General features: G+C 60.4%; 51 protein-coding genes, 2 tRNA genes and 4 pseudogenes (1 of these 57 running past the window's edge). 14 read left to right on the forward strand and 43 right to left on the reverse strand.

The annotated features are described in order from the left end of the window. Positions 1–196, reverse strand: a pseudogene (locus B9A12_RS17320) (IS1380 family transposase); the annotation flags it as partial. Positions 197–1,058: 862 nt separating this feature from the next. Between B9A12_RS17320 and B9A12_RS16675 the strand changes: the two are divergent. The 4 genes from B9A12_RS16675 (at position 1,059) to B9A12_RS08390 (ending at position 5,088) form a co-directional block, all read left to right on the forward strand. Further along, the gene (locus tag B9A12_RS16675) at positions 1,059–1,619 is read left to right on the forward strand and encodes a hypothetical protein (protein WP_139796554.1); all 561 of its coding nucleotides are present in this window, start codon (positions 1,059–1,061) and stop codon (positions 1,617–1,619) included. Between the two features lie 29 nt (positions 1,620–1,648). After that, a complete protein-coding gene (locus tag B9A12_RS16680; RefSeq protein WP_139796555.1) occupies positions 1,649–2,047 on the forward strand; it encodes a hypothetical protein in 399 nt (132 codons plus the stop codon). Between the two features lie 540 nt (positions 2,048–2,587). Next, positions 2,588–4,198, forward strand: a complete 1,611-nt coding sequence (locus tag B9A12_RS08380; protein ID WP_084057445.1) for a sigma-54-dependent Fis family transcriptional regulator — start codon at positions 2,588–2,590, stop codon at positions 4,196–4,198. A gap of 566 nt (positions 4,199–4,764) precedes the next feature. Then, positions 4,765–5,088 (forward strand): hypothetical protein, encoded by a 324-nt coding sequence (locus B9A12_RS08390; RefSeq protein WP_139796556.1) that lies wholly within the window; start codon positions 4,765–4,767, stop codon positions 5,086–5,088. A gap of 78 nt (positions 5,089–5,166) precedes the next feature. Here B9A12_RS08390 and B9A12_RS08395 read toward each other — a convergent pair. The 5 genes and pseudogenes from B9A12_RS08395 to B9A12_RS08410 form a co-directional block, all read right to left on the reverse strand. Next, positions 5,167–5,697: pseudogene (locus B9A12_RS08395) on the reverse strand (isocitrate/isopropylmalate family dehydrogenase); the annotation flags it as partial. Then, positions 5,679–5,801 (reverse strand): hypothetical protein, encoded by a 123-nt coding sequence (locus B9A12_RS17795; RefSeq protein WP_281247909.1) that lies wholly within the window; start codon positions 5,799–5,801, stop codon positions 5,679–5,681. The pseudogene B9A12_RS08395 and the gene B9A12_RS17795, both read right to left, overlap by 19 nt. Beyond that, on the reverse strand, positions 5,798–7,072 hold the full coding sequence (locus B9A12_RS08400; RefSeq protein ID WP_084057448.1) for a 3-isopropylmalate dehydratase large subunit: 1,275 nt from the start codon (positions 7,070–7,072) through the stop codon (positions 5,798–5,800). The genes B9A12_RS17795 and B9A12_RS08400 overlap by 4 nt, the downstream gene beginning before the upstream one ends. Positions 7,073–7,162: 90 nt before the next feature. Next, a complete protein-coding gene (locus B9A12_RS08405; protein WP_084057449.1) occupies positions 7,163–7,618 on the reverse strand; it encodes a tripartite tricarboxylate transporter TctB family protein in 456 nt (151 codons plus the stop codon). After that, positions 7,611–8,426 carry a tripartite tricarboxylate transporter permease gene (locus B9A12_RS08410; RefSeq protein ID WP_084057582.1) on the reverse strand — a complete coding sequence of 272 codons (816 nt, stop codon included), beginning with the start codon at positions 8,424–8,426 and terminating at the stop codon, positions 7,611–7,613. Before B9A12_RS08410 ends, B9A12_RS08405 begins: the two co-directional genes overlap by 8 nt. Between B9A12_RS08410 and B9A12_RS16685 the strand changes: the two genes are divergently transcribed. Then, positions 8,398–9,222: a sigma-54 interaction domain-containing protein gene (locus tag B9A12_RS16685; protein ID WP_170920458.1), complete on the forward strand. Its 825-nt coding sequence runs from the start codon at positions 8,398–8,400 to the stop codon at positions 9,220–9,222. The two genes, B9A12_RS08410 and B9A12_RS16685, sit on opposite strands and share 29 nt — an antisense overlap. Positions 9,223–9,616: 394 nt before the next feature. On the opposite strand, the gene porB is transcribed toward B9A12_RS16685, so the two are convergent. The 10 genes from porB to tadA form a co-directional block, all read right to left on the reverse strand. After that, entirely contained in the window at positions 9,617–10,594 is a 978-nt protein-coding gene (porB, locus tag B9A12_RS08430) for a pyruvate synthase subunit PorB (protein ID WP_084057451.1), read from the reverse strand. Continuing rightward, complete coding sequence (gene porA / locus B9A12_RS08435; protein ID WP_084057452.1) at positions 10,595–11,770, reverse strand: pyruvate ferredoxin oxidoreductase; 1,176 nt, start codon at positions 11,768–11,770, stop codon at positions 10,595–10,597. Between the two features lies 1 nt (position 11,771). Continuing rightward, a complete protein-coding gene (locus B9A12_RS08440; RefSeq protein ID WP_084057453.1) occupies positions 11,772–12,065 on the reverse strand; it encodes a 4Fe-4S binding protein in 294 nt (97 codons plus the stop codon). A 2-nt stretch (positions 12,066–12,067) separates the two neighbouring features. Continuing rightward, on the reverse strand, positions 12,068–12,616 hold the full coding sequence (locus tag B9A12_RS08445; protein ID WP_084057454.1) for a pyruvate ferredoxin oxidoreductase subunit gamma: 549 nt from the start codon (positions 12,614–12,616) through the stop codon (positions 12,068–12,070). Between the two features lie 172 nt (positions 12,617–12,788). Then, positions 12,789–13,397: a recombination mediator RecR gene (recR, locus tag B9A12_RS08450; RefSeq protein ID WP_084057455.1), complete on the reverse strand. Its 609-nt coding sequence runs from the start codon at positions 13,395–13,397 to the stop codon at positions 12,789–12,791. 12 nt (positions 13,398–13,409) lie between these two features. Beyond that, complete coding sequence (locus B9A12_RS08455; protein ID WP_084057456.1) at positions 13,410–13,736, reverse strand: YbaB/EbfC family nucleoid-associated protein; 327 nt, start codon at positions 13,734–13,736, stop codon at positions 13,410–13,412. A 56-nt stretch (positions 13,737–13,792) separates the two neighbouring features. Then, the gene (dnaX, locus tag B9A12_RS08460; protein WP_084057457.1) at positions 13,793–15,607 is read right to left on the reverse strand and encodes a DNA polymerase III subunit gamma/tau; all 1,815 of its coding nucleotides are present in this window, start codon (positions 15,605–15,607) and stop codon (positions 13,793–13,795) included. A gap of 120 nt (positions 15,608–15,727) precedes the next feature. Further along, a tRNA-Ser gene (locus tag B9A12_RS08465) sits at positions 15,728–15,821 on the reverse strand. Between the two features lie 31 nt (positions 15,822–15,852). Then, positions 15,853–15,948 (reverse strand) — tRNA-Ser (locus B9A12_RS08470). Continuing rightward, a complete protein-coding gene (gene tadA / locus B9A12_RS08475) occupies positions 15,925–16,416 on the reverse strand; it encodes a tRNA adenosine(34) deaminase TadA (protein ID WP_212636877.1) in 492 nt (163 codons plus the stop codon). The genes B9A12_RS08470 and tadA overlap by 24 nt, the downstream gene beginning before the upstream one ends. Positions 16,417–16,868: 452 nt before the next feature. On the opposite strand from tadA, the gene B9A12_RS08480 reads away from it, so the two are divergent. The 7 genes from B9A12_RS08480 to queF all read left to right on the forward strand — a co-directional run bounded on the left by B9A12_RS08480 (position 16,869) and on the right by queF (position 25,483). Beyond that, a complete protein-coding gene (locus tag B9A12_RS08480; RefSeq protein ID WP_084057458.1) occupies positions 16,869–17,087 on the forward strand; it encodes a hypothetical protein in 219 nt (72 codons plus the stop codon). A 169-nt stretch (positions 17,088–17,256) separates the two neighbouring features. Then, positions 17,257–18,966 (forward strand): penicillin-insensitive murein endopeptidase, encoded by a 1,710-nt coding sequence (locus tag B9A12_RS08485; RefSeq protein WP_170920459.1) that lies wholly within the window; start codon positions 17,257–17,259, stop codon positions 18,964–18,966. A 152-nt stretch (positions 18,967–19,118) separates the two neighbouring features. Then, entirely contained in the window at positions 19,119–21,191 is a 2,073-nt protein-coding gene (gene fusA / locus B9A12_RS08490) for an elongation factor G (protein WP_084057460.1), read from the forward strand. Between the two features lie 216 nt (positions 21,192–21,407). After that, on the forward strand, positions 21,408–22,142 hold the full coding sequence (locus tag B9A12_RS08495) for a hypothetical protein (protein WP_084057461.1): 735 nt from the start codon (positions 21,408–21,410) through the stop codon (positions 22,140–22,142). Between the two features lie 327 nt (positions 22,143–22,469). After that, the gene (locus B9A12_RS08500) at positions 22,470–23,183 is read left to right on the forward strand and encodes a hypothetical protein (RefSeq protein WP_084057462.1); all 714 of its coding nucleotides are present in this window, start codon (positions 22,470–22,472) and stop codon (positions 23,181–23,183) included. Positions 23,184–23,332: 149 nt separating this feature from the next. Continuing rightward, the gene (locus B9A12_RS08505; RefSeq protein ID WP_084057463.1) at positions 23,333–24,874 is read left to right on the forward strand and encodes a DNA recombination protein RmuC; all 1,542 of its coding nucleotides are present in this window, start codon (positions 23,333–23,335) and stop codon (positions 24,872–24,874) included. Between the two features lie 141 nt (positions 24,875–25,015). Next, on the forward strand, positions 25,016–25,483 hold the full coding sequence (gene queF / locus B9A12_RS08510) for a preQ(1) synthase (protein ID WP_084057464.1): 468 nt from the start codon (positions 25,016–25,018) through the stop codon (positions 25,481–25,483). Between the two features lie 65 nt (positions 25,484–25,548). Here the strand turns inward: queF and B9A12_RS08515 are convergent, their stop codons facing one another. From B9A12_RS08515 to B9A12_RS08570, 12 genes and pseudogenes are all read right to left on the reverse strand, one after another. Further along, positions 25,549–26,904 carry a DUF4340 domain-containing protein gene (locus tag B9A12_RS08515; RefSeq protein WP_084057465.1) on the reverse strand — a complete coding sequence of 452 codons (1,356 nt, stop codon included), beginning with the start codon at positions 26,902–26,904 and terminating at the stop codon, positions 25,549–25,551. Then, positions 26,901–28,361, reverse strand: coding sequence for a GldG family protein (locus tag B9A12_RS08520; RefSeq protein WP_170920461.1), 1,461 nt, complete (start codon positions 28,359–28,361; stop codon positions 26,901–26,903). The genes B9A12_RS08515 and B9A12_RS08520 overlap by 4 nt, the downstream gene beginning before the upstream one ends. A gap of 59 nt (positions 28,362–28,420) precedes the next feature. Then, entirely contained in the window at positions 28,421–29,194 is a 774-nt protein-coding gene (locus B9A12_RS08525) for an ABC transporter permease (protein ID WP_245802392.1), read from the reverse strand. Beyond that, positions 29,191–30,171 carry an ABC transporter ATP-binding protein gene (locus B9A12_RS08530; protein ID WP_084057585.1) on the reverse strand — a complete coding sequence of 327 codons (981 nt, stop codon included), beginning with the start codon at positions 30,169–30,171 and terminating at the stop codon, positions 29,191–29,193. Before B9A12_RS08530 ends, B9A12_RS08525 begins: the two co-directional genes overlap by 4 nt. 44 nt (positions 30,172–30,215) lie before the next feature. After that, on the reverse strand, positions 30,216–30,428 hold the full coding sequence (locus B9A12_RS08535) for a hypothetical protein (RefSeq protein ID WP_245802393.1): 213 nt from the start codon (positions 30,426–30,428) through the stop codon (positions 30,216–30,218). 92 nt (positions 30,429–30,520) lie between these two features. Next, complete coding sequence (gene dnaJ / locus B9A12_RS08540) at positions 30,521–31,666, reverse strand: molecular chaperone DnaJ (protein ID WP_084057468.1); 1,146 nt, start codon at positions 31,664–31,666, stop codon at positions 30,521–30,523. Positions 31,667–31,746: 80 nt separating this feature from the next. Continuing rightward, entirely contained in the window at positions 31,747–32,109 is a 363-nt protein-coding gene (locus B9A12_RS08545) for a hypothetical protein (protein WP_084057469.1), read from the reverse strand. 166 nt (positions 32,110–32,275) lie between these two features. Further along, positions 32,276–32,515 (reverse strand): annotated as a pseudogene (rpoZ, locus tag B9A12_RS17865) (DNA-directed RNA polymerase subunit omega); the annotation flags it as partial. Between the two features lie 205 nt (positions 32,516–32,720). Continuing rightward, complete coding sequence (gene groL / locus B9A12_RS08555) at positions 32,721–34,346, reverse strand: chaperonin GroEL (protein ID WP_084057471.1); 1,626 nt, start codon at positions 34,344–34,346, stop codon at positions 32,721–32,723. 24 nt (positions 34,347–34,370) lie between these two features. Next, positions 34,371–34,658, reverse strand: a complete 288-nt coding sequence (gene groES / locus B9A12_RS08560) for a co-chaperone GroES (RefSeq protein WP_073038203.1) — start codon at positions 34,656–34,658, stop codon at positions 34,371–34,373. A gap of 235 nt (positions 34,659–34,893) precedes the next feature. Next, the gene (locus B9A12_RS08565; RefSeq protein WP_170920462.1) at positions 34,894–35,415 is read right to left on the reverse strand and encodes a cob(I)yrinic acid a,c-diamide adenosyltransferase; all 522 of its coding nucleotides are present in this window, start codon (positions 35,413–35,415) and stop codon (positions 34,894–34,896) included. Positions 35,416–35,473: 58 nt separating this feature from the next. Further along, positions 35,474–38,089 (reverse strand): PAS domain S-box protein, encoded by a 2,616-nt coding sequence (locus B9A12_RS08570; RefSeq protein WP_170920464.1) that lies wholly within the window; start codon positions 38,087–38,089, stop codon positions 35,474–35,476. Between the two features lie 88 nt (positions 38,090–38,177). Here B9A12_RS08570 and B9A12_RS08575 point away from each other — a divergent pair, with 88 nt between their 5' ends. Further along, on the forward strand, positions 38,178–39,509 hold the full coding sequence (locus B9A12_RS08575) for a UDP-glucose dehydrogenase family protein (protein ID WP_084057474.1): 1,332 nt from the start codon (positions 38,178–38,180) through the stop codon (positions 39,507–39,509). Positions 39,510–39,707: 198 nt separating this feature from the next. Here the strand turns inward: B9A12_RS08575 and B9A12_RS08580 are convergent, their stop codons facing one another. The 15 genes and pseudogenes from B9A12_RS08580 to B9A12_RS08650 all read right to left on the reverse strand — a co-directional run bounded on the left by B9A12_RS08580 (position 39,708) and on the right by B9A12_RS08650 (position 56,848). Beyond that, positions 39,708–41,792 carry a two-component system sensor histidine kinase NtrB gene (locus B9A12_RS08580; RefSeq protein ID WP_170920465.1) on the reverse strand — a complete coding sequence of 695 codons (2,085 nt, stop codon included), beginning with the start codon at positions 41,790–41,792 and terminating at the stop codon, positions 39,708–39,710. A gap of 85 nt (positions 41,793–41,877) precedes the next feature. Next, the gene (locus B9A12_RS08585) at positions 41,878–42,810 is read right to left on the reverse strand and encodes a molybdopterin-dependent oxidoreductase (protein ID WP_170920466.1); all 933 of its coding nucleotides are present in this window, start codon (positions 42,808–42,810) and stop codon (positions 41,878–41,880) included. A 26-nt stretch (positions 42,811–42,836) separates the two neighbouring features. Next, the gene (gene mraY / locus B9A12_RS08590) at positions 42,837–43,943 is read right to left on the reverse strand and encodes a phospho-N-acetylmuramoyl-pentapeptide-transferase (RefSeq protein WP_084057477.1); all 1,107 of its coding nucleotides are present in this window, start codon (positions 43,941–43,943) and stop codon (positions 42,837–42,839) included. Next, positions 43,940–46,096 (reverse strand): glycosyltransferase, encoded by a 2,157-nt coding sequence (locus tag B9A12_RS08595; protein WP_170920467.1) that lies wholly within the window; start codon positions 46,094–46,096, stop codon positions 43,940–43,942. Before B9A12_RS08595 ends, mraY begins: the two co-directional genes overlap by 4 nt. 15 nt (positions 46,097–46,111) lie before the next feature. Continuing rightward, the gene (locus B9A12_RS08600; protein ID WP_170920468.1) at positions 46,112–46,795 is read right to left on the reverse strand and encodes an L-threonylcarbamoyladenylate synthase; all 684 of its coding nucleotides are present in this window, start codon (positions 46,793–46,795) and stop codon (positions 46,112–46,114) included. Positions 46,796–47,114: 319 nt separating this feature from the next. Next, positions 47,115–47,651, reverse strand: coding sequence for a 5-(carboxyamino)imidazole ribonucleotide mutase (gene purE, locus B9A12_RS08605; RefSeq protein ID WP_084057480.1), 537 nt, complete (start codon positions 47,649–47,651; stop codon positions 47,115–47,117). A 17-nt stretch (positions 47,652–47,668) separates the two neighbouring features. Next, a complete protein-coding gene (gene purD / locus B9A12_RS08610; RefSeq protein ID WP_084057481.1) occupies positions 47,669–48,964 on the reverse strand; it encodes a phosphoribosylamine--glycine ligase in 1,296 nt (431 codons plus the stop codon). 169 nt (positions 48,965–49,133) lie between these two features. Beyond that, a pseudogene (locus B9A12_RS08615) lies at positions 49,134–49,712 on the reverse strand (IMP cyclohydrolase); the annotation flags it as partial. Between the two features lie 95 nt (positions 49,713–49,807). After that, complete coding sequence (locus tag B9A12_RS08620; RefSeq protein WP_084057482.1) at positions 49,808–50,569, reverse strand: ATP-binding protein; 762 nt, start codon at positions 50,567–50,569, stop codon at positions 49,808–49,810. A 284-nt stretch (positions 50,570–50,853) separates the two neighbouring features. Next, positions 50,854–51,780, reverse strand: coding sequence for a methylenetetrahydrofolate reductase (locus tag B9A12_RS08625; RefSeq protein WP_084057483.1), 927 nt, complete (start codon positions 51,778–51,780; stop codon positions 50,854–50,856). Further along, positions 51,777–52,448 carry a methylenetetrahydrofolate reductase C-terminal domain-containing protein gene (locus tag B9A12_RS08630; protein ID WP_084057484.1) on the reverse strand — a complete coding sequence of 224 codons (672 nt, stop codon included), beginning with the start codon at positions 52,446–52,448 and terminating at the stop codon, positions 51,777–51,779. Before B9A12_RS08630 ends, B9A12_RS08625 begins: the two co-directional genes overlap by 4 nt. Before the next feature lie 161 nt (positions 52,449–52,609). After that, the gene (locus tag B9A12_RS08635) at positions 52,610–53,074 is read right to left on the reverse strand and encodes a hydrogenase iron-sulfur subunit (protein ID WP_084057485.1); all 465 of its coding nucleotides are present in this window, start codon (positions 53,072–53,074) and stop codon (positions 52,610–52,612) included. A 290-nt stretch (positions 53,075–53,364) separates the two neighbouring features. Continuing rightward, positions 53,365–53,898, reverse strand: a complete 534-nt coding sequence (locus B9A12_RS08640; protein ID WP_245802396.1) for a hypothetical protein — start codon at positions 53,896–53,898, stop codon at positions 53,365–53,367. Positions 53,899–53,969: 71 nt separating this feature from the next. Further along, entirely contained in the window at positions 53,970–55,319 is a 1,350-nt protein-coding gene (locus B9A12_RS08645; protein ID WP_084057487.1) for a sigma-54-dependent transcriptional regulator, read from the reverse strand. A gap of 8 nt (positions 55,320–55,327) precedes the next feature. Beyond that, on the reverse strand, positions 55,328–56,848 hold the full coding sequence (locus B9A12_RS08650) for an ATP-binding protein (protein WP_170920472.1): 1,521 nt from the start codon (positions 56,846–56,848) through the stop codon (positions 55,328–55,330). Positions 56,849–57,381: 533 nt separating this feature from the next. Between B9A12_RS08650 and B9A12_RS08655 the strand changes: the two genes are divergently transcribed. Continuing rightward, on the forward strand, positions 57,382–57,671 hold the start of the coding sequence (locus tag B9A12_RS08655) for a glycine cleavage system protein H (RefSeq protein ID WP_084057489.1). Its footprint extends 616 nt past the window's final position; 290 of the gene's 906 nt are visible here — the first part of the coding sequence; its start codon is at positions 57,382–57,384; its stop codon lies beyond the right edge, outside the window.

Below are 57,671 nucleotides of genomic sequence, written 5' to 3' on the forward strand. Positions count from 1 at the left end.
CACTCTTACCCAGGCACAGAAGCCCCAAGTAGGTCTTGACCACATCTGCGTGCGAGATCATTGGTCGCCCTGGAACTTGCTTTTCCAACTGCTCGCACAGGCTCGTGTACCCGTTGATCAGATTCCCCACAAGGGCCAAGCCAGCGTGTCCGCTGTAGAAGGCCTTCGAAGATTGTTCGATCTCAATTTTCTTCATGAGTGCACCTGCCGGGTGAAAATGTGACAGGAGGTCCTATAGCATAAATGAGATGTAAATTCAATGGGATATCCGCCACAAGATAGTCTTATGCATAGGTGCAATTTCACGGATTAAGGAAACCGTCCAGGATGAGCGTTGTCAGAGACAATACAACCTGTTTCGGCCGATTGTGGACCAGGTGGTTGACGAAGGGTTGAGATGCCGTCGCACAAGCGGTTGGCCCACGCGTCCACCCGCCCCCGCTCAATGAACCCGCCGTAGCGAGCGCCTTACCCCATTCTTGATCCAACCTGATCAAAAAAACGAGACAAGCACGGGCTTGACCCACTTCCCCATACCTGTTACACAAAAAGCGTTAGAATACGCTTTCTTACCTCCCAGCACTTATCTCCGCGCAGGCAAAGCGGAGCAGAATCGCGCTCCTCGCTGTTTTGTGTGAAAGCGTCAGAAAAAGCAAAAGTCGCTTCTTCATGTTGAGGCCAGGACGGCGGCCTCCTTCCGGACGAACGCTAGCATGGCGGAGGCGCTGTCAAGACCAAGCCCTTCGGATGCCATCGCGGTCTTGACAACACCTCATTTCCCAGGCTCGCAGGCACCTGGGCCCGACGGCGAGAGGATGTCTCCTCCCGCCTCTGGCTCAAGGATATTAAGCGGTTTCGGCCCCTCAAGCTCGGCTATCACATCTTTCATGGCAACCAGATCGACCTGGCCATTCATTTGAAATAGTCGAAAGGCCAGATTAAAACCTATAAGGGAGGTGATATAATCACAGAAAGTATCACAAATAATTACGATAGGTTGAGATTGCCTTTTTCTGGTGCCCCACGAACCAATTATCCAACAAATAGGAGGATCCAAAATGACACGCAAGATATTAAAAACAGGCCTCTTATTGACACTGGTTATTTTTGTGGTCTTTCCTTTGGGGTCAGTCTTTGCTCAGCAGAAAATTAAACCTATTCAGAAGCCATCTCAGAATAAAGCATTCCCATTAAAGCTAAAAGCCGACCTTGAAATTTTCGGAATAGGGAACAAAACCTGGGAAGGCAGTGAATGTAGTGCGTGCAGCAATATCCTTACAAGGGTAGGCGCCTTGTATTTACATGATTTAACAGTAGGTATTATGTGTCACTCTTCCAATCGTGTCAAAAAAACCGGGGGGACCGTTCGAGTAACTTATTATGACCTAATTCAAGGCAAAAATATTACCATTAGCAAAAGGTTCAGCAATCTTTCTTGCCAGACGCAACCTAGAGACACCCTTGTTACGCTAGTCAATCACCCAATACTTATTAAATTAAGCACAGGAATCCGAGCCATCGTATCACCCAGTGCACCTATCGAAGATTCCAATCCAGTCAATAACAGAATGACCACAAACGACCCAAACAAGATGTGCATCAACAATATAGTGTATTAGCAAACATTTAACAGAAAGGAGCTTTGGAGATGAAGTATTTCATAACACTAATCGCATTAACAATACTCATGATAGACGCAACCATGGTGAAGGCGGGCCCACTTCAGGAAACGATCACCTGTCCCTCGGAAGTAAGAGGAAGGCTGGACACTGTCAAAGATTTCACTCCTCCTTCGGGATGGGAGAAAGGCGATCTTAATTACGGCGGATATATAATCGTAATGCCAGTTGTACGCCACTGGATTGCAAACAACAAAATGGTATGTGGTTATGGTGTTCGAGATGCTAATCACCCGCAGACCCAATATCCCATATTGCGGATCACCAAGACAATAGGCCATGGATGGCATTGCAGCAAGGCACCTAACTTTTCGTTCCAGTGCAATGCATTCAAACCCCAACCCCCAAAAATTCCAAGAAAAAAATAGAAGAGATTGCAACACCTGGAAGCCATTGTCAAAACATCGGATGGGGGAGCACCGAGGATGGGGCCCGATATGGCTCCTCGGAGGCGGCTTCCCCAGGACCTTGCGGCACAGGCACCGGCGTAAGCGCATTCGGACTGCTTCCCGGTGCATGCGCCGCTTGAGCTTGGGAGAGCGGGGAGAGCAACCGGCTCTCCCCCACGCGACGAACCGTCGCCTTCATCGGTTATCCCCCGGCAAGCCCCCCGCACAGCTTGCTTCCATTTCACCGGGCGTGGCACAGGCTCCGGCCACGGTCTTCCTTTGTCAAATCGGCCCGGGGAAGCATCATATCCCAGGTTGCCCTGAAATCGACTTTGACAGTCGGCCCCATTTCAGGCTATGTTTTCAAATATAAGGGAGGAAAGACGGTTGTGCTCCCACTTCATAGGACCTGATTCTCCGCGATCCTGTTTCGGCAAGGACCCGAATGAGCGGAGGAATTGAGCGCGCCATCTCATCCATTCTCCGTTGTGTTGCCTCAAGGCCCCAAGGGGAAGGTGTATGGTTGCCGAGAGTCCCCCCTCCAAGAACGGAGTTGCCGGAACGGCCGGAGCCATTAAGGCTTTGCTGAATCTCAGCCTCCGCGTCTATGGATCCAGTGATCTGGATTCACTCATGTCGCACATCCTTTCCGAGCTTTCCAGGCTCATGGATGTGGAGGGTATCTCCATTCTGCTTCCCGACCATCCCCGTGAGACCCTTGGGATCGTCTGGGCAAAGTACCCGGAAAATGTTTCGCCCCGCATCATGAAGGAAATACGCGTCCCCTTGGAGGGGAGCATCGCAGGGGCCGCCTTCAAGACTGGAAAGCCCCTGTTGGTTCCCGATGTGCTTCAAGACGGGCGCCACTTTCCGGGAGTGGATCAGGCCATCGGCTTCGTGACCCGATCCCTTCTGGCCATTGCCATGGTGCTCGAAGATGGTGCCGTGGGCGTTCTGGAATGCGTGAACAAGCGCCATGGCCAATTCCAGGCGGCGGACGTGGAATTGGGAAAATCCTTGGCCGCCATTTTGGCCTTGGCCATCCAAAGGGCCTCGCTCATCGAGAGCCTGGAAAAGACCAATGTGGATCTCCAGGCACTGCTGGATTTGCACACCGGACAGGTGGATCGCGTACGGGACGAGAGGGACCGCCTGCTCGGCGAGGCGGAAAGCCACCGCGCGTTTGAACCGATCGTCGGCTCCAGCCCTGCCGTTCTGAGCCTCTTGCAGCGTGCTCAGCACGCCTTGCACTCCGACATCACGGTCCTCATCCAGGGAGAGACCGGAACGGGCAAGGAACTGCTGGCCCAATGCCTATATCAAGGGGGACCGAGAAGGACTGGGCCGTTTATGGTGGAAAATTGCGCCACCATTGCCCCGGGACTCTTTGCGTCCGAGCTGTTCGGGCACGTCAAGGGCGCTTTTTCGGGCGCCATCAATGATCACAAGGGACTCATCGAGCGAGCCCATGGCGGGACGCTCTTTCTGGATGAGATCGGCGATCTGCCCGTTGAAATTCAAACGGGCTTGTTGAGAGCCCTGGAGGACGGCTATGTGCGCCCGGTGGGGTCCAAAGAAAAGGTTCGCTCGGATTTTCGGTTGATCTGCGCAACACATAAGGATCTTGAGAAAGAAATGGAAGCGGGCCGTTTCAGGTCCGATCTCTACTACCGCATCAGTGTTTTTGTCATCCACATGCCGCCGCTTCGAGAGCGCAAGGAAGATATCCCTCGTCTCGTGTCCGTTTTTCTCAAGGAATTCGGCCAAACATACGGAAAGACCATACCGGGATTGGACCCGCCCGTGCTTCAGTGCCTCCTGGATTACCCCTTTCCTGGAAATGTCCGAGAACTTCGAAACGAAATCGAATCCGCTGTGGCCGTGGCGGAAGACGGTCGGCCCATTTGTCTGCACCACCTGAGCCCCAGGCTGAGGTCCAAGCAATGCTTTTCGGACCCGACCCATCCACAGCCTTTGAAGGCTCAAGTGGAGACACTGGAAAAGACCCTCATTGCCCAGGCGCTGAAATTCTGCGGAGGCAACCAGACGAAAGCAGCCAAGATGTTGGGACTCAGTCGTTACGGCCTTGCCAAAAAGATCAAGCGCTATGGGCTGGGCGGGTCTTTCTAGGAGGCTGTCCGAAAACGGCCTTTCGCCCTTTTGTGGCTTTCTCACCAGTTGAAATTTCACCGGTCCCGTGGTGCTTTTTGAATGCTCAGACAGCCCAGTAGGGGCGGGTTCGGAACCCGCCCCTACTGCGGCATGGCCAGGCCGAGAGCAAAAGCCCCCTTGAAAGTGCCAACCTTCCGTCCACACAAGAAGGGAGCAACCGCGGCGTTCTCAGACCGCCTGGAAGCGGTCCGTGGGCTGGCCCTTTGGGGGATAGTCGGTGCCAACCGCCCACCAAGTTGTCGGCTGCCAACCTGGTTGTCATGGCGCCGAAAAGACGCCGCTCACGGTCTCCAACCTTTCCGGAAGCCCGAGTTTGCCCTGGACGCACGCCTTCTTCCAACGCCCCTGGGCGCACGCATCGACAACTTCGTTGACCATGGCCTCCTGGAGCACCGGTCTTAAGACAGGGGCCAACAGGATATATGTTGCGATGTCCATGTGTTACAGATTCGGCATGAATCTTGTTCTTCATGGTGGCAGGCAAAAAGGATGCATCTTTCCTCACCCGTATCAAGGAGGCCGCCATGAAAAGGACAACGCTTGTGATCCTGCTGGCCGTTGGCATGATGCTTTTACCCATGTCCCTGGCTTTCGGGGGCTCGGCACAGGACGCCTACTACCGCGAGTGTGTGGATAAACGCATCGCAAACTGCAATCGAAAGGCGAACCTGGCCCATAGTGTGGGCTGCCATCTGCGGGAATGCGCACGAAAGGCCCAGGAGGAAGCGGCCTATTTGAAGGCCAACAGGGAGCGGCTGATTCGTGAAATGAAGGCGGACAATGTGGAGACCGTGGAATACAAGGTGAATTATCGCCTGATTCGAGCCTTCGTCGCGAGTCGGCAATGATTTTTCAGGAGGGGATTTTTCCTCGGACAGCCGCCGCCCGTTTCAAATGGCGGAGCCCATGGCGGCGGCCGTCACTTTTCATCCTTCGATCCGGGCGATGACCCGATCGGTGAATTCCACGGTTTTCGCCGTGCCGCCCAGATCCGGCGTCAGGATCCCGTCCGCCGTGACGGTTTCGATGGCCTGCATCAGGGCTTCGGCCGCCTTGGTTTCACCTAGAAAGTCAAGCATCATCTGCACGCACCACAGGGTGGCGATGGGATTGGCGATGCCCTTTCCGGCGATGTCCGGCGCCGAGCCGTGGACCGGCTCGAACATGGACGGGAAGCGGCGCTCCGGGTTCAGGTTGGCCGAGGGCGCAATCCCGATACCCCCCGCCACGGCGGGCCCCAGGTCGAAAAGGATATCTCCCAGCAGATTGCTCCCCACCACCACGTCGAACCAGTCCGGATGGAGCACGAAGTGGGCCGTCAAGATATCGATGTGGTACTGGTCCGCCCGCACGTCCGGATACTGCTCGGCCATGGCTTTGAACCGCTCATCCCAGAAGGGCATGGTGTGGACAATGCCGTTGGATTTGGTGGCCGAGGTCACGTGCCGGTCCGGGCGATATCCTCGGCCGCCACCAGCTCCAGGTACTGACCCGGGTAGATCTGATCCGTGTCCAGGTTGTTCCCGTACACATGGGCTCTGCCCTCAATGATTCTTTTCATGACGCTTTCCGCTCCAGTTCGGCAAGTATTTGGGAAGGGTCGGTAACCTCACCGTTCAGGGCCGCGGCCGCCACCGCCGCCGGTGACCCCAGATAGACGGCCGATTGGGTATGGCCCATACGGCCCGGAAAATTTCGGTTGGTGGAAGCGATGCACGTCTCCCCGGCGGCGAGAATCCCTTCATGGGTTCCCAGGCAGGCCGCGCAGCCGGGTGTTACGAACGTGGCCCCGGCTTCCACCAGCGTCGCCACGTCCCCCCGCTCCAGCGCTTCCAGGAAGACGTCCCGGGAGGCGGGAACCACGACCAGCCTCGTATTCTTGTGGACCTTGCGTCCTTTCAGGATCCGAGCGGCCACCGCAATGTCTTCCGCCCGGCCGCCGGTGCAGCTGCCCAAGTACGCCTGATGGACCGGCGTTCCCACCAGCTCGGACAGCGGACGCACGTTGTCCACGCTGCTGGGCACCGCCAACTGGGGCGAAACGGCGGACACATCGAAGAAGAGCTCCTCGGCGTACTGGAAATCCGGGTCCGTGACCACGGGCTCCAATTTCCGCCTCACCTTGCCCTTGAGAAAGTCCAGCGTCACCTCGTCGGGCTGGATGTATGCGCACTTGGCGCCCATCTCGGTGGTCATGTTGCAAAGCGCCATGCGCTCGGAAACGGACAAGGCCTTCACCACCGGCCCCGTGAATTCCACCGCCTTGTAGATGGCATAATCGGCCCCCAGCTTGCCGATGATGTACAGGATCACATCCTTGGCATACACGCCCAGCGGCAATCGGCCGGTCAGGTGAATGCGGATGACCTCCGGCACCCGCAGCCACAGGTGCCCCGTGGCCATGATGACCGCCAGATCCGTTGCCCCCACTCCCGTGCCGAAGGCCCCAAAGGCACCGTGGGTGGTGGTGTGGGAGTCGGTGGCGATCAGCACCATGCCGGGATAGACGAGCCCGTGATCCACCATGACCTGGTGGCAGACGCCGGAATTCACATCGAAAAGAAGCTCAATCCCCTGCTCGCGGCAGAATTGGCGCATGAATTTCTGGTTTTCAGCCTGCTGGACAGTCGATGCCGGCGCGTAATGATCCAGAATGAACGCGATCCGCTCGGGAGAATGGACCCGCTTGCCTCCCATTTCCCGAAACGAAAGGATGGTTTGGGGATAGAGATCGTTCACTTCCGCCAGGTCCACCCGGCAGTTGATGATCTCGCCCGCCCGAACGGATTCTTTGCCGGCAGCTCGTGCAAGGATTTTTTCAATGGCGTGCATGGTCCTTCCTTTGGCGCAAAGTTATTCCCCTGCAAGCCCCGCCGACGGGGGCTTGCCCGAAAACGGTTCATCATTCAATGGTTACAAAACTTAGAAGAACATCCCCTCGGGCAACGGAATGTACAAAAACCTCGTAAAAATGACGTAAAAGAAGGTGACCTCCGCGATGACAATGGGCACCCAGACCAAGATCTTCTTGATCGTCACGGATGTGCGGGCCCGAGCCAGATAGATGACGATGAGGGACATAAAGAGGACCGTGCTCACAAAGAAGCCCAGGACCGGCATGACCATCACCCAGCAGAAGAAAAGCACGCCGGTCACGATCCATCTCAGGTTGGATCCCTCCTTGAAAACAGGGCTCCGTGAAGGCTTCACCAACCCCTTGATGATCAGAATGATCGACAGGAGGTCCATGATGGCGCCCGCCACTTCCGGAAAGATGATGCTCATCCACAAGACATCCTCCAGGCCGAAATAGAAGAGCCCCGTCAGAAGAAGGCCGATGAGGCCGCTGGCGATGTCCGTATTGATTTCCCTATTCATGCCGGTCCTCCGTAGGGGACGCCTTCCGGGCTTGGATCCGCTGCCTCAAGGCGAGAAGGTAGGGCCACGCAGCGGAAAGCACGGTCATGGCGATCAGGATCTGGGAAAGACCGCTTTCAAAGAGCTTCAGGAAAGGGTACTGGGAGGCCTGTCCACTGAAGATGGTCTGCACGTATCCCATTTCCGCAATGTTGCCGAGAATGAGCCCCAGCACGACCGGAGCCGGTGCCACCCCCAGTTGCTTGAGCAGATGGCCGAGGGTCCCGAGCACGAGCATGAGCACCACGTCCGTGTGACTGTTTCGAACCCCGTAGGTCCCCAGGATGGTGGCCAAAGCAATGGTGGGCACCAGGAAATAGTAGGGCGTTTTGAAGATCACCTTGTAGATGAGCCGGCCGCCCAAGAGCCCCACCGGCACCATGACCATGGCCGAAAGGGCCATGGAGAGGATGAACCCGTAGGTCAGCTGACCGCTCACCGTGAAGAGTTCAATGCCCGGGCGGAGTCCGTGGAGCATCAGGACACCGAGAATCACGGCGTCCGGTGGCGCGCCCGGGATGCCCAGGGTCAACAAAGGCACCATGCTCCCGGCTACGGTCACGTTGTTACTGGATTCCGTGGCCACCAGGCCTTCGGGAAGGCCTGTTCCGAACTTTTCCGGATGCTTGGAGGCGCGCTTGGCCTCGTTGTAGGCCACCAGGTTGGCGATATTGCCGCCCGCTCCGGGAATGATGGCCACGATTTCCCCGATGATACAGGACCGAATGAGGTTTCCCGGCATGGAAAAGACGGTCTTCGCCCAGGCCATCCATGCGGCCAGCAACCGCCGCGCGGGACCCTTTGTGGCCGTCAACTGCGGGGCCATTCCCGACACCCTGATCGAAAGCGAGTTGTTCGGTTATCAGCCCGGAGCCTTTTCAGGAGCACGTCGAGGAGGCAAAGACGGCCTTTTTGCTCAGGCGCACACCGGTAGCATCTTTCTGGACGAAATCAGTGAAACGTCCCCCCGGTTTCAGACCACGCTCCTTCGCGTCATTCAGGAGATGACCGTCCGCCCTCTGGGATCCGACAAGGTCATTCCCATCGACGTGCGCATTATCGCCGCCACCAACCGCAGGCTCAAACGGGAAGTGGAACGGGGAGACTTCCGAAAAGACCTCTACTTCCGGCTCAATATCCTGAGGTTGAACATCCCGCCTCTGCGGTACCGCAAGGAAGACATTGCCGACCTGGTGCGGCATTTCATCAACCTCAACACGACCCGGCTCGGAAAGGACATTTCCATTTCCAAGCAGGCCATGCAAATGCTCCAAGACTACCATTGGCCTGGAAACATCAGAGAACTCCAAAATGTCATGGAAAGGCTTTGTGTCACCTGCGACATGAAAATCGATGAAAACCTGATAGCCGGCATTCTGGACGAATGCCGCCTGGAAGATCAGGAAACCTCGGAGCGAATGGAGTCCATCCGCAAGAACCACATTCTGGAAGTGCTTCGCCAATGCGGCAACAATAAGAAAAAAGCGGCCGAAAAGCTCGGCATCAGCCGAACGACCCTCTGGCGGGAACTAAAGCGCCTCCGTTCTTCCCAGGAGTTTGAATGAGGGCGGGCAAAAAGACCTGCACGGCGGGGGAAAGGGCCCGGCTGCGCTTTTCCATCGCCAGGTTCCAAAGAAAGCGGGGCGCTCGGATGACTCCGAACGCCCCCTTGAAGGGCAGCCTAAAGATTTGGTGCCGGAGGGCCATTGGGCCTTTCGCCCTATTGTGGCTTTCTGAGCCGTTGCAATTTCACCGGCCCCGTGGTGCTTTTTGAATCCTCAGAAAGCCTTGGTGGGCGGGTTCGGAACCCGCCTCTATCGGCTGAAACGCCAGGCCGTCAGCGCGGCCCCGGCTGGTCGCCCCAAGCTTCCGTCCGCACAGCAAGAGGGTCCGCACGGCCGGCGCCCGCGCGGACCTCGGTTTGCACCCATGGCCGTGACGGTGAGCTGTCGGGACGATTTAGGAAGATTCCTCGCCTTCGGCCGGCTCGGCACCCAGCGAGCACATGGCCAGCAGCTGTTCGTACTCTTCGTCCACCCGCTTTTGGATCGCCTCGATCTCTTTTTCCGTCAGGTGTCGGAACCGGCGCTGCAGCTTCAAATACTCGCTCACGGGCTTGGGCTTGGTCACCTTCCGCGACAGGATCCACTTGCCGTCGATCACCTCATAGAGCGGAAAGACCTTGGTGAGCACGGCCATGCGGGCCACCTCGATGGCCAGATCCGTTCCGTGGCGCCACCCGGTGGGGCAGGGCGAGTAGATGTGGATATAGGCCGGGCCGGGCACTGCGGCGGCCTTTTTCACCTTGTTCATGAGATCCAGGGCGTAGGCCGGTGACGCCGTAGCCACGTAGGGAATGCCGTGGGCCGCGGCGATATGGGCCACGTTCTTCTTCCACGTGCGCTGTCCGATGCTCTTCTTGCCCGGAGGCGACGTGGTGGTCATGGCGCCGTAGGGCGTGGAGGACGAACGCTGGATGCCCGTGTTCATGTAGGCTTCGTTGTCCAGGCAGACATAGAGGAAGTTGTGGCCCCGTTCCAAGGCACCGCTCAGGGACTGCAACCCGATATCGGCCGTGCCGCCGTCTCCGCCGTAGGCCAAGAAGACCACGTCGGGCTGGTTGATTTTGCCCTTGCGGTTCAACGCCCTGTAGGCCGATTCCACCCCGCTGATGACCGCCGCGGCGTTTTCGAACGCCACGTGAATCCAGGGCACCCGCCAGGCCGTTTGCGGAAAAGGTGATGAGATGATCTCCATGCAGCCCGTGGCGCTGGCCACAACCACATTTTCTCCCAACGCCTTCATCACCTGGCGCAGCGCCAGGACCTCACCGCAGCCCTGGCACGCCCGATGCCCCGGAGAAAGGGGTTCCCGTTCCGGCAGCTTCTTGGGATGAAAGCCTTTGAAATCCTTGAGTGCTTCCGCTGCAATGCCCATTTATTCCCTCGCATTCACGATTTCGTATCCCATGGGAAGGCCCTTGGCCAGGCCGTCGCCCACCTTGGCCACCATCGTCTCGAAGTCTTCCACCGTCACGTCCCGGCCGCCCAAGCCCGCCAGGAAGTTTTGCACGTACGGAGAAAGACCCCGGTCGAACAGGGTGGATTTCACTTCCACACACACCGGCCCACACCCGCCGCTCAAGGACAGGGCCCGATCCACAACGGCCAGGGCTTTGGCCCCCTTGACGGCGTCCACCAGTTCCTCGGCCGGGAAGGGCCGCCAGAGCCTGAGATGGGCCAGGCCCACCTTTTGACCGTCGGCACGCATCTTGTCCACGGCCGTCATGGCCGTCTCCGAGATGCTTCCCATGGTGAGCAGAAGGGTCTCGGCATCCTCGGCCTTGTAGGTTTCCACCGGCTTGTAGGAGCGGCCGAACTGCTTTTCAAATTCCTGCCAGGCCTCCACGATGACGGCCTTGGATTCCTTCACGGCCTCGTCCTGGGCCTTCTTGGCTTCCGTATAGACCTCGGGCATGCCCACGGGCCCGAAGGTCATGGGGTTTTGGGGATCGAGACGCAACTTGGGCTTGTAGGGCGGAAGGTAACGATCCACCTCTTCCTTGTCCGGCAGGATGATGGGCTCGATCATGTGGCTTAAGGTAAAGCCGTCCAGGTTGACCATCACAGGCAGAAGCACCCGGTGGTCTTCCGCCACCCGGAAGGCATGGAGGATCAGGTCCACCACCTCCTGGCCGTTTTCGGCCACCGTCTGGATCCAGCCGGTGTCCCGGGCCATCATCATGTCCGCATGATCGTTCCAGATGTTGATGGGAGCACTCAGCGCCCGGTTGGCCACCGCCATGACGATGGGAAGGCGCATGCTGGAAGCGATGTAGCAGATTTCCGCCATGAGGGCATAACCCTGGGAAGACGTGGAGGTGAAGGTGCGGGCTCCCGCCGCCGCCGACCCCACGCAGGTGCTCATGGCGCTGTGTTCCGATTCCACGGGGATGAATTCCGCGTCCAGATGTCCGTCGGCCACCAGCTCAGAAAGGTGCTCCACTATATGCGTCTGCGGCGTGATGGGATACGCCGCGATCACGTCCACATCGCACAGTCCGACCACCTCGGCCGCCGCGATGGAGACTTCCATACCCACTCGCTTGCCCATCTTAGTCTCCCTCCTCTACCATCTGGATGGCGTCCTTGGGACATTCCCGGGCGCAGATCCCGCAGCCTTTGCAGTAGTAGTAGTCGGCCTCGTAATATCCCTCTTCGTTCTTGGAATAGACCATGTCCGGGCAAAAGATGTAACACTGGCCGCACTTGTTGCAGAGCTCAAAGTTGGTCACCGGCCTCATGGAGCGCCAGTCTCCGGTCTTGAGCTGAGCGGCGCTGCCGGGCTCCGTCAAGGTGCATCCGAGCTCCAGCTCCTTCCAGCTGACAATCCCTGTTTCCTTGGCCACCGCTATCCCTCCACAACCGTTTCTTCATAAGCCCGCATGCAGGCCTGCAGGTTCTTTTCCGCAATGGGACCGAACCGCTTCTGGACGGGTCCCCGAAGCGCGTCCACGGAGATGACCCCCGTCGCCTTGATGAGGGCTCCCAGCATGGTGGTGTTGGTAATGGGCACCCGCAAGGTCTCGATGGCAATGGTGCTGGCGTCCACCACGGCCAGCCGCCGGGTGAGCCCGGCATTCTTTCTCAGCTCGTCCACACTCATCTTGGTATTGACCACGAGAATGCCGTCGTCCGGAACCCCGGCCTGCACGTCCACGATCTCAAGCAGTGTGGGATCCAGCACCACCACCATGTTGGGGCTGTAGACCTTCTCCCGGGTCCGGATCTGCTGGTCACTGACGCGCACAAACGCCATGACCGGAGCCCCTCGACGTTCCGGGCCGAAACTTGGAAACGCCTGGGCGTACTTGCCCTCCTCGATGGCGGCCAAGGCCGTGAGCTCCGCAGAGGTCACACCGCCCTGTCCACCTCGACCGTGAAAACGAATCTCAACCATGGGTGAACTCCATCTTTCTACTGTTTACAGGCAGGACCGCATTGAACGGCAGGTTCCTATCGGTGCGGGGCGTATGCGACGCCTTTGTCTTTCCATCCGCCCCGGGTGCACGGCCCAGTGAGTTGGTCGATATATAACGAGGCTCGCACAGGGGGTCAAGGCAATTCGGGCTTTAGTGCACTTGCTGGCGGCCTCGGAGGGCTCGTTCCAAGGTGACCTTGTCGATATATTTGAGATCGCCGCCCATGGGGATGCCGTAGGCGATGCGGGTCACGCGGACCGGCCGCTGTTCCAGAAGCTTCATGAGGTAGCTGGCGGTGGCTTCCCCTTCGCTGGTGGGATTGGTGGCCAAGATCACCTCCCGGACCTCTTCCCGCTCCAGCCGTTCCAGCAGCTCCCGGATGCGGATGTCGTCGGGGCCCACACCGTCCAAGGGCGCCAGGGCGCCTTGGAGCACGTGATAGAGGCCTCGAAAGGCTCCGGATTCCTCCAGAGCCAGAAGATCCGCGGTGGTTTCCACGACGCAGATCTCCCCGGTCCGACGGGCCGGATCGGCACAGATAGCGCACAGATCCCCATCGGTGAAATGAAAACACCGGGGACACGTGTGGATTTCCCGCTTGAGGCGCAGGATCGCCTGCGCCAGGGCCTCGGCGTCGGCGGCCGGAGCCCGCAACAGGTGCATGGCGATCCGGGAGGCGCTCTTTTCGCCCAGACCCGGCAGCTTACTCAAGTGTTTGATCAGTTCCCGCAGGGTGGGTGGGTGGGCTTTGGTCACCATGGCCGCCCCCGATCAGAAAAGGCCGGGTAGGTTCAGGCCGGGAAGGTTGAGCCCTCCGGCCAGTTTACCCATCTCTTGGGCCACCATTTCCTGAGCCCGCTTGAGGGCGTCGTTGACGGCGGCCTGCACCAGATCTTCCAACATCTCCACATCTTCGGGGTCCACCACCTGGGGATCGATGGTGATCTTGACCAACTCCTGGCGCCCGTTGGCCACCGCCGTCACCATGCCGCCGCCGGCGGACGACTCCACCGTGCGCTGGGCCAGCTCTTCTTGCATCTGCGCCAGCTTCTTCTGAAGGCTTTTCACCTGTTGCATGGGGTTGAATCCTTTGGGCATGAGAGCCTCCTTTTGCTTGAAGATTGCTTCGGCCGGGACCGACCCGACCGCAAGACTCAGCGGTCTTTCTTCTTGGATTTCAGGGAGCGCACCTCCACCAGCTCGCCCCCCAGCACTTCGATGGCCTGTTGGACCGCCGGATGATTGAGGGCCAACCGCGTGGGACTGGTCTTCCTCGATCCAGCTTGCGAAGGCTTAGGGATGGCCGCCTTCGTTGCGGAAAACCTTATCGGAAAGGCGGCCTTTTTCCCACGAAAATAATGGGTCAGGTGTTGGCGCAGGGTCCGTTCGCTGTCCCCATTTTGAACGCTGGTTTCAAAGACCTCCAAAACCTGTACGGCCAGAACCCCCTGCGGCTCCTCCACCGCCCGGCTCTTTGAGAGCTTGGCCCCCAGGATCTGGTCGCGGGCGGCCACCCATTGACAAAAATCCGACCAATGGCGCACCACGTCCGCCGGCTCCAGCGACCCCGAATCGGGGTCAACGGATTCCTCTTGGCCCGCAGCGTCCCCCCTTGAAACGGTGCGCCCCGCCCCTTCCGGCTCGTCTTCCCGGACTCCTGCAAACGCCTCTTGGGAAACCTTGTTCCGCCGTTCTTCGCGAGCGGCCGGGCCCTGGCAGCGCTCTTCGCAGGGAGGCTTGGGAGCCCCAGAAAGCCCCTCCTTCGGCGGCTCTTTTCTTCCCACACGAAACCGGGGCGGGCTGTCCTCCACTAGGGGCGCTGCGCTCCCCGAGACCAGGCCTTCCAGCCTTTCCAGCACCGCGTCGATGGATTCCAGGCACGGCAAAGTGGCCAAGCGAAGGAGCAGCATCTCCAGGGCCACCCGCGGGAGACTGGCCCGGCGGATGTCCTCTTCGCCCGCCACCAGCATCTGAAAGTAGGAAAAGAGGGCCTCGCCCGAGGTTCGGGACACCAACGCCTCCAGGCCTTGGAGTTCCTCCTGGGGAAGATCCAGCCAGGAACCGCCCCGGGCCCGCCCAAAGCTGAGCACCATGAGATCCCGAAAATACTCGCATAGCCGCTGACAGAACCTTCTCAGATCGATGCCCCGCCCATGGAGACGATCCACCAAGTCCAGACACCGGGTCACATCCCGATCCAAGACGGCCTGGGCCGCCTCCCGAACGGTCTCCCGATCCACCACGCCCAGCAGATCCAGGACTTCCCGATCCTCCAGATCCTCGCCCCGAAAGGCCAGAAGCTGCTCCATGAGGCTCTGGGCATCGCGCATGCTGCCGTCGGCCTCGCGAGCCACGGCAAACAGGACCGATTGGGAAAAATCGGCCCCTTCCTCCTGGGCAATCCGGGCAAGATGGGCCAGGATCTGCCGGGTGGGAATGCGCCGAAAATCGTAGCGCTGACAACGGCTTAAGATGGTCCCGGGGATCTTGTGCGGCTCGGTGGTGGCGAAGATGAAAAGGACGTGCTCCGGCGGCTCCTCCAAGGTCTTCAAAAGGGCATTGAAGGCCTCGGTCGTGAGCATGTGCACTTCATCGATGATGTAAATCTTGTAGGAGCTCTTGGCAGGCCGGTAGCGAACCGTATCCCTCAGTTCCCGGATGCTGTCGATGCCCCGGTTGGACGCCCCGTCGATCTCCAACACGTCCACGGCGTTTCCCTGGGAGATTTCGCGACAGTTGGAACACTCATTACATGGAACGGGCGAGATTCCCTTTTGGCAGTTGAGCGCCTTGGCCAGGATGCGGGCCACGGAGGTCTTGCCCACGCCCCGGGCCCCGGTGAACAGATAGGCATGGGCAATGCGCCCTGTCTTGATGGCGTTTTGCAGGGTTCGGGTCACATGGGGCTGCCCGACCACATGATCAAAGACTTGGGGGCGCCATTTGCGGGCCAGGACCAGGTAGGACATGGCTTCGATGAGGTTCCATGGGTTCGGCGTGTTTACGGGCCGACGAACGACGGCCGCGTCCCCACACGGAAAAGCTCCCGGAAACCATCGGTTCGGGAGCTCACCGGCGAGTTTCGAATATGGCGGAGAGAGAGGGATTCGAACCCTCGGTACGCCTTGTGGGCGTACACACGATTTCCAGTCGTGCCCCTTCGGCCAGCTCGGGCATCTCTCCGCAATCGAAAGAAAATCCTCTGGGGCCCTCATGGCGGAGAGGGTGGGATTCGAACCCACGTGCCCTGCTCTTCACAGGACAAGTCGATTTCGAGTCGACCCCGTTACGACCACTTCGGTACCTCTCCGCAGGCTCCACTTTTCAAAGATCGCCGTTCACGAAAAAAACGCACCAGCATCCGGGCGCACTCTTCGTCCCGGACCCCGTGAACAGCTTGGATACTATGCGGGAAAGCCCCGAGGTTTGTCAAGTCCACAACGCCGCCCATGGCCCCCGCCTTGGGATCTCGCGCACCGAAGACCACCATCTCCACCCGCGCCTGCATCGCGGCCCCCAGGCACATGGCACAGGGCTCCAGCGTCACATACAGGATGGTGCCGGGAAGACGGTAGTTTCTCAGCAGGCCGGCGGCCCGCCTGAGCGCCAGGATCTCCGCATGGGCCGTGGGGTCCCGGGACGAGACCGGTTGGTTGTGAGCCCGGGCCAGCACGATGCCCGATTGGCTCACCAGAACGGCCCCCACCGGCACTTCCCCTTTTGCGAAGGCCAGGCGCGCTTCTTCCAAGGCCAGCCCCATGAAGTAGGGGTGGTCCATCTCAGAGCCACCCCTTGCCCCCGTGGTCATCCCGTCTCCCTTGCCAAGCCGCCTGCGCCTCCTTACCTTCCGGTCAAAGATGGGGCCCGCGCCGAGTCGCTGCTTTCGACTTGTGTATTCCCACAAATCGGCAAAGCCGGTCCGGATGCCTTCCGCGCCGCCCCTTTCCTGTAGGAGGCTGTCTGACAATGAACTCTTGGCCTTTCTGACAAATGCAATTCAAGTGTGCCTTGTGACGCTTTTTGAGCTTTGTAGGGGAGGGTCCGGAACCCACCCCTACGGCTGAAACGCCAGGCCGGAAGCACGGCCCCGGCGGTTGCCCCAAGATTCTGCCCGTACAACATAGAAGCAGCCTGGGCGTAGGCTCCCATGGGCCCTTGGAACCGCTTCCATGCGGTTCTGGAAGGTAACAAGGAAGCCCAAATCTCTTCAACCTTTACTGGGAGGTTCCCATGGAAGACGAATCCCAACGGACCCACCGGGTGGGCCGATTCCAAGAACGGGCGGGTTTTCCCCTGGTCTACCAGCCCGTGTGTTCCGCCGAAACCACCTTCCGCAAGCACCCCTGCCCCGACTGCCACTTTTGCCAGCAGTGTTCGGAATCCCGGTGCCGCTGCTGCCGATCCGGGCAGCAGAGGGGACCCTCCGCCCAATTCCCAGTAAAAAAATAGACTTGACACGATCGAGGTTTTTTCCTAGCTAAAGAAAGATTTCACCCGTATGGACACGGGCGTGCTGGGGTGCCAGGATGCGCCGCGGCCGCCAAGCCACGCCGTTACCAAAGAATCGTTGGCAAGCCCCGAACGAGGGAGAACGCCCCTGACCGATTGCAAGGATAAGATGGGTCGCCCTGCGACGCTTCCAGCCGCGGGAAGGCGCCGGTGGGTCGGCAGCGCCGCTGTGGCGCTGTGCGCCCTTTTTGTGTGCCTCGCGGCCGCGCCAGAGGGGTGGGCCCTGACCCGATCCATCGGTAAGCCCTTTCGCGGTCGACTGGAGGGTGGCATCCGCTTTCCCGCAGACCTGGGGGGATACCGGTTGCGTGGTCCCGAAAGGTCCTACGCCACCCCGGAACTCATCGGCGGAGTACTGGACGCCATCGAAAAGGTCCGCACCGCCTATCCCCACACGGTGGATGTGCAGATCGGAGACATCTCCCGGCGCCGGGGCGGATGGTTCCGGGGCCATCGATCCCACCAGAACGGGCGGGACATCGACATCGGCATGTACGCCAAGGGCAACCGCCTCCTCCCACATTTCGTCCCCATGAACAGACACAACCTGGACGTGGCCAAGACGTGGACACTGGTGGACGGACTGCTCCAAACCGGCCGAGTGAAGTACATCTTCATGGATCGGAGCATCCAGCGGCTCCTGTACCGCTACGCGCTGGACCATGGCTGGGACAAGACGTACCTGGACAGGCTTTTCTATAACGTGGGCAAGGCACACCGAGAGGCCATCATCCGGCATGCGCGCCGCCACCGCGACCACCTGCATGTGCGCTTCTATGCCCCTTGGTCCACTTTAGCGGGGAAACTCCGGCGCTTGGATCCCCACAGGGCCGCCCTGATCGAGCTGGCCCAGAACGCCTTTCTGCCCAAGACCGTCCATTATTACGTGCACGGGACCGAGCCCGACCTGAGGACCCTGGCCCGCAGCTTCGGGGTGCGCCTGGACGACCTGCTCCGCTGGAACAACCTGACCGAGGCGAGCCCGCTGAGTCCAGGGATGCAGCTGGTTTACTACCGAAGGGGCTTTGAGCTGGAGCCGGTCCACGTGGCCAGCAGCCTGCAACCCCGAACCCTTCTGAGCGGCAAGCCATTGCAGCTGGCTTCCGTCCAGCACAGGGATCTGGTGGAACACCTGCCCACGTCCAAATCCGAAAAGACGCCCGAGATCTATCGGGTCCGCCGGGGCGATTCCCTGTGGGCCATCGCAAGGCGCCACAACCTGAGCCTTCAGAAGCTCTGCCAGATGAACAACCTGGACAGCCGAAAGCCCTTGAGGCAGGGAACGCGGCTGATCGTGGGCTACCGAATCGGCTCGAGCAAAGCACCCGCCACGGTCCACACCGTGACCCCGGGCGAAAGCCTGTGGGCCATCGCCAAAAAATACGGTGTCCCGCTCAAAACTCTGTGCCGCGCCAACGGCCTCGACACCCGGGCCACCCTCCGCCCGGGCCAGAAGCTGGCCATCCCCTCCGCTCCCAAAGGAGAGCAAAGGGGGCCCAAGATCTATCGGGTCCGCCGGGGAGACTCCCTGTGGGCCATCGCAAAGCGCCACAACCTGAGCATCCACAAGCTCTGCCGCATGAACAACCTGGACAGCCGAAAGCCTTTGAAGCTGGGCATGCGGCTGATCGTGGGCTACCGAATCGGCTCGAGCAAGGCACCCGCCACGGTCCACACCGTGACCCCGGGCGAAAGCCTGTGGGCCATCGCCAAAAAATACGGTGTCCCGCTCAAAACTCTGTGCCGCGCCAACGGCCTCGACACCCGGGCCACCCTCCGCCCGGGCCAGAAGCTGGCCATCCCCTCCCATCGCCTCTGATACAAGAAAATCCTTTTCGGCTCTTTTTTTTCTTTCCTTTTGCGCATACTTTTGATAGGAGCACCCGTTCCCGACGGGCACACCTGTTGTTGCCCGTTTTTGTTTTGCAGAGCAACGAGCCAAGATTTTCTCGTTTTTTGGAGATGAAACCCATGATCAAGGATCTCACCAAGCTTAGAAACATTGGCATCAGCGCGCACATCGATTCAGGCAAGACGACCCTCACCGAGCGGATTCTCTTCTACACCCGACGCATCCATGCCATCCACGAAGTCCGGGGCAAGGATGGCGTGGGGGCCAAGATGGACTCCATGGAACTGGAGAAGGAACGGGGCATCACCATCCAGTCCGCGGCCACCTACTGTGAGTGGAAGGATCATTTCATCAACATCATCGACACACCGGGGCACGTGGACTTCACCATCGAGGTGGAGCGGTCGCTGCGCGTGCTGGACGGAGCGATCCTGGTGCTGTGCGCCGTGGGGGGGGTCCAGAGCCAGTCGGTCACGGTGGACCGGCAGATGAAGCGCTACAACGTGCCCAGGATCGCCTTCATCAACAAGTGCGATCGCACGGGTGCCGATCCCTTCAAGGTGGTGGAGCAACTGCGCACCAAATTGGGCCACACCCCTGTTATGGTTCAAATCCCCCTGGGGCTGGAAAACGAGCACAACGGCGTGGTGGATCTGGTGCGCATGAAGGCGCTCTCCTTCGAGGGGCCCAGCGGCGAAGAGGTGGTGGAACGGGACATTCCCGAAGATCTGATGCCGCTGGCGGAAGAAAAACGGGAAGAACTGCTGGACACCGTGTCGCTCTTTTCCGACGAACTGACAGAAGCGATCCTGGAAGAGCAGGTCACGGAAGAGCTCATTCACGATGCCATCCGCCGGGGTACCTTGTCTCTGGAGCTTACGCCGGTTTTTCTGGGCTCCGCCTACAAGAACAAAGGGATCCAGCCGCTCCTGGACGCCGTGCTGCGCTATCTGCCCAACCCGCCGGATATTCCCAACGTGGCTTTGGACCTGGGCGACGAGGAAAAGGAGGTACCCCTCCAGGCCTCCCCGGATCTGCCCCTGGTGATGCTGGCCTTCAAGCTGGAAGTGACGCGCTACGGACAGCTCACCTATGTGCGCATCTATCAAGGCTCCCTTCACAAGGGATCCACCATCGTGAATTCGCGCACCGGCAAGGCGGTCAAGGTGGGCCGCCTGGCCCGCATGCACGCCGATGAGATGGAAGACATCGAATCGGCGGGCGCCGGCGACATTGTGGCTCTATTCGGCATCGACTGCGCCTCCGGCGACACCTTCACCGACGGCACCCACAAGCTGAGCATGAGTTCCATTCATGTGCCGGAACCGGTCATCTCGCTGGCCGTCAAGCCCAAGGACAAGAAGGCGGAGATGAACCTGAGCAAGGCGCTGACGCGCTTCACCAAGGAAGATCCCACCTTCCGCACCTACCTGGACGAAGAGACGGGCGAAACCATTGTCTGCGGGATGGGCGAGCTGCACCTGGATGTGTATATCGAGCGTATGCGTCGCGAATACAAGGCGGAGGTGGAGACAGGCCAGCCCAAGGTGGCCTACCGGGAAACCATCACCCAGCGCGCCGACTTCGACTACACCCACAAGAAACAGAGCGGCGGAGCGGGCCAGTTCGGTCGCGTTGCCGGCTTCATCGAGCCCCTGGAAGAAGGGGAATACGAATTCGTCAACAAGATCACCGGCGGTGTCATCCCCCAGGAATTCATCCCCTCCTGCGACAAGGGCTTCCAAGCCTGTCTCAAGAAGGGCAGCCTGGCCAAGTGTCCCGTGGTGGGTGTGCGGGTGACCCTCAACGACGGTGCCACCCACCCGGTGGACTCCTCCGACCTGGCCTTCCAGCAGGCGGCCATCGGAGCGTTCCGGCAGGCTTACGCCAAGGCCCGTCCCGTCTTGATGGAACCGGTGATGCGCGTGGTGGTGGAAACCCCCACGGAATTCCAGGGTGCCGTATTGGGCACGCTGAATCAGCGGCGCGGCATCATCGTCAGTACCGCCGAAGACGGCAACTTCTCCGTTATCGAAGCGGAAGTGCCGCTGTCCGAGATGTTCGGCTATTCCACGGTGCTGCGATCCTCCACCCAGGGCAAGGCGGAATTCACCATGGAGTTCGCCCGCTACAACCCCGTACCCAAAAACATTGCGGAAGAGATCATCCGCCAGAGGCAGCAAGAGGCATAGGAAGTCACTTCCGTGCACCGTGACAGAAACCATGCAAATCGTGATGGAGGACACGAACGCCTCACGGCGCACCACCGACGCCTTACGGAGATGTGCATCCCAATCCTCCTGCGCATCCAAAACCCGTGCTCCGGCCCCCATGCCTCAGCACGCTGACTTTTGAAGGCGCATGGTGTATGCTGAAAGCGGAATCGGCTCAAACAAGGAGTGTTGTTCATGACCGCACACAATGATCCACAGGGCTCCACAGCGAGGATGATCGAGGCCTGCCTGGGCCGCCCCCTGGAGCCTGGACAGATGGGTGTTTTGCTGGCAAGGGCCGGCGTCGGCAAGACGGCCGTGCTCACCCACATTGCCCTGGAAGCCCTTTCCCAGGGCAAGAAGGTTCTGCACGCCTGCATCGACGAACTGCCCGACAAGATCAAGGTCTGGTATGAGGAGATCTACCGGAACCTGGTGGATTCGGGAAGCAACCCGGCTCTTTTGCAAACGACCAAGGAAGGCATGATCTCCTCCAGGTTCATCATGTCCTACATGCACCACACCTTCACCCCGTCCAAGCTCCAGGAAGGCATGCGCAACCTGGCCGACCAGGTTCAATTCAGTCCGGATCTCATTGTGGTGGACGGATTGGACTTTGAGCGGGTCGGCCGCAAGCAGCTGCAGGCCATTCAGCAGATTGCCCAGGATTGCGGAGCGGCCGTATGGTTTTCGTGCCGCACGCACCGGCACATGGATGTGGTCAATGAGAAGGGGATTACCTACCCGTGCCACGAACTGGATGACTTGTTCCAGGCCATACTCTTTCTGGAGCCGGAGCCCCAGGCCATCTCCATCGTCGTGCTCAAAGACCATGACGGTTATCAGCCCGAGAAAGACCGGTTCCATCTGAATCCCCGCACCTTCCTGCTCGATGACAAGGAAAACGGGCGGGCCGGGGAGAATGCCTGAGGCGGCCGCCAGGGGCTCGTCTGAAAAGGGCCGGGTTGACGTCTTTCGAACTGGACTGGCATCCTGGTTCTGGTGGGAAGACACGTCATCCCGAGACCTCCCACAAACCCGACGCGGCTTGTGAGGGGTTGTGAAAGCGGGCGTCTGCTTCACCCGCAAGGACCGGTCTCCCGCGCTTGCTCTTGTGGCCGATTGGGGGGGCTCGACCCCCTGAGACCGGGCATCTCCCACTGGATCGGGGAAGCATACCGTGCATCCCCAGCCCCTTTTCCAACGACGGCGGCCGGCGCGGCCATGACCCCGCCGCCGACCTCGGGAGGCAACACGGTGGAAGACGATCTCCTCTCCTGTCTCACCCGACAGGTCAAAGAAGAGGTGCTGGAAAACTACCTGACCCAGCGCCGCGTGGTTGAGATGCAACTGGAAGACCTGAAAGCCCAGGCGGAAGAGGTGCGATCCCTGGCCCAACAGGTGGGCAAAAGGATCACCCGCCTGGGCTACCTCATGATCCACCCGGAGATGGTTTCCCGCCTCGTCGCATTGCTCAAGATCCCCTCCCCTTCCTTCTGGCGCGACTGCCTGGACAAGCCCTTTTCCAGGGGCGTTCGTTTCATCAAGGTTTCCGCCTTCACCGGCAAGTCCAAGTACCGCAAGCTCTTGCTCGAATCTTACCGACGTCTGCAGGAGTGGATGGCTCACTACCAAGACGCCATGGCCGATTTCGAGCTGGAGTGCCGGGCCTTGAATCTCAACATCCAGGGCTTTCACAACAACTTCGATCTCTTGACCATCCTGAACTTTCTCAAGAATCTGGATGTGTGCGCCCTGGAACAAAAGCACTTCCTGGGGGGCAACTTTTCCGCCGACGAAATCATGTCCGTGGAAAAGAAACTCTACATTCACCCCGTGGATCCCAAGGAATTCCAATTGCCCGAACCCCTGGAACTGCCCGCCTATCCTCTCGTTTCCCAGGATCTGGGAAGACTGGCCGAAGAGATCTTTCGACGTTACCAACACCAGATCAAGAAGCTCTTAAAATAGGCGTGGTCTACCTTGAGATGCGGCGGGCGCCCCGAAAGATGATTCCCCGAGACACCGCGCTGTGGCCTTGATCTGCGGCTGACAGCGGGTACAGAAGAGCGCATGGGCAAGGTCCGCATCCCAACGGCGGAGAAAGGAAAGATCCGACGATGGAACTGGATCTGAACGTTTGGACCTGGTCCATGTTGGGCCTGGTGATTCTCATCGGTCTCGCTTTCTTTTTCTATCACCGCAGACACTGGAGGGATCGGGAAGCAGGCCTTTGCCAAGAGCGGGACACCTGGAAACAGAAGGCCTTGGAAGAAGAGCAGAGGCGGGCTGATTTGGAAAGGGAGCTGGAGCGCCTTCGCCAGGAAGGGGACCGAATCCGCCAGGCTCTTCTTTCCGAAACGGAAAAACGGGCCGCCCTTGGCCAGGAAGTCCAAAGAATCCCCGGCTTGGAACGGGAATTGACCGAGCAACGGGCGGACAAGAAACGCTTGCAAGAGGAGCTGGGCAGGCTGGAACGGGAGATGGCCGTCCTTGAGACCACGTTGCAAAAGGAACGGGCGGCGTTCCAGGAACAGCTTTCGGCCTATGAGCAGGCCCGGGAGAAGATGAGCCAGGCCTTTGAAGCCCTGGCGGCCCAATCGCTCCAGAAAAACACCCAGATCTTCCTGGACCTGGCCCGAAACGCCCTCGGTCAGTTCCAGAAGGCCGCGGCGGCCGATCTGGAGCAGAAAAAGCAGGGCATGGAAACCCTCCTTTCTCCCCTTTCCCAGGCCCTGGGCAAATACGACCAGGCGGTCCAGGCCATGGAACGGGAACGCCAGCAGGCCTTCGCTCGGCTTTCCCAGCAAGTGGAAAGCCTCAGCACGGCCCACAACCAGCTCATCCAGGAGACGGGCAAACTGGTCAAGGCCCTGCGCCAGCCCCAGGTTCGAGGTCGATGGGGTGAACTCACCCTGCGCCGAGTCGTGGAACTGGCGGGCATGTCCCGCCATTGCGACTTCACCGAACAGGCCGCCGTGCCGGGCCCCGGTGCCCTTCGCCCGGATCTGGTGGTTCACCTGCCGGGCGAACGCCTGGTGGTGGTGGACGCCAAGGTACCTCTTCAAGGCTATCTGGAGGCCGTGGAAGCCGTGTCCGAAGAGGATCGAACAAAACATCTGCAAAGCCACGCCAAACATTTGCGGGCCCATGTGCAGCAGCTGGCCTCCAAAAACTATTGGAGCCAGTTTGCCAGGACCCCGGATTTCGTGGTCCTCTTCGTTCCCGGCGAGGCCTTTTTCAGCGCGGCCCTGGAGCAGGATCCCGATCTCATCGAGACGGCCATGCAGCAGCGAGTGGTGCTGGCCACCCCGACCACGCTCATCGCGCTCTTGAGAGCCGTGGCCTACGGCTGGCAGCAGCAGGAGATGGCCCGCAACGCGGAGGTGATCAGCCGCCTGGGCCGGGAGCTGCACGAAAGGCTTGCCCGCATGACCAGCTACCTCCAGGATATGGGAACCCACCTCACCCGGGCCGTGGACAGCTACAACCGGACGGTGGGCGCCCTGGAAAGAAGGGTGTTGGTGAGCGCCCGGCGGTTCCAAGATCTGGGCATCCCAACCAAGGGAGAAATACCCGAGTGCGACTCGGTGGGGGTCACCCCCAGGACCCCGTCCGATACCACCCTGCCGGCGGACCGAGCCGGAAAGGCGAACGCCTGAGCCCCTGCACCCGATTTCCGGATCGATCCAACATGGGGCAGGGCGATTCCGTCTCGAGCAGTGAGCCGGGAATCTTTTTTCAGGGTTAGGAAGGTCTCAAGCAGCGCTTTCAGTGAAAAAACCTAAAGAAAGGAGTCATCGGTGACGCACCAGATCCATGAAGAGCTGAGCCTTCTGGGAAAGAAGGTGGAAACGCCCAAGAGGCCGGAGGACGCCGTTCTGGAAACCTTTCCCAACCCCCATCCCGACACGGACTATGTGGTCCGCCTCACGGCCCCCGAGTTCACGACCATCTGCCCCGTTACCGGGCAGCCGGATTTTGCCGTCCTTCTGGTGGACTACGTGCCGGGCCCCCGGCTCGTGGAAAGCAAGGCCTTCAAGCTCTTTCTGGGCAGTTTTCGCAACCACGGCACCTTCCATGAAGCCTGCACCGTCACCATTCACAAACGATTGCAGGAGGTCCTGGATCCCAAGTACCTGCGCGTGGTGGGGCTCTGGTATGCCCGGGGCGGGATCACCATCGATGTGGTGGTGGAAACGGGAAGCTTACCGCCCAACTGCACCCCGCTTCCCCTGGGCAAGACGTCCTACCGGGGAGGCCGGGAATAGGAACCGATCGTGGGGGCAGGTCCCGGACGCTGCCCCCACGGTGATCAAGGCGGCCTTTGTCCCGATCACGAAGCGTGGATGAGGTCTTTGAGCTTCTTTTCCACCTGCTCCATCTTTTCGGCCTTTACAAGAAGGGCCTCCCCCTGATCCGTCCACACCACAACGGTTTCCGGCTTGTCCTTTTCCGGAAGTCTCTTCCAGGAAAAGGCAGCCAGGGTGCCGCCGTCTTGATCGCGGAAGACCAACCGGGCCAGGTCTTTATCTTTCGGTTTTTGCCGTTTGGGATCCTTGCCCTCGTATTCCAGATCCTCCCATTCCCAGAAGAGGGAACGAACACGCCAGGATTCCTTCAATTGTTCGGGCTCAGCGCCTTGCCGCGCTCGCCCCCACTCGCCTTCCTTCAGTCGAACCACCCGCCCCTTGGATTCCCCCAGCACCCACTCCACCTGGGCAATGGCGTCCGAGTCCGCAGTGAAGACGGAACGGTCCTCCACGTCATGGAGACTGCGGGGAAGCTCTTCCAGGAAGTCCTTGTCCACTTCCACCACGAAGGGAAGCTCCGAGCTGAGCGCCCGAAGCACAGAGGCCCCTGCGGCCGGCTCCTGGGCCTGGAGCGTTCGTTGGTCTCCGCCCTTGAGATGCAAGGTGACCGTCACCGCGGGATGATCCAGGCCGGAACCACGGTGGGTTCCCGGCGTATCGACGAAGTCTTTGGCTCGAAGCCAGCGGATTTGATCCAGGACGTTTTCAACCTTGCTGGCCTTGATCTTCTTTTGGGGATCCTGGGGGGCCTGCCATGTGTCGCCGTCCTGGAGCCGTTTCAGTTCCACCTTGGCTCCCTGATCCCAGGCCACGATCAGGCGGGTCACCTGATCGTTTTCGAAGGTGAAGAGCTCACGGCGCCGCAGCTCATTGAGCCCCTTGTTGAGAACGCCCCAGGTGCCGGAGGCCACCAGGAAGAGATCGCCCCCCTGGTCCCGGGTGGCGTAGCGGCTGTCCTGGGCCGGGTTGGGGGATCCCAGGCGCAGTTCGTGCCACTGTTCCCCGGCCCGGAACCGAAGGGTAAGCTCCGGTTTGTCCAGACCGAAGGGCTTGAGATCTTCCGGCACTTTCCCAACGGAACGCTCCTTCTCCAGTTCCACCAGAGTGCTCACCACCGACTCCACGGCGGCACCGTCTGCTTCCGTTTCCAGCGGCTTTCGTATCTTCCAGGCTCCATCGGTTCTGACCAGTTCCACCGGTTCCTTGCCCTTCTGACCGATCACCAGTTCCTGAACCGCCTCTTTGGAAACCGCAAAGACCTTCTTGGACGCTCTTTCGGCCTCCTCGGCCTCTTTCCTTTTCACCACTTCGAAGTAATAGTAGTAGCCTGCCACAAGGGCCAACACAATCACGTAAACAACCGTGTGCCGCCACTTCATCGCTGCGCCCTCCGCATCCGATAGACCCCCAGACCGACAGCCAGCACCAAAGCCGGAATGAGCACCAGAGGTACCCAAAAGACGAGTCGGGCCTGATCTTGGGTGAGGATCAGGGTCTGGCCTTCCTTCTTGCGGGGCTCGATGGTGATGAGCGTCTCCTCTTCGGCCAGAAAGTGGATGGTGTTCAGGAAAAAGTCGCCGTTTCCGGACAGACCGAAGTGGGTGTTGTCCACAAAATCGGAATCTCCGGCCACCACCAGATAGCCCGTGGGGAGCCGGGTTTCGGCGGCATGGGCCACGCCGGCTTCATCCCGGCCTTCCCGCCCGGCTTTCTCTTGGGCCGTTTGCGTGGAACTGGATTTGGAAAGCTTGTTGGTGTCCACCGCGGCCAAAACGACCAAGGGGACGGGACCGGGCGCATCCTGACCTTCCTCGAAACTGGCCTCCCCTCTGTGGAGCCGATCCAGATCCGTTTCCGCCCAAGCGTTTTCCGAAGTGGTGGCCAGGGTGACCACGGTGACGCCCTCAGGCGGCTTCTTCACGGGGCGCACGGAACGGGCTTCCGAATAGAAGGTGGCCACGTTGAACCCTTCGGTTATCTTGTGGGCGCCGTAGCGGGTCACCACGGGCATGAGGTAACTGCCGCCGAAGACCCGGCTCAGCTTGTCGATGACCATGTCGTCGCCCACCTGGATGCCTAAGGACCGGACAAAGTCCTTCAAGCCCCCGTCCAAGCCGGGATCCAGGAAGACGACCACCTTGCCCCCCCGTTTCACATAGGCTTCCAGAGAGGCCACCTCTTCGGGAAACAGCGGCTTGTGCGGTCCGGCCACGATGAGCACGGCCGCATCCTCGGGTACGTTCTCACGCTGCAGCAGGTTCAGTTTTTCCACCGTGTAGTTTTCTTTTTCCAGGGCGGACTTCACCGTGGAGTAGCCCACCTTGTTGATCTCGTCCAGCGAATGCTCCCCATGTCCCGTCAGAAAGTAGATCTTCTTTTTCTTCTTGCGGGACAGCTTGAGCAGTGCGTTGGTGATGGCTTCCTCATCGGCCCGGAGCACGGTCTCCTTGCGGCCGAAGCCTTCCAGGACCAGCGTGCCGTAGTCGCGGATCTCGTACTGCCGGGCCACCTCCGGTCTTCGATCCGGATCCACGAATTCATAGCGAATCTTCTTGTTGTGGTAGCGGTAGGTCTCCAGCAGGTCCTTGGTCTTGAGCCTCTGGGGTGAGGCGGTTGCGAAAAAGGCCTTGATGGTGACCGGTTCCTGGAGGGATTCCACCACCTTTCGGGACTGTTCCGAAAGGCTGAATTCCCCCGATTCCGTCAGGTCCACGCGCAGCGGATGACGTTGGGCAATAAGGGCCACAAAAACGAGGATCGCCAGAAAAACCAACGTGGAGACAAGGGCGTTGGATCCGTAAACCAGGCTCCTTCGAGCTTTTTTCTGCTTGGGCATGACCATGCGCCTCCGTGGTTTCGTCTCTGGGGCCTAGGCGGCAGCGCCACGCGCTCCCATCAACCCCGCCAGCGGTAAGATTCGATTTGCCGCAGCGTCACAAAGAAAAAAAAGGCGATGAAGATCAGATAGTAGGTGATATCCCTGGAATCGAGCACCCCTTTGGAGAAGCTGTCGAAGTGGCGGATAATGGACAGGTATTCGATGAACCGGGACGCCCCGGGCCCCAGCACGGAACTCATCCAACTGACCACCCAGAACAGCAACAGGGCGCCGAAGGAAAGGACCGCCGCGATGATCTGGTTCTTGGTCAAGGAAGACGTGAAGACCCCCAGGGCCATGAAAGCGGCGCCCAGTAGCCACAAGCCCAGATAGGCGCTCAAGACGGCCTTCCAATTGAGATCGGTCAGAAAACCCAGCAGGGCCATGGAAGGCAGTGTCCCCGCCAGCAGGAGCGTCAAGACACTGAGGACCCCCAGGAACTTGGCCACCAGCGCCGCGCCGTCGGTCACCGGCAGCGTGAAGAGAAGTTCCACCGTGCCGGTCCTTCTTTCGTCCGCATAAACCCGCATGGTGAGGAGAGGAGCCACCAGGAGCAGGACGATGCTCAGATCCATGAACAGGGGACGCACCACCACGTCCATCACGTTCAGCTGCTGGGCCATGAAGGGATTTTGGCCCGCCTGGAAGCTGACCATGTTGTAGTAGGCCACCGAACTGTAGAAGAAGTAGCCGTTGAGGACCAAAAAGATGAAGGCCACCGCAAAGAAGATGGGCGACGCAAACACCAGATAGAGCTCCTTTCGGTACACGGACCAGAATCCTCGCATCATTGCACTTCCTCCGCTGTCTCTGAAGCCTCCCGTTCACCCTCCGCCGCGGGGGATTCTTCCGTCACCAGCTGCATGAAAATGTCCTCCAGACTGAGATCCATGGACTTGAGCTCCAGCAGCCCCAGGCCTTCCTCCACCACCTTGCGGGCGATTTCAGGTCGGAGGTCCCGGGAACGATCCGTTTCCAAAGTGATCCTGGAATGGCCGTTGGTTTCCAACTGCACAGTCAGAATGCCGTCCATGGCTTCCAAGGCTCGGGCCAGGCGCTCTCCGTCTCCCTGCACCGTCAGGGCGATCTTGGCGGATTTTTGCAATTGGGCCGTGAGAGCGTGGGGAGAGTCCGTGGCCACGATACGCCCTTTGTTCAGGATCAGGACCCGCTGGCAGATCTGGGCCACCTCCGGTAGGATATGGCTGCTCAACAAGATGGTGTGATCCTCGCGAAGGTCGCTGATCAGGCGCCGGATCTCCACGATCTGCGTAGGATCCAGGCCGATGGTGGGCTCATCCAAAATGAGCACGGGCGGATTGTTGATCAGCGCCTGCGCCAAGCCCACCCGCTGGCGATATCCCTTGGACAGGTTGGCGATGATGCGGTTCTTGACCCGTTCCAACCCGCACACGCTGATCACCCGGTCCACCTCCCGGGTCATGGCCCGGGCCTCCACCCCCTTGGCCTGAGCCACGAAGCGCAGAAAGCGGCGCACTGTCATTTCATTGTATAGAGGAACATTTTCAGGCAGATACCCGATGCGCCGGCGCACCTCCAGGGACTTGTCGACACAGTCCAGGCCGTCCACCCGGGCTTGCCCGGCGGTGGGAGGCATGTAGCAGGTGAGGATGCGGATGGTGGTGGATTTGCCCGCTCCGTTGGGCCCCAGAAAACCCACCACTTCTCCCTTGTCGATGTGAAAGGTCACATCCTGGATCGCGGAAACGGCTCCATAGAACTTGGTCAAACCCTGCACTTCAATCATCGCAGTCACCTCATCCGATTCCGATTTGAGCGGGTCCGGGCGGATCATGTCACGATGAGACGGCCCTCCGGCCCCTGTTTCACCGTCTTGGTTCCCACGGAGGTGGAGCAGACCTGGCAGAGGTATTCGTGGAGTTCCCCGTCGGGCAGGACCAGCAGAAGCCGGCTGCGAACGGGCATGGCTTCACGGCATCGCGGGCAATAGAGGGCCGTGGCATGGAAATCTTCATACTGACCGGGTTCGCGTTCATACCACACCGTCTTTCCTCCTTTCAGCCGGGTTTCCGTCTCAAGAGACATCCTGCCTGGCTTGCCGGCCACGCGGTGTGCACTAAACACGCAATGGGATCTCAGCGGGCGGCTTCCCCGACCTCGTCGTCTTTGTTCCGACGACGTTTGCTCCACGGCCACCGGCGAACCTTCTTGTCCTTCTTCGCCTCTTCGATGGCCACGAATTCTTCGAGGAGCTCTCGTTGGCGGGCGGTGATCTGGGTGGGAATACTCACGTCCACTTCCACAAAAAGGTCCCCCCTCCCATAGCCGCGCAAGGAGGGCACCCCTTCCCCGGCAAACCGCAAAACGGTCCCCGGCTGGGTTCCAGGTTCAATGTGGATCGTCTTGGTTCCTTCCAAGGTCGGCAGCTCGATCTCATCGCCCAAGATGGCTTGGATGAAAGAGATCTTCACCTTGCCATAGAGATCATTGCCGTCCCGTTCAAAGAACTCATGGGGCTGGACCCGTAAGCGCACATAGAGGTCGCCGGCCATTCCCCCCCGATACCCGCTTTCCCCTTCGCCACGCAGGCGAAGACGGGTGCCGGAATCCACCCCGGGCGGCACCTTGACGTGCACCTTCTTGCGGCTCCGGACTCTGCCCTGCCCATGACAGTCCCGACAGGGCGTTGTGATGATCCGCCCGGACCCCTGACACCGGTTGCAGGTGGTGCTGATGCGGAAAAACCCCTGGCTCTGCACCACCTGTCCCCGACCGCGGCACAAGGGACAGAGGCTTTCGCTGGAACCGGGCTCCATACCCTTTCCATCGCACCGGTCGCAGGTGTTCAACGTTTCGATGTCCAGGTCCTTTTCGGTCCCGAAAACCGCCTCTTGAAAGGAGATCTCCAGTTCGTAGAGCAGATCGTTTCCGGGACGAGCGCTGGATCTGGTGCGCTGCCCGCCACCGAAATTGAAGGAAAAGAACTCCTGGAAGATGTCCCCAAAGGAGCTGAAGATATCATCAAAGCCCTCAAAGCCCGAAAATCCGGTGCCCTTGAGGCCGGCATGGCCATACTGGTCGTAGACCTGACGTTTTTGAGGATCGCGGAGCACCTCGTAGGCCTCCGCTGCTTCCTTAAAGCGCTCCTCCGCCTCCTTGTCTCCGGGATTGCGGTCGGGATGGTACTTGAGGGCAAGCTTTCGGTAGGCCTTCTTGATTTCCTCATCGTTGGCGTCGCGGGATACGCCAAGGATTTCGTAATAGTCGCGGGTCTGCTCCATGGGAATAACCACCTGAACGCTCAAGTTTGGCCAGTAAGACGCATGTGCAGCCTATTAGCTAAGCATGGCGTCCCTGCTTGTCAAGCAGGGTCGGGGGAAGGCTCTTGGGGTTCCACCTGCTTCAAGGCCTGTTCACAAAAGAGCTCTTTGCCCAGCTCGTGGGCCCGGTCGGCCAGCGAGCGCCAGATCTGCGGTTCCGGATCAATGCCCAGGATATGGGACAAGCGCCGGAGCAAGAAGCTATCGCCCTCTTGCACGGCCACATCCATGAGCCGCTCCATTTCCTCTCGGGCTTGAGCCTTTTCATAGAAATCCACGGCGTCATGGATCCGCCCCTCCTGCTCGTACCTCCGCCCCCAGTCCAGGAGTTCGTCCACAGAAACCGCCGAGCGGTTGAGCAGGTCCCTTTTTTGCAAACACGAAAGCAGCCCTTTACCGGCCATGATCGCCCCGTCCCTCGGAAGGTGGAGATGGATTTCAGCTTTCGTCCGAATCGGCCCCAGCGTCCTCTTCATTCACCACGCGCATCTCGCCTTCGGATGCCGCAGCATCGCCCTGAGACGCCTCTTGAACCACCTCCTGGATCTCGGGGGTCGTGGAGCCCGCCGTTCCCTCCAGGGGAGCTTCCAGGCTCAGATCGTCCAGGCCCTCCATCTCCAGGATGTTGTCCGGGCGGATTTTCCCGGCGGCGATCTCCCTCAGGGCCACCACCACCTCTTTGTTCTTGGGTGCATCGATCAAGGGGGCGGCCCCCTTGCGAAGCTGCAAAACGCGTCGCACCGCCAGGTGCACCAAGGCAAACCGATTTTCCACCTGCCTCAGACAGTCTTCAACGGTCACTCGAGCCATAGCCGGCTCCTCCTTCCTCCAAACTGTCCATTGGCCGGGGCGGCCCCCGGGCCCAAGACAATTGCGGGCGGGCATGGCGCCCGCCCGTCTCCGCCCGCCTTCGGGCATACGTCGCCCTTTTCCTAGCAACTCCGCCTCGGGAGTGCAACAAAAAAGAACCCGGACGGAGTCCGGGTTCCTGGGCCACGATCAGATACCTTGGCGTTTAATACATGTCCTCCATGCCCGCGCCGCCGGCAGGGGCCGGTTTTTCCTCTTTGGGCTTTTCGGCCACCATGGCCTCCGTGGTGAGCAAGAGCCCCGCCACGCTCGCCGCATTCTGAATGGCGAAACGCACCACCTTGGTGGGATCGATGACGCCGGCGGCGATCAGGTCTTCGTAGACCTCACGTTCAGCGTTGAAGCCGAAAGAGCCTTCGCCTTCGCGGACCTTTTCCACCACCACCGAACCTTCATGGCCCGCGTTGTTGGCGATCTGGCGCAGCGGCGCTTCCAGGGCACGGCGCACGATCTCCAGGCCGAATTGCTCTTCGCCGTCCAACTTCAGATCGTCCAGGGCCTTCTGGCAACGCAGCAGGGCCACGCCGCCGCCCGGCACGATCCCTTCTTCCACGGCGGCCCGGGTGGCGTTCAGGGCGTCCTCCACGCGGGCCTTCTTTTCCTTCATCTCCGTTTCCGTGGCGGCGCCCACGCGGATGACGGCCACGCCGCCCACCAGCTTGGCCAGCCGTTCCTGCAGCTTCTCACGGTCGTAGTCGCTGGTGGTCTCTTCGATCTGGGTGCGGATCTGCTTGACGCGGCCCTCGATGGCTTCCTTGGTGCCGGCGCCGTCCACGATGGTGGTGTTGTCCTTGTCCACCACCACCCGCTTGGCGGAACCCAACTCGTTGACGGTCACGTTTTCCAGCTTCACGCCCAGATCCTCGGAAACCACCTGGCCGCCCGTCAGGATGGCGATATCCTGGAGCATGGCCTTGCGCCGATCACCGAAGCCCGGAGCCTTGACGGCGCAGACCTTCAAGGTGCCGCGCAGCTTGTTCACCACCAGGGTGGCCAAGGCTTCGCCTTCCACATCCTCGGCGATGATCAGAAGGGGCTTGCCCATCTTGGCGATCTGCTCCAAGAGGGGCAGAAGATCCTTCATGTTGCTGATCTTCTTTTCATGGCACAGGACGTAGGCCTCTTCCAGGACCACCTCCATCTTTTCCGGATCGGTGACGAAGTAGGGCGAGATGTAGCCGCGGTCAAACTGCATGCCCTCCACCACGTCCAAGGTGGTTTCCATGCCCCTGGCTTCCTCCACCGTGATGACGCCTTCCTTGCCCACCTTATTCATGGCCTCGGCGATGATCTCACCGATGGTGGCGTCGTTGTTGGCGGAGATGGTGCCCACCTGGGCGATTTCCTTCTGATCCTTGGTGGGCTTGCTCAGATCCTTCAGGGCCTCCACGGCCTTTTCCACCGCCTTGTCGATGCCGCGCTTCAGGGCCATGGGGTTGTGGCCCGCCGCCACCAGCTTGAAGCCCTCATGGGCGATGGCCTGGGCCAGGATGGTGGCCGTGGTGGTGCCGTCGCCGGCCACATCGCTGGTCTTGCTGGCCACTTCCTTGACCATCTGGGCGCCCATGTTGAGGAACTTGTCCTCCAGTTCGATCTCCTTGGCCACCGTCACACCATCCTTGGTCACCGTGGGGGAACCGAAGGTCTTCTCGATCACCACGTTGCGCCCCTTGGGCCCCAAGGTCACCTTGACGGCATCGGCCAAGATGTCCACACCCGCCAAGATCTTGCTTCGTGCCTCGCTGTAGTATTTGATTTCTTTGGCAGCCATCTTCCGTCCTCCTCATCCATGCGCCTATTCAAGGATGGCCAGAATGTCATCCTCTCGCATAATGAGAAGTTCTTCGCCTTCCACCTTGACCTCGGTGCCCGCGTATTTGGAAAAGAGCACCCGGTCGCCTTCCTTGACCATCAGGGGCACCACATCCCCCTTTTCCAGGAGCTTGCCCTTGCCCACGGCCAGGACCTTGCCCTGCTGGGGCTTTTCCTTGGCCGTATCCGGGATGATGATGCCGCCCTGGGTCTTTTCTTCCTCTTCCAATCGCTTGACAATGACTCGGTCATGCAACGGACGCAGCTTCATCTTGGCTCTCCTTTCCTCCTGCTAAGATGTGCCACGCAACGGAGTGCGCGCCCTGGGGGCGCCCATCGGATTAGCACTCATTGCCGGTGAGTGCTAGTAATTCATAGACAGGGCTCCTTCAAAAGGCAAGAGCCGCATGGGGGCGATGTCAGCCCCCAAAAAAAGAGAAAGAGCCCCCAAGGGAAAGAAGGGGCTCTTTTTCCTTTTTTCTCTTTTTTTCTCTTTTTTTCTTCTTCTAACGATCTTGTTCGGTAAACCGGGCCAGCGTAAAAAGAAAATCGGCCAGCCGATTCAGGTAGGCCTGCACCTCGGAGCGTATCTCAAGTCCCGCCTGCCGGGCCCGGGCCGCACAGCGCTCGGCCCGGCGCACGATGGTTCGGGCCAGGTCCAGCGCGGCGCTCACCGGATTGGCTCCGGGCAGGATGAAGTGGCGGGGGAGGGGCACCTCCTGTTGCAATTCCTCGATCCAGCGTTCCAGCCTGTCGATCTGTTGCTGCTCCACCCGCCACTGGGAACGAGCCGGGTCCTCGCAGGCCAGTTCGGCGCCCAACGTCACCAGGTCCTCCTGGACGGTGCGGATCATCTCCCGCACCTTCTCATCGGCCCCCAGCGCTTTGGCCAGCCCCAGGGCGGAACTGGCCTCATCCAACGTGCCATAGGTTTCCGGTCGAAGACTCCCCTTGGAAACCCGTTCACCGGACAGCAGACTGGTCTGTCCTTGATCCCCCTTCTTGGAAAATCGAAACACCTCCGCCACATTGCCTCCTTTCGCCGTTGGCTTCCGCATCCACGTCCAAGATGAGTTCGTTCCCGCCTCAGCCGTTCTCCCTTTTTGGGGCCTGATCGCCGCGTTCCGTCGTGGGAAAGGTGACGGCAAAGACGCTGCCCACTCCCACGGTGCTGTGCACGTCCAGGCTGCCTTCGTGCAGACGCACCAATTCACGGACCACGGCCAGTCCAAGACCGGCGCCCGTCACCTCCCCGGCACGCTCTCCCCCCACCCGGTAGAAGTGTTCGAAGATGTGGTCCAGCGACTCCCGAGGGATGCCCACCCCCGTGTCTTCTATTTCCACGCGAAACCGACCTCCGCCCACCCATTGGCCCCGAACGGACACGCGGCCTTCCGGCCGATTGTATTTGACAGCGTTGGAAAAGAGGTTGTTGAAAATGCGCAGCAGCTTGTTGTAGTCACCGCGGATCATCACGGGATCCTGGGGCAGGTCCACCTGCACCCGCAGGCGGCTGGCTTCCGCCTGGACCTGGAGCAGAAAGAGGCTGGTGCGGATCACGTCCTGCAGGTCCAGTTCCTCGGCGCGCAGTTCCAGGCGGCCCGACTGCAGTCGGGTGTAGTCCAGAAGCTCTTCCACCAGAATGAGTTCCCGGTCCACCCCGATGAGGCAATAGCGAAGAAATTCCTCCTGCTTGTCATTGAGAGGGCCCCAGCGCCGTTCCAAGAGCCTCTGGAGAAAGGCACGCACGGGAATCAAGGGGGAGCGCAGGTCGTGGCTGACCCCGGCCAGGAACCGGTCTTTGAGCTGGTCCAGCCCCTTGAGGTCGTTGTAGGCCTTTTCCAGCTTTTCCATGAAGGCCACCCGCTCGCTCACGTCCCGCACCACGCGCAGATACCCCCGGCGCTGCCCACGGGAGTTTTCCAACACATCCACCGTGGTCTCTCCCAGAAAAACGGTGCCATCTTTTCTTTTCCAACGCAGGGTCAAGCGGCCGGGACTTCCGCCCCACACCTCGCCGGCGGGACCAAAGGCCGCAGCGGCCGAGTCGTATAGATCGGTGATGGACCGGTCCACCACTTCCTGCTTGGTGTAGCCGAAGATGGCTTCAAAGGCCGCTTCGTTCACGTCCACGATGATGTCGTGGGGATCCGTTACCAGGATGGCGTCCTGGCTGGAACGGAAAAGACTTCGATAATATTCTTCCGCCTCCTGCAGGGCCTTTTCATAGCGTTTGCGCTCCGAAATATCCCGCAAAACGGCGTAGAGCAACTGGGGCCCGTCCCCGTCGGAGGGGATGGTTCCGGCCCGCACCCACGTCACCACAGGCCGGGAATCCCGGCGGCACAGGCTCAACTCCCCTTCCCAGCGGCCTTCCAGAATACCGGGCCATACGATCTTCTCGAACCGGGACCTTTCCCGGGGACAGACGAAATCGGCCAGCGTCTTCAAGGCCAGATCTTCCCGGCGCTGGTAACCGAGCAGGTCGAAGGCCGCCTCGTTGCAATAGGTGATCCCCCCCGATGCGGAAAAAAGGAGCACCGCATCGGGGCTGTGGCGCACCAGGGCGCGAAAACGACGCAGCCTGGCATGCTGGGATGCCAGGAAGCGCACCCCTTCATTGAATCCATCCGTGAGCTCGCCGATCTCATCCGAAGAGGTGGCCGGCACCTGGACCTGCCAATCTCCCTTGCTGAATTCCCGGAACGCCTGTGTCAACCTCTTGATCGGCTTGACGATCGCCGAAGAGGCATAGAGGGCCACCAAAAAAGCCAGGCCGGTGCCCACGGCAATCCCCACCACAACCACCTGGAACAGATCGGACAAGGGTACGTGGGTCGAAGTGGCGGGGAGGGCCACCATGAGGGGCCAATTCAGGCGTACCAGACGGGCCCGGGCCCACAGGAAGGCACGGGAAGGACGGCCCCCAAAGGGCACGGTGGTGGGCGTCCGGCCTTCGGAGTCTTGGAACACCTTGTCCAGAAGGGTGCGCACATCGGCGGGAACGGACACCTCCCTTGATAGGATCACAGGGCGCGCCCCCGGCGCGCCTGCCAAGGCCACGAAAAGGGATCTGCCCAGATGCTCCGGGATCGGAACCATCCGAAGAATCTTTTTCAGGCTCACAGAGGCCGTTACGAACCATCGCGTCGAGTCGGCCCCTTCCATCCAGATTCCCACTTCCAAGGGCTGCGCCGCCTCCGGGGCGCCTTTGGGAACGGGAAAGTGGACCAGGACCCCATGGTGCGTCAGAGGCAGGGGCGTGTAGGGAGGAAACCGGGACGAGAGAACACTCCCATTGGGGACGGCCGTGACCAAGTGCCCGGCACCATCCCGCAGGGCCAGCCCCTGGACCCAGGGAAAGCGCTTCCGAAGGGAACGGGCCCGGTGCAGAAAGGACTGGGGGAAAGCACCTTCCGTTTCCATCCCGGGAGTCCGGGCCTCTGCCGTCATCGGAGAAGGCGCCGACGGTGCCAGGGTTTCCAATTCCTGCAGGAGATCTTCCAGGTGATATTCCAAATAGTGGGCATGGACCCGCGCCGCCAGGGACAGCTCTTCCAGGGTCTTGTGGCGCACAATTTCCCTTCCCTTGCCATAAACGAGGAGCCCCACCGCGGTCACGCTCAGGACGGCCACAGCAACAATGGCCCAAAAGATCTTGGCTCCGATGGACAGGTGGCGTATCACGGCGGTATCTTTCATTCTGTTCTTGCCGATGATAAAGTATGGGGCATGGTCATGAGTCCCGAATGTTTCATGGTAGCTTACAGCAAAGGAGAGCGACCGGACAATGAAAATAGCCATCATCGGGACGGGTTATGTGGGATTGGTAAGCGGCACCTGCTTCGCCGAATTTGGACACCAGGTGACGTGCATCGATGTGGACAGGGAAAAGATCGATGCGCTCCAGGCGGGCAGGATTCCCATCTACGAGCCGGGTCTGGAACCCTTGATCGCCAAGAACGCTCAGGCGGGACGCCTGACCTTCACCACCTCGCTGGAACCGGCGGTCGGAGAGGCGGACGTCATCTTCATCGCCGTGGGGACCCCCAGTTCCAGGCGGGGGGACGGCTATGCCGATCTGACCTACGTTTTCGAAGTGGCTCGCCAGATCGCCCCACAGCTGCGCGGCTACACAGTGGTGGTCAACAAGAGCACGGTCCCCGTGGGCACGGCCCGTCAGGTGGCACGCATCATCGCCGAAGCCAATCCGAAAGCCGATTTCCATGTGGCCAGCAATCCGGAATTTCTGAGGGAGGGAGCGGCCATCGGTGATTTCATGCGACCGGATCGGGTGGTCATCGGAACGGACGATCCCCGGGCCGAAGACATGCTCAAAGCCATCTACCGGCCCCTCTATTTGATCGAAACCCCCTTTGTCCTCACCACCATCGAGACGGCCGAGCTGATCAAGTACGCCGCCAATGCCTTTTTGGCCACCAAGATCAGCTTTATCAATGAGATGGCGAATCTGTGCGAGGAGGTGGGCGCCGATGTGCACGCCGTGGCCAAGGGCATGGGATTGGACGGGCGCATCGGGGCCAAGTTCCTGCACCCCGGCCCCGGCTACGGGGGTTCGTGTTTTCCCAAGGACACTCGAGCCCTGCTGCGCATCGCCCAGGAACACGGGGTGGCGTGCCGCATCGTGGAGGCGGTCACCGAGGTGAACGCCGCCCAAAAGGCGCGGATGGTCCGGAAGATCCGAAACGCCTTGGCCGGAAACGAAGCGGGCAAGGTGATCGCCGTGCTGGGACTGGCCTTCAAGCCGGAAACGGACGACATGCGGGAGGCCCCGGCCCTCACCATCCTTCCTGCCCTCATGGAACACGGGGCCTCCATCCGGGCCCATGACCCTCAGGCCATGAAAGAGGCGGCCAAGCACCTCCCGGAGATCACCTATTGCCCGTCGGCCTACGAAGCCTGCCGGGGCGCCGACGCGGTGGTTCTCTTGACCGAATGGAACGAATACCGGGCCCTGGATCTCGTTCGCATCCAGGGATTGCTCCGAAGCCCCATCTTCATCGACCTTCGAAACGTCTACGATCCCCAACAGATGGCGGAGCTGGGATTTCACTACGAAAGCGTGGGCCGCCCGAGCCGGCCGGCGGGCGCAGCCTGCTGACCAGAAGCTCGCCCCAAAAGGGGCCTTCTGGAAACGAGGTCCCCCAACGCCCGCCTTCTGCCGGGGCGATCCCCCGGGGTGTCGCCCCCCGAGCGCAAAGCCTCTTCACTCTCAGACCGCCGGAACACGCCCGCCAGGCTGTGCCAAGCCTTCCGTTTCCACAGGAAGGGAAGAGCCGGGACGTTTGCGGACAGCTCCTTACATTCCAGGATCGGACAAGGGCAGGTACAAAGACACCGTGGTCCCCAGACCCTGAGTGGATTCCACGAGCACCACCCCTCCGTGTCGCCGAATGATGGAGTGAACGATGGTCAGGCCCAAACCCTGTCCCTTGTCCGCCCCCCGAGGCTTGGTGGAAAAGTAGGGATCGAAGATCTTGTCCACCACCGCGGGCGGTACCCCTTGGCCGCTGTCCCGAACCTGGATGCGCACCACCTTTTCGGCGGTAAGGCCCGCCTTTTCCAAGGGGGCCCACTCATCGTCTCCTACCGCAAGCACACGCGCTTCCACTTGAACCGTGCCGCCCTGAGGCATGGCTTCCCGGCCGTTTTTCAAGACGTGGTAGAGGGCGTGGCGCAGCTGGTCCGGATCCACCCTCACCGAATTCAAGCCGTCCTCGGCCCGGGACTCACAACGCACGTTGGAACCGGCCAGGGCCAGAGAGGCGGCGTCCTCGATCAGATTCTGGATGGACGTTTCCACTTTTCGGGGCACGCCCCCTTCGGAAAAGGTGATGAGCTTTTGCGTCAGCTCCTTCGCCTGCACAGATGCCTTCTCCGCCGCCATGAGTCGTTCCGATTCGGGGCTTGTAGGCGGCAACCAGAGGCGCGCCATATTGATATTGCCGAGGATCACCGTGAGCAGGTTGTTGAAATCATGGGCAAGCCCGGCCGCCAGATGACCGATGGCTTCCAATTTCTTGGCCTTCTCCAGCTCGTCTTCCATCCGTCGGATGGGGGTCAAGTCGATGTCGAAGGAAAAGATCTCCGGCGGCCCATCGGGGGTTTGGCGAACAATCGTGCTGGAAAAGACGTCCACCGGCGTGCCATCTTTGCGCACAAACGTCTTTTCCCGGGGCTCCTCAGGCCGAAGGGAATGCATCGAGGCCGGAACGGGGTGTGACCTCTCGGGGGGTGTGTCCTCCGCCGGGTTCAGAACCTGCCAGACGTTGCTTCCGATGACCTCCTCCGCCGTATACCCATAGATCTCTTGACAAGATTTGTTCCAGTAATGGATCGTCCCCTCCGGTCCATAGCCCCGGACCGCCACCATGGGGATGGTCGTCAGAAGATAGCGGAACCGTTCTTCACTTTCCTTGAGGGCCTGCTGGCTCCTTGTCCTCTCCTTCACCTCCTCCTGGAGCGCCTGGTTGATGCGCACCAACTCCGCCGTCCGCTCCTTGACCTCCTCCTGGAGCTTTTCTTGTTGAGCCTCCAGGCGTCGGTAACTTTCCACCAGGCTCTTTTGCATGTACACAAAAGCTTCTTTGAGATCGTCCACCTCCCGGGTCGTGGCACGTACGGACGACAGGTCCAAAGATCGCACGCCGTCCTCCATGGTCTCGGGGCCCCCTGGGAGGACGTCTTTGAGCTTTTGGGTCATCCGTTGGAGTGGACGCACTTCACGGTGCACCACGAAGAAGATCCCCGCCAGCACCGTGAACAAGAGGCAGCCGGCCAGGATCAAGAGAGCGCGGCGGCTTTGCCGGGTCGCTTCCAGCACGAGACGCCGGGAAAAGCCCATGCGCAAATGCCCCAACACGGTATCCCCGTGGATCACGTCGGCGCGAACATCCAAGATTTTTTCGCCTGCACGCCCGCGCAGGTGTTGCTGGTGGACAACGGATCGGTCCAGCCGGGCTTCCTGGACAATGAGTCTCTGGGGAAACTTGGAGGCCAGGATCTGGAAAGTCCGGTCGAGCCGCACCCTGTGGGGATCGACCGAAGTATCCATATAGAAAGGCTCTCGGCTTTCCATCTCCTGGCGAGGCACAGAAAGGAGCACCCGTCCCAGCGGGTCCGTCACGCGGCAATAGAGAAGGTCCTCCCGATTGGCAAAATCATTGGACAGGGTAATGAGGACGTTGGCCCAGCTCTGGCTGTAGACAAAGGGCGAGATGCGCCGGACCGTATTTTGCGCCGTGGCCGCCATGCCCTGGAGCGCGGAAGCGCTGAGGAGCCTGTTGTGCCACCAAGAAATCAAGAAGGTGCAGGCGAGACTCACGCAGACGATGATAAGCGCCACGGAGACCGCCAGTTTATTTTGGAGTTTCCACCTCTTCATGGATTCCCTCCGTAGCGAAGGCATGCAGCGAAAAATGGTTTCGGTGGAAAGACCTCCCGCTCCACCCACGACTCCCACCGGCCGCTCAGGGATGCAGCCGCACCGCCTTGAGAAAGAAAAGGGCGGACGTTTCCCCCACCCACTGGGCCAGTTCCCCATATTCGGCCGTGGGGAGCAAGACCCAGAGCGGCCCCCCGAAGGCCACCGGCACCGGCTGCCCGTTGCATCCATTGACGATCAGGATCGGCAGACGTTCCGCCAGCTTCCAGGGAAGATGGAGCGACTTTCCCACATACGGGATGAACTCCACAGCGTACGCCCCAGAGGGATGTCCGCCCAGCACATCCCGCAGCCACAGGCCGCTCACCTGGCTGAAGGTCGGGGGGGAAGCCCAACCCTCCCGGTAGCCTTTGGGCACGGCCGTGGGGATGCGCTTAAAAATAAGCTTTTTCTTGGAGGTGGGGAAGGTGTATGGATGAGCGCGCCCGGCCGCATCCCTCACTTCCAGGGACCCCCCACAGGCATCTCCCACCCAAATGGCCTTCACATACCAGAGGTAGGCGGAAAAATCCGCCCGGCTGTCTCTGGGAAAGACGATTTTGATCGGGCCCCCCGTCATGGGCGGAATGGGTTTTCCGCCGCGCTCAAAGGCGAGAAAGGCTTTCATCTCGGCGAACCGGCTCCGGGGCATGGCCACCAGGTATTGATCTTCTGCCAAAAGGGTGATTTGCGCATCCGGAGCGACACCGAATTCTTCGAGCAACCCGTCCAGATACACCCCGCGGTAGGTATCCGGTCCCTGCGTGGGAAAGTTGGGATCTTCTGTTTCCAAAGTGGTCCACCGGTGTCGGAGAGACTCCAAGGAGACAGGCAGGGGTTCCGTTCGGCATCCTTTCGACAGATTGCCGTAGAGATCGATGTGAAGCGGAGCGTTGGCCCACGCTCTGGAAGCCACCAGCACGGCACCGGCCCACCAGGCGATTCCAAGGATCCAGAAGGCTCCCTGTCTCCTCACCACCTCTTTCCCTCCTACATCATGGTGCCTTATCGGATCTTCAAGGTGGCCAAGGCCAAAAGGGCCAGCAGCCCCGAAATGATCCACAGGCGAATGACCACCTTGGTTTCGGCAATGCCCTTGTGTTGGAGATCATGATGAAGCGGGGCTCGATAGAAGATTCTTCTCCCCAGCCACCGAACGCCGATCTTGTCCTGGATCTGGCTGGTCAGGGCCTCGGCCACAAAAAGCCCGCCAAGAATGGGGAAGAGGAACTCCTGTTTCAAAAGAACCGAGATGACCGCCATGGTCCCGCCGATGGCCAAGGAGCCCGTATCCCCCATGAAGATCTGAGCCGGATAGGCGTTGTACCAAAGAAAGCCGAGACCGGCTCCGGCACACGCCGCAGCGAAAACGGTCAATTCCCCCGCCCCCCTCAGGTAGGGATAAAAAAGATAGGACGAATAGATCGTATTGCCCTCCACATAGGCGAACACCCCCAAGACCCCGATGACAAAAAGGGACGGCGTGATGGCCAAGCCGTCCAGGCCGTCGGTCAGATTAACGGCATTGGAGACGAAGATGACAAAAAGGAAGATGAAAAACCCGTAGAGCACCGGGTGCAGGTTGAAAAGGGGGTACTTGATGAAGGGCACGTAAATGCGGGTGGCCATTTCCGGACCCATGGGCGACAAAGGGCCCACCATGGCCCAGGCGAACCCCGCACTGAAAAGGCTTTGCAGCAGCAACTTCATGCGCTCCGACATACCCCGGTTGCCGCTGCCTCGGCGGATCTTGGCATAGTCGTCCCAAACACCCATGGCCCCGTGCCACAGCATGGCAATGAGCGGGTAGAGCAAAAAGGGGCTGGTCCAGTTTCCCCACAGGCCGAGAGAGAAGACGATGGCCCCGATGATCAGCAGCCCCCCCATGGTGGGAGTGCCGCTCTTGTCGTGGACGGCCAGGCCCGTGTCCCTGTCCTGATCCTGAAAACCCAGCCGGTGCATTTCAAAGATGAAGGGGCGACTGAAGACAAACATGAAGACCGCGGCGCTCAAGGCCGCCATGATGGCCCGGAAAGTGATATAGTTGACCAGCCGCAGAAAGGAGAAGTAGTCCGAATGGTCCTGAAGTATTCTGCCGAGCTCAAAAATCATGCGTCTTTCCTTGCCCCCACCCGATTGGATCGATCCGGAAGCACTTCTTCCCGGGACGCCCCTGCCTGACGACACAAGGCCACAATGGCATTGTAGTTTTCCCGGATGGTGAAGGTGGGGCGAAAATCAGGCGCCGTGAGCAGAAACCGATTCACGGCCCGAAGCACCTCCTCACTGGGACTGAAGACCCGTCGCTCCAGCAATCGTTTGATGCCCATGAGGGCGGCGTTGCGCACCTGCCAGTGAAACGCTTGATTCAATCCAACCAAAGCCTCCAAGACCCGTCCGTCCACCCCCACTTCGCCCAAAGCCTTTGCCGCCTCCATCGCCACCTCGAAGGAGGAATCCCCGAGGCGCTCAAGCAGGGCGTCCACCCATGCGTCCTTGCCCGCCAACTGCTCCCCGAAGGCCACCACGGCCCGGCACGTTTCAGCTCGCACCTCATAGTAGGGATCCTTTAGGGCCTGCAGCAGGGCCTGTTCCACCTGGGAATCCAAATGGCCGATGACGGAAAGGGCCGTGACGATATTTCTTCGAATGAAGCCCACCTGCTCAAAATCGCCTCCCAGGAGGCGCTGGACGCGGCCGGCGGGCGTGCGGTCGCACAGCAGATGAAGCAGGGCGGGTATTTTCTCCCGGTAGCGGGTCAGCCCGATGAGCTTGACGCCCACGTTGCGGGCCTGCCACGAAGAGGCGGCGAGCAAGGCCGCCGCTCGATGCCTGTAGTAGGTGAGGTCATCCCAATCGCCCACCACCGCGGCGGGATCGTAGCCGCGGCGATCGGACGCGTAGGCCGCCTGGAGACGGCGCAGCAGCTGGGCATTGGAAAAGAAGGCGGGGCCGGTCTCCACGGCCTGCAACGGATAACCGTTGTCGTAGAGCTTGTCCCGGTAAAGTTCGCTCAAAATCCGGGCCGTGGCCTTTCGGCGGAAAAAGCCGCGGCTTTTGGTGGCCATCCGCTGGAGCCGTTCCTCGTCGTCGAGAAGCGACAGGATCCTGGTTGCCAGTTCCTGGCTGTCCACCCGGATTTCCACCTTTCCGTCCGCAAGCAAGACATCCTCGTAGAGCACCTCCGCCGCTCCGGCCTGTTTCATGGCCCGGGCGTTCATGACCTGATGATCCCCTGGAAGATTGGCTTTGGGAATCAGCAAGGCGGGCTTGCCCAGCCGAGCCAGTTCGTTGAGACTGCCCGCGCCGCTTCGGCACACCACCAGATCACTCACCGCGTACACATCGGCAATGTTGTGAAAGTAGTCCTGGCGATAATAGAAGTCGGAAAAGGTGTCCAGCGTTTCGGCCGGATAGAGTTCTCTAAGGAGTTGCTCCGTGTCTTGCGCGGCATGGTAGTCGGCGGACTGGGAAAGTCCCGTTCCATGGATGATGAAGATTCGATGCCGATGGGGGGCCAGGTACGCCAGGGCTTCCACCAGGGCTCGATTGATGGTTCGCGCCCCCTGGGAACCTCCGAACACGAAGACAACCCGCCGGTGGGGCGGCAGACGGAATCCGAGCCTTTGAAGGGCCTCTTGGCGGGACACGGACCCGATGGCGTGGCGCACCGGGTAGCCCACCACCACACCGTTTTTGGGAAAGTAGGACAGGGTCTGGGGAAAGGTGAGAAGCACCCGGTCCGCCCAACGACCCAGGAGCCCGTTCATCTGTCCCGGCACACTGTTTTGTTCGTGCAGATAGATGCGCACCGGGGCTACGCGAACCAGTCGCAGCAGGATGGCCGACGCCACAATGGGAACGCTCACATAGCCGCCTGTGGCCAGGATCCAATGCGGTCGGAACCGCAGGAGAAGTCCCGTCGCCCGAAGCATCCCCCATCCCACGGCGAAGACAAACCGAATCAAGGCCATGGATGGGCGCAACCCGGGAAACCCCCGGGAAGAGACGAACGCCAAGGGGTAGCCCGCCCGCTTGACAATCACGGCCTCGGCCTTACCCCGGACTCCCACGTACAAGAAGCGCGTGTCGGGCTCCCGGGCCTTGATGGCCTCGGCCACGGCCAAAGCCGGGTTCACGTGGCCGCCGGTGCCGCCGCCCGTCAGCACCACTCGCTTGGGCCCCTCCAGGCTCCGCCGCCAGGCCCACGAGGCCAGCAGACCGGCCGCCAGGAAAAAGATCGAAGTGATGGCAAGAAAAGTCAAAAGGATATCCACGCCCTAATCAGCGGACCCCGCGGGTTCCACACCGAGTATCCGCGCCACGCCCGTTGGGTCCACCGCCCCCCGGCGCACGCACCGCCATCTCGGCATTTCGCCCGGAAAGAGCTCCACCACCGTGGACGGCACCTCTTTTTCCAGCAGGCCTCCGTCCAGCAAACCGTCCACGCGTTGGAGCAGGGTTTTGGAAAGCTTGTTCGGATCGCGCACCGGGGGCTCTCCCGACAGATTGGCGCTGGTGGCCACAATCCAGCCTCCACAGGCATCCGCCAGTCGCTTGGGAACCGGATGGGAACTGATGCGCAAGGCAATCGTCCCCTGCTGGGAAACCAGATCGCGGGGAAACCCGGGAGCCGCCGGCAAGACCAGTGTTAGAGGGCCCGGCCAGAAGGCATCGGCCAGGGCCTGGGCCCACGACGGCCACCAGGCAACCGCCCTTCGTACTGCTTCCAGATGGGCAGCCACCAGCGGCAGGGGCTTTCCCACGGGGCGATCCTTTATGGAAAAGATTCTCCCAATCACCTTCTCATCCATGGGACAGCCCCCCAGCCCGTAGACCGTTTCGGTGGGAAAGACCAGCACCCCCCCTCGGCCCACGAGCCTCAAGGCCTCTTCCGGCACCCGCCCCTGATCGATTCGCCACCGGCGCAAGTTCTTTACGCAGCCCATGTCCCCGGAGCCCACACCTTAAGGGACCCTCCTTCCAATGAGCAACCTGCTCTTTTTCAATAACACGATCTTTCCTGTGAGCGAAAGAAGAAGGGCAGGGGGGGCGTTTATCGGAGTTCGCCAGTATCTTCTTATGAGCCTGTCTGGCAATGGCCTTTGAGCCTTTTGGTGGATTTCTAGCTGACTGAAATTCCACCGGTCCTGTGGCTCTTTTTGAGCCTTGTAGGGGCGGGTTCCGAAGCCGCCCCTACGGCTGAAACGCCAGGCCGGCACCACGGCCCGGCTGGTAGTCCCAACCTTCCGCTCGCACAAGAAGGCTGCAACCTGGGCGTTTTCAATCAAGCTCTTGGAACCGGACGCGCACGGCGGGGTCGATCTTTTCGTTTCGTTGGAGCACCCCCTGGGCCATGTCCGCTTTGTGCTCTTGGAGGCGATGGGCCAGGACGGGGTCGGCCGTGGCCAGGATCTGCACGGCGAAAAGCGCCGCATTGCGGGCCCCCCCCTTGCCCACGGCCATGGTGGCCACCGGGATGCCCGGCGGCATCTGAACGGTGGCCAAAAGGGCGTCCATACCATGGAGCGGTGAAGAATCGATGGGAACCCCGATGACCGGAAGCGCGGTCTTGGACGCCAGGACTCCGGCCAGGTGGGCGGCCCACCCGGCACCTGCGATGAGCACCTTGAGGCCGCGCTCAGCCGCATTGGCCGCGTACCGGGCCGCCTGCTCCGGAGTGCGATGGGCGGACAAGATCGCCATCTCAAAGGGCACCCCAAATTGGCGAAGCACTTCGGCGGCGGCCTCCATCACCGGCAGATCCGAATCGCTTCCCATCAGAATGCCCACCAGTGCCTTGTTTTCGTGCACCTGCATCCTCTCCCCCGACGGATCTACTCTTTGCCGATGTCACTTCGATAATACATCCCCTGGAAGGAAACCTTGGCCATCTCCCGGTAGGCGATCTCACGGGCTTCACTCAGGCTTTCGCCCGTGCTGACGATGCAAAGGACGCGGCCTCCCGTGGTCACGAGCTCCCCGTCCTGCCCCCAGCCGGTCCCGGAATGGAAGACCAGACAGCTCGGGTCCACCGCATCCAGCCCTCGGATGGGCACTCCGATCTTGTAGCGTTCGGGATATCCCTTGTACCAGCCTTTCTTCCCCTTGGTTCGGCCGCTTACGGCGATCAGGCACAACCGGTAGCGCGGATCCCACTGGAGTTCCATTTCCTTGAGCCTTCCCGTCAGAATGGCCTCCGACACCTCCACCAGGTCCGTTTGCAGCCGGGGTAGGATGACCTGCGCTTCCGGGTCCCCCAAGCGGATATTGATTTCCAACACGTACGGCATGATGCCGTCCGCTTCCTCCACCAACATGAGCCCCAGGTAGAGGATCCCACGATACAGGATGTGGTACGTTTCCCGAAGGCCCTGAATGAGCGGCTCGGCCACCCGCTCCATGATGGTCTTGACCAGGGCGTCGTCCAACCACGGATGGGGGGAATAGGAGCCCATGCCGCCGGTGTTCTTTCCCTCGTCGTTGTCACGGGCGCGCTTGTAGTCCTGGGCCGCCACCATGGGCACGAGGGTGTAGCCGTCCGAAAAGCAGAAAAAGGACAGTTCTCGTCCGTACAGGCGCTTTTCGATGTCCACCCGGGCGCCCGCTTCGCCGAAGATCCTCTTTTCCATGATCTGGTGGATGGCCTCTTCGGCATCGGCCACATCATCGCAGACCAGGGAGCCCTTTCCGGCGGCGAGCCCATCGGCCTTGACCACCACCGGATATCCCACGGAGCGCACGTAGTCGCGAGCCTTGTGGGGATCCGAAAAGACCTGGAATTCCGGAATCGGAATCCCCAGTTCCCGCAGCATGACCTTGGTGTCGCACTTACTCGATTCCAGCCGACTGGCCCTTTGATTGGGCCCGACGATGGACAGTCCCCGACTTTCAAACAGATCCACAATGCCCGCCGAGAGGGGGCTTTCCGGTCCCACGAAGGTCAGGTCGATCCCTTCCTTTTCCGCAAAGGCCGCCATCTGTTCCGGAGTCCGGGCGTCCACGCATTCCGCCGTCTGAGAGATCCCCGCGTTTCCGTGAGCCACATACACCTTGCGAACCCGATCGCTTTGGGTGAATTTCCATGCGATGGCATGGTCCCGCCCGCCGCTGCCGACCACAAGAACCTTCATGCTCTCCCTTCCATTGTCCGTTTAACGCTGTGATCGTGCGATGCCGCCGTCCCCATCGCCCCTTCAGGCGGAATGGAAAAGCGGGGATCTTGCCCCGCTCTTGGCGTCCAGCCCGCACACCCTCCACCGGAAGCGGCGGCGCATTTCAGCTCCCTTCACAGACCCGTTTCAAATAGCTGCAGATGGCCCCGTCATAGCCATGGGTCAGGCAAAAGGCCTTGGCGGCCAGCCGAAGGCGCGTCTCCTTGGACAGGGAACCGCCGCTGCGCTCCATCTCCTCCAGAACGCCTTCATAATCCGCCGGGTCGGTGACCACCGCCACGTGGGCGTTGTTCTTGGCCGCGGCCCGTATCAAGGTGGGCCCTCCGATGTCGATGTTTTCGATGGCCTCTTCCAATGTGCACCCGGGCTTGGCCACCGTCTGCTCGAAGGCGTAGAGGTTCACCACCACCATGTCGATGGGCTCGATGCCCTGCTCGGCCATGGTGCGCCGGTGTTCTTCCAGATCGCGTCTTGCCAGGATCCCCCCATGGATCTTGGGATGCAACGTCTTGACGCGGCCGTCGAGAATTTCCGGAAACCCCGTGAAGTCGCTCACATCCTCAACCTGCAGGCCGCCTTGGCGCAGCATCTTCGCCGTTCCCCCCGTGGACAGGATCTTCACCCCATGGCGGGCCAGGCCCTGGGCGAACTCCACAACCCCCGACTTGTCCGTCACACTCACTAAGGCCCTCTTGATGACCGTCATGACAGCCCCCTTTCGCACCCGGGGCAAAACCGCGGCCCGGTTCATGGATCCGGCGCCCGGGCCGGCGTCACCCCATTGTCTTCCGCTCAGGCGCCTCAAGCCGCCGCTTCGGCCTGAGGCAGCACCTTGTCGAAGATGGCGTAGGCTTCCCGAACCACCGCTGCATCGGCCGGCAGTTGGCTGGTGGGCTTTCCCTCCATATCGAACTGGGCCAGCATGGGATCGGCCGGAAGAACGTAGATGCCGTCACCGAAGAGATCTCTCACGTCTTGAGGCCAGCCTTGCGGCGGTTCCTGAACCTGATTGACCACCAGGATGCGGTGGCCCACCCGCATGGGCAGGGAGTCCACCAACTGTGCGATACGACAGGCCGCCATGAGCCCCCGGCGGCTGGGATCGGAAACCAGCAGCAACAAATCCACGTCCTTTTGAGTCAACCGGCTGAAGTGCTCCATCCCTGCTTCGTTGTCGATGACCAGGTAGTCGTAATTTTTCATCAATCGGTCCAGCAGGCTGCTCAGCAGATTGTTGGCCGCGCAGTAACAGCCCGGACCCTCCGGACGGCCCATGGCGATCAGGTCGAAGCCATCCCCCTCCACAAGGGACTGCTCCATCTTCATCTCCATGAAGATGTCCTTGGTCATGCCCACGGGAACATCCTTTTTCATCATTTCCCGGGCATCGGAAAGCGTCTCTTCCACAGGGACCCCCAACACCTCGTTGAGGTTGGAATTGGAATCCGCATCCACGGCCAGGACGGGCTTTCGCCCACTTTCGATGAGATAGCGGATCACCAGCCCCGCCAGGGTCGTCTTGCCCGTTCCGCCTTTGCCACCCAGTGCGATTGTCAGGCCCACTCGTGTCCTCCTTGATCGGTCTGTCTTTGAGATCTTCAAGCCGCATCATCCTATTCAGGCCCTTGGGGAGTGTCAACCGCAGGCCTCTGGAACCAAGCTCCCACAACTCTTTCTCTTTTCAAGAAATCCCGGACGGGGGCGAGGGCGGAGACCGGCGCACCGCCTCCAACCGATTGGACCCACCCGCTGGTGCAGCCATGTCCCGGTGGGCCGGCGCCACCAAAAAAGGCGGGGTGCTCCCGCCTTTTTTGGTGGCCTTAATTTTGGATGAAGCCGCTTGGAGATCAATCCACTTTGGGCCGCGGCAAGAGGCCCGCCGCCTCCAGGATCTCAGGCACCTTGTGTTCCCATTCGATGGCCATGAGGTGGATGCCGGCCACGCCGGGCATCTCCCGCATTTCCTGGATCTGTTCCACGGCAATCTTGATGCCTTCCGCCGCTTGTTTCTTCTTTTCCACGCCTTTCAGACGCTCGATGTAGTAGTCGGGCACATCCAAGCCGGGCACGAACTTGGCCATGTAGCGGGCCATGCCCACGGACTTGAGAGGTGTGATACCGGCCATGATGTAGCACTTTTCCGTCAGACCCTCTTCGTGCGCCATGTGCATGTATTTACGCCATTTATCCATGTTGTAGATGCACTGGGTCTGGACGAAGTCCACGCCGGCATCGATCTTTTTGGCAAGGCGCGTGACGCGGAACTCGAAGGGATCGCCGAAGGGATTGGCCGCGGCGCCGATAAAAAACTTGGCCACCCCTTCGCATTCCTGGCCGCTCAGCATCTTGCCCTCATCGCGAAGCATTTTCACGATGGAAATGAGCTGGACCGAGTCCACATCGAAGACGTTCTTGGACTGGGGATGATCGCCAAACTTGTTGTGATCGCCCGACAGACACAGAACATTGCGGATTCCCAGGGCGTACGCACCCAGCAGATCGCTCTGCATGGCGATGCGGTTGCGGTCCCGGCAGACCATTTGCAAATTGGGCTCCAGCCCCATGTCCACCAACAGCTTGCACACGGCCACACTGGACATGCGCACCACAGAGGTCTGGTTGTCGGTCACATTGATGGAGTCCACCACGCCCTTCAGGTAGCTGGCCTTCTTCTCCACGGCCTCCACACTCGCACCCCGGGGAGGACCCAGCTCGCCAGTGACCGCAAAATGCCCGCTGGTCAAGACCTTTTCCAGATTGCTTCCGGCTTTCATAGCTTCAAATCCTCCCTCACGATCTTGCGTGGACCACCATCCCGGCTCGTCGACCAATCCTTGATGGGAAAGACGTTACGGAGCTTTTCCACCTGGCCCAGCTCCACCATGCGGTCGTAGATCAAATGCCAAATGCAATCGATCTCCGGGCTCACTTCGCACTGTTTGTTGGCCGAGCCGCCGCACGGACCATTCATCAGGCTCTTGGAACACCGGGCGATGGGACACAGGCCGCCGAAGTTGTGGATGATGCAATTGCCGCAGGACTGGCAGAACTCCGCCCACACACCATGTTCCAGGGCGCCGCCGATGAAGGTGGTGTTGAGCATGGGGAAGACCTGAATGGGATACTTCTTGGCGATGAACTGCGGTCCCACGCTGCAAGCCATGGAAAGAACCGCATCAAAGCCGTTTTCCTGGAGCATGGGGCCCAATTGATCCACATACTCCGGATCGCATTGGCGTTCCAAGGTGTGTTCCACCACCTCCAGGGGGTTCCCTGCCTTCTTTCTGGCGATCCGAAGGGCGGAGGCCAAGATGCCCACCTCCTTGGTTCCTCCGGCACAGCAGACCGTCACGCAACCCTTGCAACCGACCAGAAGGACCTTCTTAAAGTCGGCGACCATCGCAAGGATCTCTTCGATGGGTTTGCGTTCTGCAACAACCATGGGTCCTTTCCTCCCCCGGCATACCTCCCAGCATGCCTTACCAAATGACCGGTCACATCCTCTCTAGTGCGCCCGAAGGGAGCCGCACCACCATACTTACCTGGGTTTCGCCGTCTCCGCGCCCCGTGGGCGATGAACGGATGAAAAAAGGACGCATCACCTCAAACGCCCAGGGCTACTTGTTCGGAATCGCTGCCCCCAAAATCACAGTCCGGCATCGGCCCCACTGGTGACGGGCCGAGACCCCGGATCCTTTCGGTCATCTGCCGGGCGGCGGCGGCAAAACCGGGACCATCGGAAGCCGATACATGGAACATCTCCACCCGCTCCGGCTCCAAGCCCACCTCTTCCAAGATCTTCTTGACGGCCGCCACTCGTCGCTTGGCCTTCAGATTGCCGTTTTGAAAATGGCATTCGCCTTCGTGGCATCCGGCCACGTAAACTCCATCGGCGCCGTCCTCAATGGCCTTGAGCAGATGCAGCATGTCCACCCGGCCGGTACACGGCACGTTGACTATGCGCACATTGGGCGGATAATCCAATCGCATCGAACCTGCCAGGTCCGCCGCCGTGTAGGCTCAATACATACAACAGAAAGCCACAATGCGAGGCTCGAAGTTATCCATCATCCTGCTTCTTCTGGTGGGGGTTCAGATAACGGTCCGTCCATGCCCGCCCCATCACGTCCTTGGCCGCCATCGCCCTCTGGGCCCGAAGGCGCCGGGTGGAGGACGGCTGCACATGAGAAGGTGGCGAAATGGGACAATTTTCACGCACTCAGCATATATCGGATGGGTATTCCTTTGTCAAGCTGAGAGCCCCATGTGCTGTCCGTCTCTTGCCAGGCCAGGTGATCCGCGGTGGCCCCCTGAAAGAACCGTCCGCTCCCGGGGCTCTCACGAGTCTCATTTCATGTTCATAGGGGCTTTTCCTTAGGGTGAGCCAAGGCATGAACCGCCCGATTGAACAGAAAGAGACACCGGGAACACAAACGGATGTCCGAGCGATCCAGGTGGCTGACAGAGGGGCTGAAACACATGAGGCACCCGGGCGTATCGCAATGGTAGATCTCCAAGGTATGGCCCAGCTCATGCAAAGCCACCTTCACCAGGCGCTCGTAATAGCGATCCAAGGGCACTTCGCTGCCGTCCGGGTTTGTCCTGAGCCGCGCCCCCGACACCAGGGCCAGGCGCCCGCCCATCTGAGCTTCCCCAAAGACGAATTGAAGGATCGGTACACAAAGATCCACGGAGACCAGCCCGATGATCCGCGCATGGCTGTTCAGTTCGCTCCAGCCGGCCATGTGAGCGATGATCCTGGAAGCGTCGTATTGGCGCCGGTCGCCCAGATAGGCGGATGGGGGCAGCGGGCGCGGCTCCAGGACATCCGTGGCCAGTCCGGACACCGCTTGCACGTTGGCCGCCACGATGCGCAGCGCCACCCCTCCCACGTTCCCCAAAGGAACCACCCCGACCGCACCCCGGGCCCCGGGAGATCTCCTGTGTGCATGGGTTCCGTCCGTCACCCGTTCACCCGCAAACCGTACTTTTTGATCTTGTTGTGCAGCGTGGTCCGATTGATCTCCAGGAGCCTGGCGGCCCGGCTGATGTTGCCTCCGCACAGGGAAAGAACCCGCTGGATGTGAAGCCGCTCCATCTCCTTAAGAGAATGGGGTTCGCCGGGGGCGCCCCCCCGAAAGAGAAAGCCGAAGTCGTCCCGCTGGAGCCTGCGTGCCTTGGCGAGCACCACGGCACGCTCCACCGCGTTCTCCAGCTCCCTCACGTTGCCCGGCCAATCGTAGGCACACAGCCGATCCAGAGCCTCCGGGTCAAAGCCCTCCACCGGCTTGTTGGTCTCCCGGCGGAACTTGGCCAGAAAGTGCTCGGCCAAAACCGGAATGTCTTCCCGACGTTCCCGCAGCGGGGGCACCTGGATCTCGATCACGTTCAGCCGAAAATAGAAATCCTGTCGGAAATGGCCCCGCTCTATCTCGTGAGTCAGGTTGCGGTGCGTGGCGGAGATAAGCCGAAAATCCACCGGTATCTCCCGGGTCCCGCCCACCCGGTGGATACGCCGCTCTTCCAGAACCCGCAGAAGATCCACCTGCATCTTCATGGGGATCTCCCCGATCTCATCGAGAAACAGGGTCCCTCCATGGGCGATCTCCAGGCGGCCCTTCTTGGCCTTGGCGGCCCCCGTGAAAGATCCCACCTCGTGGCCGAAAAGCTCGCTTTCCAGCAGGCCTTCCGTAAAGGCCCCGCAGTTGATGGGCACGAAGGGGCCGAAACGCCTGGGACTGCGGGCGTGGATGGCCTTGGCCACCAGCTCCTTGCCCGTGCCCGTTTCGCCGCGGATGAGGACGGGCGAATCCACGGCGGCCACTTCCTCGATGAGCTGGAAAAGGGCCTGCATGGGCTCCGAAACGCCCACGATGTCCTGGTAGCGTTCGGCAACGGCTGTGGCGATCTGTTCCCTGAGAAGGATGTTTTCGTCGATGAGTCGCTTGTGTTGCTGGAGCTTTTCCACCAGCAGGGTGAGCTGTTCCGGCTCAAAGGGCTTCATGAGATAGTCGTTGGCGCCCAATTTCATGGCTTCCACCGCCGTTTCCACGGATCCGTAGGCCGTGATCATCACCACCATGGTGGACGGGTAGCGCTCCTTGACCTGCTTGAGCACCTCCATACCGCTCACATCGGGCATCTTGATGTCCAGGAAGATGAGATCAAAGTCCTCCCGTTCCAGGCGCTCCAGGCCTTCTTGTCCCCGGGAAGCCGCCTCCACGCGGTAGCCGCCCTTTTTGAGCCAGCCCACCAGGGATTCTCGAACAATCAGTTCATCATCGACGACCAAGATCTTGAAACGTCCCGTCATGATCTTCCCTATTCCCTCCCAGTATCCTTTTGGCACGGGAAACGGACCATGAAGCAGGCCCCCTCGCCCACTCGGCTCTTCACATAGATGGTGCCGCGATGTTCTTTCACAATGCCGTAGACCACGGAAAGCCCCAGTCCCACCCCCTTGTCCTGGCTCTTGGTGCTGTAAAAGGGCTCAAAGATCTGGGACATCTTCTCCTGGGGAATCCCGACGCCCGTGTCGGCCACTTCCAGCCGCACTTCGCCACGATCCCGGTCGTGGATGGTCCGAACGCTCAGGCGCCCCCCCTCGGGCATGGCTTCCATGGCATTGAAAAGCAGGTTGATCACGCACTGCTGAATCTGGCCGGGATCGCCTTCCATTTCGGGCAGGTCTTCTTGAAGATCGAGCACCAGCTCGATGTGTTGCAGTTCCATCTTGTGCTGGCTGAGCAACACCACGCGATGCACCACCTCATTGAGCTGAAAGAGCCGTTTTTCCAGCTTCTGTTGGCGGGAAAAGGAGAGGAGATTCCCCACGATGGCGCTGCACCGGGCCGATTCCGTATCGATGAGATTCAGGTAATACTTGAATTGCTCCAGGTCTTCTGGACTCAGCCCCTGTTCCAACTGCCGGCTCATGAGCCGGGCCAGGGCGTGGATCCCGGAAAGTGGGTTGTTGATTTCGTGCACGGCGCTGGCCACCAACTTGCCCAAAGCGATCATCTTGTCTTCGTGGATAAGCCGGGCCAGGTCCCGTTTGAGGGCCCGGGTCTTTTGTTCCAGCTTCTGCTCCAATTCGTCGGTGATGTCCCGCAGAACCTCCAGGACCAGTTCCACAGAGCCTTTGCGGTTCTTGAGCGGCACCGTGGTGATCTCGCAATAGCGCACGGCGTTGCCGTGGCCGTAGTGTTCGTGGATCGCATGGCCGGTTCCCCCGCTCTGCAGACATTCATCCAGCGGGCAGTGCAGTCCGTTTTCCGCACAAGGGGTGAGGCTTCTGTGGGTGATCTGGTGACAAAAGGCGCCGATGACGTCGTCTTTGTCCATGCCCACCCATTCCAGGAAGGCGTCGTTGGCGTCCAGAATCTTTCGATCGGGGCGCATGATGAGCACTCGGTCCCGGATGCTGGAAAAGATACTGTCCGCAATGCCTTCAATGAGCTCCAGCTGGCGTTCCCGGAAAAGGTATTCTTCCTGGAACCGGATGAGGTCCCCGAAAAGGCGGGAAATGGCCGCCTCCAGCACCCGGACCTTGGCGGGCGAATGCCGTAGAAAGTCCTCCAGGAGCTCTTCATTGCCGGTGAACTCGATGACCAGGTCCAAGTCCGGAATCTTGTAAAAGTCCCGGTAGTCCGCCGTGGTCTCAATCCCCATGGCCCGGGCCAGGCGAACGCCCTCCGCCGAATCGTCCGGATCGGCCACGGCCACGATCTGGGCCTTCAGGCGGGGAAAGCGGCGGGCATCCATCATCTCCAAAAACGCCCGGCACCGCTTCCCACCGCCGATGACCGCGATCTTCATGGGCCTTTGGGAAGCCTCTTCCATGGATGTCCCCCTTTCCAGAGCCGACCGCCATGCCGAAAAAATAAACAGGCTGTCGTAATTTTCATCAAGTGCTCCCCCGCCCCGTCCGCCCAGCTCGGGGAGGGAAAGGCGCACGGCACCTGGCCAAGAATTAGACAACCGACGGCCCGGGAAACCAAGCCTTTTTTCCCTTGCCGCGTCCTTTTTCCCACGGCGAGGAAAAAAAAAGCAAGATCGGTGCGCAAGGCCTGTGGGGCCCCGAACGGTTGGTGGAAAACACGCTTCTTGGGACCTTTTACCCTCTTTTTTGACAGCCTCGAGACAGAAACGACCTTTATTTCCAATGGCTTGTCGTTTTTTGGGGTCGGCGGGATGCACCCCGCCCCCATGGGCTCCCAGAACGCCATGGCCCGGAGCATGGCGCCTTGTCATGGCAGCGAGGGGACCGCACACCCATACGAGGACCTCTGCGCGTATTTTCTTTCGGCTGCCTGGAATGGAAATTGCTCACACTCAGCGATGCAGAAAATCCTAAACGCGGGGAGGGTGAGGCCATGAAGGAAAAAGTCGCCAGAAAGAGGCAAAGGATCCAGGTCTTCGGCCTGGAAGAGGAACATCCCTGTGTGTGGATGAAGGCGGGGGTCATCAATTTCAAGCTCTGCGACAATGCCTACGATTGTCTGACCTGCGCGTTCGACAAGGCCATGAGCAGACGCCTGGAAGCGGGGGACGGTCGGCTGGAAAGCTGGCGAAAGCCCTACTTGGCCAAGCTCTATGGCCAAAAGGAATGCCGTCACATGCTCTCCACGAGTGTGCCTTTCCGGTTTTGCGGCAACGCCTACGA

It is taken from the genome of Desulfacinum hydrothermale DSM 13146, assembly GCF_900176285.1.
GTDB lineage: Bacteria > Desulfobacterota > Syntrophobacteria > Syntrophobacterales > DSM-9756 > Desulfacinum > Desulfacinum hydrothermale.

Coding starts and splice junctions, on each gene's coding strand:
- B9A12_RS16675 (WP_139796554.1), top strand. CDS start 1,059: ATGACACGCAAGATATTAAAAACAGGCCTCTTATTGACACTGGTTATT.
- B9A12_RS16680 (WP_139796555.1), top strand. CDS start 1,649: ATGAAGTATTTCATAACACTAATCGCATTAACAATACTCATGATAGAC.
- B9A12_RS08380 (WP_084057445.1), top strand. CDS start 2,588: ATGGTTGCCGAGAGTCCCCCCTCCAAGAACGGAGTTGCCGGAACGGCC.
- B9A12_RS08390 (WP_139796556.1), top strand. CDS start 4,765: ATGAAAAGGACAACGCTTGTGATCCTGCTGGCCGTTGGCATGATGCTT.
- B9A12_RS17795 (WP_281247909.1), bottom strand. CDS start 5,801: ATGAAAAGAATCATTGAGGGCAGAGCCCATGTGTACGGGAACAACCTG.
- B9A12_RS08400 (WP_084057448.1), bottom strand. CDS start 7,072: ATGCACGCCATTGAAAAAATCCTTGCACGAGCTGCCGGCAAAGAATCC.
- B9A12_RS08405 (WP_084057449.1), bottom strand. CDS start 7,618: ATGAATAGGGAAATCAATACGGACATCGCCAGCGGCCTCATCGGCCTT.
- B9A12_RS16685 (WP_170920458.1), top strand. CDS start 8,398: ATGGAAAAGACGGTCTTCGCCCAGGCCATCCATGCGGCCAGCAACCGC.
- B9A12_RS08410 (WP_084057582.1), bottom strand. CDS start 8,426: ATGGCCTGGGCGAAGACCGTCTTTTCCATGCCGGGAAACCTCATTCGG.
- porB (WP_084057451.1), bottom strand. CDS start 10,594: ATGGGCATTGCAGCGGAAGCACTCAAGGATTTCAAAGGCTTTCATCCC.
- porA (WP_084057452.1), bottom strand. CDS start 11,770: ATGGGCAAGCGAGTGGGTATGGAAGTCTCCATCGCGGCGGCCGAGGTG.
- B9A12_RS08445 (WP_084057454.1), bottom strand. CDS start 12,616: ATGGTTGAGATTCGTTTTCACGGTCGAGGTGGACAGGGCGGTGTGACC.
- recR (WP_084057455.1), bottom strand. CDS start 13,397: ATGGTGACCAAAGCCCACCCACCCACCCTGCGGGAACTGATCAAACAC.
- B9A12_RS08455 (WP_084057456.1), bottom strand. CDS start 13,736: ATGCCCAAAGGATTCAACCCCATGCAACAGGTGAAAAGCCTTCAGAAG.
- dnaX (WP_084057457.1), bottom strand. CDS start 15,607: ATGTCCTACCTGGTCCTGGCCCGCAAATGGCGCCCCCAAGTCTTTGAT.
- tadA (WP_212636877.1), bottom strand. CDS start 16,416: ATGGACCACCCCTACTTCATGGGGCTGGCCTTGGAAGAAGCGCGCCTG.
- B9A12_RS08480 (WP_084057458.1), top strand. CDS start 16,869: ATGGAAGACGAATCCCAACGGACCCACCGGGTGGGCCGATTCCAAGAA.
- B9A12_RS08485 (WP_170920459.1), top strand. CDS start 17,257: ATGGGTCGCCCTGCGACGCTTCCAGCCGCGGGAAGGCGCCGGTGGGTC.
- fusA (WP_084057460.1), top strand. CDS start 19,119: ATGATCAAGGATCTCACCAAGCTTAGAAACATTGGCATCAGCGCGCAC.
- B9A12_RS08495 (WP_084057461.1), top strand. CDS start 21,408: ATGACCGCACACAATGATCCACAGGGCTCCACAGCGAGGATGATCGAG.
- B9A12_RS08505 (WP_084057463.1), top strand. CDS start 23,333: ATGGAACTGGATCTGAACGTTTGGACCTGGTCCATGTTGGGCCTGGTG.
- B9A12_RS08515 (WP_084057465.1), bottom strand. CDS start 26,904: ATGAAGTGGCGGCACACGGTTGTTTACGTGATTGTGTTGGCCCTTGTG.
- B9A12_RS08520 (WP_170920461.1), bottom strand. CDS start 28,361: ATGCCCAAGCAGAAAAAAGCTCGAAGGAGCCTGGTTTACGGATCCAAC.
- B9A12_RS08525 (WP_245802392.1), bottom strand. CDS start 29,194: ATGATGCGAGGATTCTGGTCCGTGTACCGAAAGGAGCTCTATCTGGTG.
- B9A12_RS08530 (WP_084057585.1), bottom strand. CDS start 30,171: ATGATTGAAGTGCAGGGTTTGACCAAGTTCTATGGAGCCGTTTCCGCG.
- dnaJ (WP_084057468.1), bottom strand. CDS start 31,666: ATGGAGCAGACCCGCGACTATTACGAAATCCTTGGCGTATCCCGCGAC.
- B9A12_RS08545 (WP_084057469.1), bottom strand. CDS start 32,109: ATGGCCGGTAAAGGGCTGCTTTCGTGTTTGCAAAAAAGGGACCTGCTC.
- groL (WP_084057471.1), bottom strand. CDS start 34,346: ATGGCTGCCAAAGAAATCAAATACTACAGCGAGGCACGAAGCAAGATC.
- groES (WP_073038203.1), bottom strand. CDS start 34,658: ATGAAGCTGCGTCCGTTGCATGACCGAGTCATTGTCAAGCGATTGGAA.
- B9A12_RS08570 (WP_170920464.1), bottom strand. CDS start 38,089: ATGAAAGATACCGCCGTGATACGCCACCTGTCCATCGGAGCCAAGATC.
- B9A12_RS08575 (WP_084057474.1), top strand. CDS start 38,178: ATGAAAATAGCCATCATCGGGACGGGTTATGTGGGATTGGTAAGCGGC.
- B9A12_RS08580 (WP_170920465.1), bottom strand. CDS start 41,792: ATGAAGAGGTGGAAACTCCAAAATAAACTGGCGGTCTCCGTGGCGCTT.
- mraY (WP_084057477.1), bottom strand. CDS start 43,943: ATGATTTTTGAGCTCGGCAGAATACTTCAGGACCATTCGGACTACTTC.
- purE (WP_084057480.1), bottom strand. CDS start 47,651: ATGCAGGTGCACGAAAACAAGGCACTGGTGGGCATTCTGATGGGAAGC.
- purD (WP_084057481.1), bottom strand. CDS start 48,964: ATGAAGGTTCTTGTGGTCGGCAGCGGCGGGCGGGACCATGCCATCGCA.
- B9A12_RS08625 (WP_084057483.1), bottom strand. CDS start 51,780: ATGAAAGCCGGAAGCAATCTGGAAAAGGTCTTGACCAGCGGGCATTTT.
- B9A12_RS08630 (WP_084057484.1), bottom strand. CDS start 52,448: ATGGTTGTTGCAGAACGCAAACCCATCGAAGAGATCCTTGCGATGGTC.
- B9A12_RS08645 (WP_084057487.1), bottom strand. CDS start 55,319: ATGACGGGACGTTTCAAGATCTTGGTCGTCGATGATGAACTGATTGTT.
- B9A12_RS08650 (WP_170920472.1), bottom strand. CDS start 56,848: ATGGAAGAGGCTTCCCAAAGGCCCATGAAGATCGCGGTCATCGGCGGT.